Annotated in this window: 55 protein-coding genes, 1 tRNA gene and 1 other RNA gene (1 of these 57 running past the window's edge); 38 read left to right on the forward strand and 19 right to left on the reverse strand. The window is 46.1% G+C overall.

The features are described 5' to 3' along the window. Positions 1 to 92: 92 nt before the first annotated feature. The 6 genes from B0180_RS08710 to lysM all read left to right on the forward strand — a co-directional run bounded on the left by B0180_RS08710 (position 93) and on the right by lysM (position 4089). Positions 93 to 632 carry a YceD family protein gene (locus tag B0180_RS08710; RefSeq protein WP_078256568.1) on the forward strand — a complete coding sequence of 180 codons (540 nt, stop codon included), beginning with the start codon at positions 93 to 95 and terminating at the stop codon, positions 630 to 632. A gap of 237 nt (positions 633 to 869) precedes the next feature. Then, positions 870 to 1052, forward strand: a complete 183-nt coding sequence (gene rpmF / locus B0180_RS08715; protein WP_049236855.1) for a 50S ribosomal protein L32 — start codon at positions 870 to 872, stop codon at positions 1050 to 1052. Positions 1053 to 1256: 204 nt separating this feature from the next. After that, the gene (fabD, locus tag B0180_RS08725) at positions 1257 to 2213 is read left to right on the forward strand and encodes an ACP S-malonyltransferase (RefSeq protein WP_078256570.1); all 957 of its coding nucleotides are present in this window, start codon (positions 1257 to 1259) and stop codon (positions 2211 to 2213) included. Next, a complete protein-coding gene (gene fabG, locus B0180_RS08730; protein WP_078256572.1) occupies positions 2210 to 2938 on the forward strand; it encodes a 3-oxoacyl-ACP reductase FabG in 729 nt (242 codons plus the stop codon). The genes fabD and fabG overlap by 4 nt, the downstream gene beginning before the upstream one ends. 188 nt (positions 2939 to 3126) lie before the next feature. Then, on the forward strand, positions 3127 to 3363 hold the full coding sequence (acpP, locus tag B0180_RS08735) for an acyl carrier protein (protein WP_049236863.1): 237 nt from the start codon (positions 3127 to 3129) through the stop codon (positions 3361 to 3363). Between the two features lie 231 nt (positions 3364 to 3594). Beyond that, positions 3595 to 4089 carry a peptidoglycan-binding protein LysM gene (lysM, locus tag B0180_RS08740; RefSeq protein ID WP_078256573.1) on the forward strand — a complete coding sequence of 165 codons (495 nt, stop codon included), beginning with the start codon at positions 3595 to 3597 and terminating at the stop codon, positions 4087 to 4089. A 162-nt stretch (positions 4090 to 4251) separates the two neighbouring features. On the opposite strand, the gene queG is transcribed toward lysM, so the two are convergent. Further along, positions 4252 to 5406, reverse strand: coding sequence for a tRNA epoxyqueuosine(34) reductase QueG (queG, locus tag B0180_RS08745; RefSeq protein ID WP_078256637.1), 1155 nt, complete (start codon positions 5404 to 5406; stop codon positions 4252 to 4254). Next, positions 5399 to 5776, reverse strand: coding sequence for a hypothetical protein (locus B0180_RS08750; protein WP_078256638.1), 378 nt, complete (start codon positions 5774 to 5776; stop codon positions 5399 to 5401). Before B0180_RS08750 ends, queG begins: the two co-directional genes overlap by 8 nt. Positions 5777 to 6382: 606 nt before the next feature. Here B0180_RS08750 and B0180_RS08755 point away from each other — a divergent pair. The 8 genes from B0180_RS08755 (at position 6383) to B0180_RS08795 (ending at position 13679) form a co-directional block, all read left to right on the forward strand. Further along, entirely contained in the window at positions 6383 to 8110 is a 1728-nt protein-coding gene (locus B0180_RS08755; protein WP_204371703.1) for an acetolactate synthase 3 large subunit, read from the forward strand. Continuing rightward, positions 8110 to 8625, forward strand: a complete 516-nt coding sequence (ilvN, locus tag B0180_RS08760; RefSeq protein WP_049236872.1) for an acetolactate synthase small subunit — start codon at positions 8110 to 8112, stop codon at positions 8623 to 8625. The genes B0180_RS08755 and ilvN overlap by 1 nt, the downstream gene beginning before the upstream one ends. A gap of 26 nt (positions 8626 to 8651) precedes the next feature. Beyond that, on the forward strand, positions 8652 to 9152 hold the full coding sequence (locus B0180_RS08765) for a hypothetical protein (protein WP_078256575.1): 501 nt from the start codon (positions 8652 to 8654) through the stop codon (positions 9150 to 9152). A gap of 54 nt (positions 9153 to 9206) precedes the next feature. After that, on the forward strand, positions 9207 to 10229 hold the full coding sequence (ilvC, locus tag B0180_RS08770) for a ketol-acid reductoisomerase (RefSeq protein ID WP_049236875.1): 1023 nt from the start codon (positions 9207 to 9209) through the stop codon (positions 10227 to 10229). A gap of 112 nt (positions 10230 to 10341) precedes the next feature. Next, positions 10342 to 10752: a hypothetical protein gene (locus B0180_RS08775; protein ID WP_078256576.1), complete on the forward strand. Its 411-nt coding sequence runs from the start codon at positions 10342 to 10344 to the stop codon at positions 10750 to 10752. Between the two features lie 312 nt (positions 10753 to 11064). Beyond that, positions 11065 to 11277, forward strand: a complete 213-nt coding sequence (locus tag B0180_RS08785; protein WP_003656932.1) for a cold-shock protein — start codon at positions 11065 to 11067, stop codon at positions 11275 to 11277. Between the two features lie 112 nt (positions 11278 to 11389). Then, positions 11390 to 13174, forward strand: coding sequence for a DUF2157 domain-containing protein (locus tag B0180_RS08790; protein ID WP_078256578.1), 1785 nt, complete (start codon positions 11390 to 11392; stop codon positions 13172 to 13174). Then, positions 13161 to 13679: a GDYXXLXY domain-containing protein gene (locus B0180_RS08795; protein WP_078256579.1), complete on the forward strand. Its 519-nt coding sequence runs from the start codon at positions 13161 to 13163 to the stop codon at positions 13677 to 13679. The genes B0180_RS08790 and B0180_RS08795 overlap by 14 nt, the downstream gene beginning before the upstream one ends. On the opposite strand, the gene ruvC is transcribed toward B0180_RS08795, so the two are convergent. Then, positions 13676 to 14266 carry a crossover junction endodeoxyribonuclease RuvC gene (gene ruvC, locus B0180_RS08800; protein WP_078256580.1) on the reverse strand — a complete coding sequence of 197 codons (591 nt, stop codon included), beginning with the start codon at positions 14264 to 14266 and terminating at the stop codon, positions 13676 to 13678. The genes B0180_RS08795 and ruvC overlap by 4 nt on opposite strands. Before the next feature lie 119 nt (positions 14267 to 14385). On the opposite strand from ruvC, the gene B0180_RS08805 reads away from it, so the two are divergent. Beyond that, entirely contained in the window at positions 14386 to 14967 is a 582-nt protein-coding gene (locus tag B0180_RS08805; RefSeq protein ID WP_078256581.1) for an FxsA family protein, read from the forward strand. Positions 14968 to 14990: 23 nt separating this feature from the next. Here the strand turns inward: B0180_RS08805 and B0180_RS08810 are convergent, their stop codons facing one another. From B0180_RS08810 to murD, 3 genes are all read right to left on the reverse strand, one after another. Further along, positions 14991 to 16385, reverse strand: coding sequence for an MATE family efflux transporter (locus B0180_RS08810; RefSeq protein WP_078256639.1), 1395 nt, complete (start codon positions 16383 to 16385; stop codon positions 14991 to 14993). 126 nt (positions 16386 to 16511) lie between these two features. Beyond that, complete coding sequence (locus B0180_RS08815) at positions 16512 to 17687, reverse strand: FtsW/RodA/SpoVE family cell cycle protein (RefSeq protein WP_078256582.1); 1176 nt, start codon at positions 17685 to 17687, stop codon at positions 16512 to 16514. A gap of 171 nt (positions 17688 to 17858) precedes the next feature. Then, entirely contained in the window at positions 17859 to 19259 is a 1401-nt protein-coding gene (gene murD, locus B0180_RS08820) for a UDP-N-acetylmuramoyl-L-alanine--D-glutamate ligase (protein ID WP_078256583.1), read from the reverse strand. Positions 19260 to 19461: 202 nt separating this feature from the next. On the opposite strand from murD, the gene glnK reads away from it, so the two are divergent. Then, positions 19462 to 19800 carry a P-II family nitrogen regulator gene (gene glnK / locus B0180_RS08825; RefSeq protein WP_078256584.1) on the forward strand — a complete coding sequence of 113 codons (339 nt, stop codon included), beginning with the start codon at positions 19462 to 19464 and terminating at the stop codon, positions 19798 to 19800. A 98-nt stretch (positions 19801 to 19898) separates the two neighbouring features. Here the strand turns inward: glnK and B0180_RS08830 are convergent, their stop codons facing one another. The 3 genes from B0180_RS08830 to B0180_RS08840 all read right to left on the reverse strand — a co-directional run bounded on the left by B0180_RS08830 (position 19899) and on the right by B0180_RS08840 (position 21791). Beyond that, the gene (locus tag B0180_RS08830) at positions 19899 to 20264 is read right to left on the reverse strand and encodes a hypothetical protein (RefSeq protein ID WP_078256585.1); all 366 of its coding nucleotides are present in this window, start codon (positions 20262 to 20264) and stop codon (positions 19899 to 19901) included. Positions 20265 to 20463: 199 nt separating this feature from the next. After that, on the reverse strand, positions 20464 to 20712 hold the full coding sequence (locus tag B0180_RS08835; protein WP_049236893.1) for a hypothetical protein: 249 nt from the start codon (positions 20710 to 20712) through the stop codon (positions 20464 to 20466). A gap of 26 nt (positions 20713 to 20738) precedes the next feature. Further along, complete coding sequence (locus B0180_RS08840) at positions 20739 to 21791, reverse strand: DNA/RNA non-specific endonuclease (protein ID WP_078256586.1); 1053 nt, start codon at positions 21789 to 21791, stop codon at positions 20739 to 20741. A 97-nt stretch (positions 21792 to 21888) separates the two neighbouring features. Here B0180_RS08840 and mutY point away from each other — a divergent pair, with 97 nt between their 5' ends. Next, complete coding sequence (mutY, locus tag B0180_RS08845; protein ID WP_078256587.1) at positions 21889 to 23121, forward strand: A/G-specific adenine glycosylase; 1233 nt, start codon at positions 21889 to 21891, stop codon at positions 23119 to 23121. 35 nt (positions 23122 to 23156) lie between these two features. On the opposite strand, the gene B0180_RS08850 is transcribed toward mutY, so the two are convergent. Beyond that, the gene (locus B0180_RS08850) at positions 23157 to 24137 is read right to left on the reverse strand and encodes a polyprenyl synthetase family protein (RefSeq protein ID WP_078256588.1); all 981 of its coding nucleotides are present in this window, start codon (positions 24135 to 24137) and stop codon (positions 23157 to 23159) included. 207 nt (positions 24138 to 24344) lie between these two features. Here B0180_RS08850 and B0180_RS08855 point away from each other — a divergent pair. Then, positions 24345 to 24420 (forward strand) — tRNA-Phe (locus B0180_RS08855). A gap of 54 nt (positions 24421 to 24474) precedes the next feature. Here B0180_RS08855 and B0180_RS08860 read toward each other — a convergent pair. Then, positions 24475 to 25431, reverse strand: a complete 957-nt coding sequence (locus B0180_RS08860) for a D-2-hydroxyacid dehydrogenase (protein ID WP_078256589.1) — start codon at positions 25429 to 25431, stop codon at positions 24475 to 24477. Positions 25432 to 25618: 187 nt separating this feature from the next. Between B0180_RS08860 and rapA the strand changes: the two genes are divergently transcribed. Beyond that, a complete protein-coding gene (rapA, locus tag B0180_RS08870) occupies positions 25619 to 28483 on the forward strand; it encodes an RNA polymerase-associated protein RapA (RefSeq protein ID WP_078256590.1) in 2865 nt (954 codons plus the stop codon). Positions 28484 to 28569: 86 nt separating this feature from the next. Then, positions 28570 to 30084, forward strand: a complete 1515-nt coding sequence (locus tag B0180_RS08875; RefSeq protein ID WP_078256591.1) for a YifB family Mg chelatase-like AAA ATPase — start codon at positions 28570 to 28572, stop codon at positions 30082 to 30084. A 101-nt stretch (positions 30085 to 30185) separates the two neighbouring features. Here the strand turns inward: B0180_RS08875 and B0180_RS08880 are convergent, their stop codons facing one another. Beyond that, complete coding sequence (locus B0180_RS08880; protein ID WP_078256592.1) at positions 30186 to 32336, reverse strand: NADPH-dependent 2,4-dienoyl-CoA reductase; 2151 nt, start codon at positions 32334 to 32336, stop codon at positions 30186 to 30188. A 257-nt stretch (positions 32337 to 32593) separates the two neighbouring features. On the opposite strand from B0180_RS08880, the gene B0180_RS08885 reads away from it, so the two are divergent. The 5 genes from B0180_RS08885 (at position 32594) to ssrA (ending at position 38070) form a co-directional block, all read left to right on the forward strand. Beyond that, positions 32594 to 32923, forward strand: coding sequence for a protein tyrosine phosphatase family protein (locus tag B0180_RS08885; protein WP_049237051.1), 330 nt, complete (start codon positions 32594 to 32596; stop codon positions 32921 to 32923). A gap of 147 nt (positions 32924 to 33070) precedes the next feature. Further along, positions 33071 to 33859, forward strand: a complete 789-nt coding sequence (gene map / locus B0180_RS08890; RefSeq protein ID WP_078256593.1) for a type I methionyl aminopeptidase — start codon at positions 33071 to 33073, stop codon at positions 33857 to 33859. 113 nt (positions 33860 to 33972) lie between these two features. Beyond that, on the forward strand, positions 33973 to 36723 hold the full coding sequence (gene glnD / locus B0180_RS08895) for a [protein-PII] uridylyltransferase (RefSeq protein WP_078256640.1): 2751 nt from the start codon (positions 33973 to 33975) through the stop codon (positions 36721 to 36723). Between the two features lie 117 nt (positions 36724 to 36840). Continuing rightward, complete coding sequence (locus tag B0180_RS08900) at positions 36841 to 37683, forward strand: WG repeat-containing protein (protein ID WP_078256594.1); 843 nt, start codon at positions 36841 to 36843, stop codon at positions 37681 to 37683. Between the two features lie 28 nt (positions 37684 to 37711). Next, positions 37712 to 38070, forward strand: a transfer-messenger RNA (tmRNA) gene (gene ssrA, locus B0180_RS08905). Positions 38071 to 38256: 186 nt separating this feature from the next. On the opposite strand, the gene B0180_RS08910 is transcribed toward ssrA, so the two are convergent. Continuing rightward, positions 38257 to 39759: a YihY family inner membrane protein gene (locus B0180_RS08910; protein ID WP_078256595.1), complete on the reverse strand. Its 1503-nt coding sequence runs from the start codon at positions 39757 to 39759 to the stop codon at positions 38257 to 38259. Between the two features lie 223 nt (positions 39760 to 39982). Between B0180_RS08910 and wrbA the strand changes: the two genes are divergently transcribed. Beyond that, a complete protein-coding gene (gene wrbA, locus B0180_RS08915) occupies positions 39983 to 40588 on the forward strand; it encodes an NAD(P)H:quinone oxidoreductase (RefSeq protein ID WP_078256596.1) in 606 nt (201 codons plus the stop codon). Beyond that, positions 40585 to 41007, forward strand: coding sequence for a hypothetical protein (locus tag B0180_RS08920; RefSeq protein WP_078256597.1), 423 nt, complete (start codon positions 40585 to 40587; stop codon positions 41005 to 41007). The genes wrbA and B0180_RS08920 overlap by 4 nt, the downstream gene beginning before the upstream one ends. A gap of 44 nt (positions 41008 to 41051) precedes the next feature. Here B0180_RS08920 and B0180_RS08925 read toward each other — a convergent pair whose 3' ends face one another. Then, positions 41052 to 41735: a DUF3108 domain-containing protein gene (locus B0180_RS08925; protein WP_208609400.1), complete on the reverse strand. Its 684-nt coding sequence runs from the start codon at positions 41733 to 41735 to the stop codon at positions 41052 to 41054. Positions 41736 to 42019: 284 nt separating this feature from the next. Between B0180_RS08925 and B0180_RS08930 the strand changes: the two genes are divergently transcribed. The 9 genes from B0180_RS08930 to ubiM all read left to right on the forward strand — a co-directional run bounded on the left by B0180_RS08930 (position 42020) and on the right by ubiM (position 49896). After that, entirely contained in the window at positions 42020 to 42334 is a 315-nt protein-coding gene (locus B0180_RS08930) for a co-chaperone GroES (RefSeq protein WP_167366943.1), read from the forward strand. A 54-nt stretch (positions 42335 to 42388) separates the two neighbouring features. After that, positions 42389 to 44017 (forward strand): chaperonin GroEL, encoded by a 1629-nt coding sequence (gene groL / locus B0180_RS08935; RefSeq protein WP_078256599.1) that lies wholly within the window; start codon positions 42389 to 42391, stop codon positions 44015 to 44017. Positions 44018 to 44186: 169 nt separating this feature from the next. Continuing rightward, complete coding sequence (locus B0180_RS08940) at positions 44187 to 44681, forward strand: hypothetical protein (RefSeq protein ID WP_078256600.1); 495 nt, start codon at positions 44187 to 44189, stop codon at positions 44679 to 44681. Between the two features lie 108 nt (positions 44682 to 44789). Then, complete coding sequence (lgt, locus tag B0180_RS08945) at positions 44790 to 45668, forward strand: prolipoprotein diacylglyceryl transferase (protein WP_078256601.1); 879 nt, start codon at positions 44790 to 44792, stop codon at positions 45666 to 45668. Continuing rightward, on the forward strand, positions 45665 to 46504 hold the full coding sequence (locus tag B0180_RS08950; protein WP_078256602.1) for a thymidylate synthase: 840 nt from the start codon (positions 45665 to 45667) through the stop codon (positions 46502 to 46504). Before lgt ends, B0180_RS08950 begins: the two co-directional genes overlap by 4 nt. Further along, positions 46501 to 47022, forward strand: a complete 522-nt coding sequence (locus tag B0180_RS08955) for a dihydrofolate reductase (RefSeq protein WP_078256603.1) — start codon at positions 46501 to 46503, stop codon at positions 47020 to 47022. Before B0180_RS08950 ends, B0180_RS08955 begins: the two co-directional genes overlap by 4 nt. 48 nt (positions 47023 to 47070) lie before the next feature. After that, entirely contained in the window at positions 47071 to 48114 is a 1044-nt protein-coding gene (locus B0180_RS08960) for an FAD:protein FMN transferase (protein WP_078256604.1), read from the forward strand. A gap of 73 nt (positions 48115 to 48187) precedes the next feature. Continuing rightward, positions 48188 to 48634: a hypothetical protein gene (locus B0180_RS08965; protein ID WP_064620725.1), complete on the forward strand. Its 447-nt coding sequence runs from the start codon at positions 48188 to 48190 to the stop codon at positions 48632 to 48634. A 65-nt stretch (positions 48635 to 48699) separates the two neighbouring features. Beyond that, on the forward strand, positions 48700 to 49896 hold the full coding sequence (gene ubiM / locus B0180_RS08970) for a 5-demethoxyubiquinol-8 5-hydroxylase UbiM (RefSeq protein ID WP_078256605.1): 1197 nt from the start codon (positions 48700 to 48702) through the stop codon (positions 49894 to 49896). Between the two features lie 580 nt (positions 49897 to 50476). Here the strand turns inward: ubiM and xerA are convergent. From xerA to lptM, 4 genes are all read right to left on the reverse strand, one after another. Beyond that, positions 50477 to 51457 (reverse strand): site-specific tyrosine recombinase/integron integrase, encoded by a 981-nt coding sequence (gene xerA / locus B0180_RS08975; protein WP_078256606.1) that lies wholly within the window; start codon positions 51455 to 51457, stop codon positions 50477 to 50479. Next, the gene (dapF, locus tag B0180_RS08980) at positions 51457 to 52356 is read right to left on the reverse strand and encodes a diaminopimelate epimerase (RefSeq protein WP_078256607.1); all 900 of its coding nucleotides are present in this window, start codon (positions 52354 to 52356) and stop codon (positions 51457 to 51459) included. Before dapF ends, xerA begins: the two co-directional genes overlap by 1 nt. A 267-nt stretch (positions 52357 to 52623) precedes the next feature. Continuing rightward, positions 52624 to 53931 carry a diaminopimelate decarboxylase gene (gene lysA / locus B0180_RS08985; RefSeq protein ID WP_078256608.1) on the reverse strand — a complete coding sequence of 436 codons (1308 nt, stop codon included), beginning with the start codon at positions 53929 to 53931 and terminating at the stop codon, positions 52624 to 52626. Positions 53932 to 53972: 41 nt separating this feature from the next. After that, positions 53973 to 54110, reverse strand: coding sequence for an LPS translocon maturation chaperone LptM (gene lptM, locus B0180_RS08990; protein ID WP_227538685.1), 138 nt, complete (start codon positions 54108 to 54110; stop codon positions 53973 to 53975). 357 nt (positions 54111 to 54467) lie between these two features. Here lptM and B0180_RS08995 point away from each other — a divergent pair, with 357 nt between their 5' ends. Both B0180_RS08995 and pta read left to right on the forward strand, forming a co-directional pair. Beyond that, the gene (locus B0180_RS08995; protein ID WP_049237136.1) at positions 54468 to 55652 is read left to right on the forward strand and encodes an acetate/propionate family kinase; all 1185 of its coding nucleotides are present in this window, start codon (positions 54468 to 54470) and stop codon (positions 55650 to 55652) included. Positions 55653 to 55740: 88 nt separating this feature from the next. Continuing rightward, on the forward strand, positions 55741 to 57210 hold the full coding sequence (gene pta / locus B0180_RS09000; protein WP_078256610.1) for a phosphate acetyltransferase: 1470 nt from the start codon (positions 55741 to 55743) through the stop codon (positions 57208 to 57210). 66 nt (positions 57211 to 57276) lie between these two features. Here pta and B0180_RS09005 read toward each other — a convergent pair whose 3' ends face one another. Next, positions 57277 to 57671 carry the 3' portion of a pirin family protein gene (locus B0180_RS09005; protein ID WP_078256611.1) on the reverse strand. Its footprint extends 481 nt past the window's final position, so only the last 395 of its 876 coding nucleotides appear in the window; the start codon falls outside the window, past its right edge; it ends in the stop codon at positions 57277 to 57279.

Here is a 57671-nt window from a genome sequence, read left to right on the forward strand (position 1 = left end):
ATTCTGAAACTTGGGATTTTTAAAAGTTGCTTTTGTCTGATGGTGATTTATGCGATAATGACAGTGACTTTTCTATGATGTAAGCTAAAATTATGACAACCAACAAATACCCTGAAAATCAAAGCTTGCCTGCAAATATCATGCTAGAAAAATGGGCGGATATCGGATTTGAATGGCAGGGCAATGTATCGACTGCCGAGATGGCGCGCCTGAAGGAGCAAACAGTTGCTGACTCCACCTTGCAGGTTATTTTTCGTTTGGTTAAGCAAGAAGGCATTGTTTGGCTCAATTATCAAGTGACAGGACAGGTTCAGGTTGCTTGTCAAAGATGTTTAGATCCGCTTGATGTCGATGTCTCAGGTGTGCATCACTTGGCGCTTTTGGAATCTGATGAGGCTGTAGGGCGGATCGGCGATGCCGAATATATTTTAATGGAGGAGCTTGGCACAGGAGCGACTCGAAAGCTACCCATTAAAGACATTTTAGAAGATGAGCTGCTGCTTATGTTGCCGCTGTCGCCTAAGCACGATGATTGTGATATGCCCGTTGACATGGCTGACGAAGAAGAGATCGTAAAGGAACAGGAAAATCCTTTTGCAGCACTAGCACAATTAAAAGGAAAACTGTCTTAATGTGAGGTGCTTTTGATAAAATTTGGCAAAAAATGCGGATTTTATCAAAAGAATTGTAAATTTATGCGATTAGGCTTTGAAATTCACAAGTTTTTTGAGTATAATACAGCGTTTATTGTGCACGGGTCTATGATGGACGGCGATTGATGCTAAATCGCATTGACACAAATTGACAAAGACGCACGAACCATTTTTCTTTATGGGCAGTTTTTGCCTGACTGATTATTAGGAGCTATCATGGCAGTTCAACAAAACCGCAAGAGCCGCTCACGCCGTGACATGCGTCGTTCACACGACCATATCGCTATCCCTGAGCTAAGCATCGATTCAACGACTGGTGAAAAACATCTTCGCCACCACGCGACCAAAGACGGTTTTTACCGTGGTCGTCAGCTATTCAAGGTAAGCCAAGATAGCTAAACACTAGTTAATAGTGAAAAAACCAAGCCAAGTTTCCGAATGGGCTTGGTTTTTTGTTGCCAAAAATTTTATTACATTCATTATTTTGGGTAAACAATTGTTTATTTTTATGGTAAAATTGGCAAACTTCACGCCAATCTTTTTGGTATTTCACAGATTTAATGCGGCATCAGTCATGCCGTTAATGCAAAAAACAGGTGAATTATGACAGAAGCCAACACCAGTGTTAAGCGTTTGGCGGTGGTTTTTCCCGGTCAAGGCTCTCAAACTGTCGGTATGATGAATGAGCTTAGCGAAGCTTATGATGTCGTGCGTGCGACATTTGATGAAGCAAGTGATGCGCTAGGCTTTGATCTTTGGGCGATTACTCAGGATGAAGATCGCTTGAATAAGACCGAATATACACAGCCTGCTTTGTTGACTTCCAGCATTGCCATCTGGCGAATCATTCAGCCTATGCTATCGAACAGATCTTTGGAGCCTATGTATTTGGCTGGGCATTCTTTGGGTGAGTACAGTGCATTGGTGGCAGCTGGCGTATTAAGCCTTGCTGATGCAGTCAAATTGGTACACGAGCGCGGCAAATTGATGACAGAAGCTGTTCAGGGCATGGATACTCAAATGGCTGCAGTGCTGGGCTTGGATGATGAGCAGGTCGAAAGCCTTTGTGAAGAGGTGAGCGGTTCGGCGGGTACAGTCAATGCTGCCAATTTTAACAGCCCAGGTCAGGTGGTCGTGGCAGGGACAACCGTTGGGGTGGCTGGCGTTTTATCCGCAGTTGAGGCACTTGGCAAAAAAGCAGTGCCACTAAAAGTTTCAGTGCCTTCGCACTGCGCCTTGATGAATCCTGCCAGCGATGCATTGGCAGCGCTACTCAACCAAACAGAGTTTGGCGAGGCAGATATTCCTGTCATTCAAAATCGCCATGCCAAAATTCATAAAGAAACGTTAGACATTAAATCTGCGTTGATCGAACAGCTGTCCATGCCTGTTCAGTGGTCCAAAACCATGCAAAAATTGGCTGAGCGTGATATTGATTTGATCATTGAGTGCGGTCCTGGTAATGTTCTGTCGAATTTGGCCAAACGACAAAAGACACCGATCACCGCTATGGCAACAGATAAATTGGTGCGCCTTGAAAAACTGGAGAATTTGGCATGAGTAGAAAGATTATATTGGTTACTGGAGCAAGTCGCGGTATTGGCAAGGCGATCGCCAAGCGCTTCGCCAAAGAAGGTCATTTTGTCATTGGTACAGCCACCAGCGAAAAAGGCGCTGAAGCCATCAGTGAGTACTTGAGCGAATCAGGCGGTATTGGGCGCGTGCTCGATGTGTGTAGCAATGAAGATGTTGACAAGCTGTTCGAAGAAATTGATAGCGTCTATGGCGGTATCAATGTACTGGTGAATAACGCTGGCATTACCAAAGATGGCTTGCTGATGCGTATGAAAGATGAAGATTGGGCGAGCGTGATTGACACCAATCTAACTTCTGTTTATCGCATGAGCCGCCGAGCAGTACGCGGTATGATGAAAGCGCGCCAAGGTCGGATTATTAATATTACCTCGGTCGTAGGACAGATGGGTAATGCAGGTCAAACAAACTATGCTGCCACCAAAGCGGGCGTAGAAGGCTTTAGCCGTGCGCTGGCTCGTGAGATCGGCTCTCGTGGCGTGACGGTGAATTGTGTGGCACCAGGATTTGTTGAAACAGACATGACCGAAGAGCTTGATGAGCGTCTCATCAGCTCTATGCTGGATGCGGTTCCGATGGGGCGTATGGCTCAGCCTGAAGAAGTCGCAGCGGCGGTGTCATTCTTAGCCAGTGATGATGCCAGCTATATTACAGGTGCGGTCTTGGCGGTCAATGGTGGCATGTACATGTAGATGCACGGATTCTGTCAGTGAGTAATTCATTGACAGAATGTGCATTTGCCGTTATCATGATAAAAAGTGAACATATGTACCCATAAATGCTTGCACTTTTTCAGCAAATGCATTATGATACTTGTTAAGTTTCATCCCAACCGATGTAGCGCGGTGCTACACAGTTAATCATTATAAAGGAAATCACCATGAGCGATATCGAAGCTAAAGTAAAAGACGCAGTAGCAGAACAGCTTGGTCTAAGCGTTGAAGAAATTAAAAATGAAGCATCTTTTATGGATGACTTGGGCGCCGACTCTTTGGATTTGGTTGAGTTGGTTATGGCATTTGAAAGCAGCTTTGGCATCACCATTCCTGATGAAGATTCAGCCGAGCTGACCACGGTTCAAAAAGCCATCGACTATGTTTCTGCCAAGGTTGCCTAACCAAAGGCACGCTAAGTCTGACAGCAGATGATAGCTTATCTCCGAAGATCACTTCTATTTGAAGTGATCTTTTTTTTCTTAAGAAAATATTTGGTAGGCTAATTCTACACATTGTAACGCTTTTACTGTCAAATCTCACTATGAAGTTTACTTGCTGTGCCTTAAGATAAACTTATGCACAATAATTTGTGCGTAGTGAAAGTCATAAAATTTACAACCAAGGAGAATGTCATGGGTGTTTTTAGTTTTGCAAAAGATATCGGTGATAAATTATTTAATCGCAATAAAAAACAAGAAGTCGATCAGCCGAACGCTGCCCCAGCCGCAGCGCTTGCTGAGCCAACTGCTCAAGAGATTGCCAATTTGCTATTGGCTCGTATCCAAGCCCAAAATGTGAACATCAGTGGCTTAAAAGTCAATTATAATGCCGATACAGATACCGCCACGCTCTCTGGGACTGCCAAGACTCAAGCGGATCGCGAAAGAGCGCGCCTAGCGGTGGGTAACGTGCAGCATGTCGAGACGGTCGTTGATGACATCGAAGTGGAATCAGCTGAACCTGAATCACGGTTTTATACTGTCAAATCAGGTGACAGCTTGTCAAAAATTGCTAAGGAAATGTATGGCAATGCCAATGATTATATGAAGATTTTTGATGCAAATAAACCAATGCTATCACATCCTGATAAGATTTATCCAGGTCAAGTACTTCGCATTCCACAATAACTGATGCTTCATGTGCTATGAATGACGAGCTTTTAATGTAATTTTTAATTAAGTGATGTCTTAAAAGCCCATCGAATAATCGCAAAAATTCCAAGTGTCAAATGGATACTTGGAATTTTTATTGGTATTTGAACAAAGTGTCATAGTCGATATGCTCAAATTTTATCCGTCCTGTCCGCTGAGCTCGCTGATCGCCCAATTAATATGCTCATCAAGCATTCTATCCATACCCAGTCGTGATTTTAGCGCATGAATTATTCTGTCCGATTTTATACCTGTGGCTTGGCAATTCCCCAACGCGATGGCGGTATTTCTTAAAAGATGTAAATACCCTGTGCGGCGCAAGGGAGAACCTTCGGTTTTGGCTAAAAAATCATCTTCGCTCCACGCCCATACTTCGGTGAGTTCAATGTCATCAAGCCCGTGGCGCGGCGCGTAATCACTGACTGTGGAGAGTTTGGCATAGCGATTCCAAGGGCAGATTAACTGACAATCATCACAGCCAAAAATACGATTGCCGATGGCTTTTCTGTATTTGATATCAATACTGCCTTTGTGCTCAATGGTCAGATAAGAGATGCAGGCAGCAGCATCTAAAGTGTATGGCGCAATGATGGCACGCGTTGGGCAAATATCCATGCAGGCTTGGCAGCTGCCGCAGTGTGCCTTGACGGCATGGGTTTCATCATCACCCACAAGATCAAGACTGATGAATAATTCGCCCAAATTAAAAAAAGAGCCCGCTTGGCGATTGATTAATAAAGTGTGCTTGCCCGTCCATCCCAGTCCTGCTGCATCAGCAATAGGGCGCTCAAAGATGGGCGCTGAATCACTGAACGGGCGAAACACGAAAGGCTTATCGGCGCCAATGCTCAGATGTTGCCACTGGGGCAGCTCATTTTCGATGGCTTTGGCAAGTTTTTTGAGCTGCTGGCGCACGGTTTTGTGGTAGTCTCTTCCGCGAGCGTAGCGTGCGATGATGGCATGATTTGGGCGCGTATTATCCATGACGCTGCGAGGCTTGGGTAGATCATGTAGATAATCCATTCGCACTGTGATGATGGTTTTGGCGCCATCAACGAGCAGGGCAGGGTTTGCGCGCTTGTCGTGATTGTCATGCATAAAGTCAAGGGTGCCATTAAGCCCTTGATCTAGCCATGCCTTGAGTGCCTGTGTCTGCTTGGCAAACAAAGGGTGATGAACGCTTAAAAACCCACAGTCGCTAAAGCCAAATTCTGCTGCTTTGGCACAGATCCAATCCTTAACACCGTCTTTGTCGATCGGTTGTACACAAACTGCCGGAATGCGCTTAGTCATGACAATGATCACTGATGGCGGCTTGGATATGGTGAATTTTTTGTTGGATCAGATCGGGGGTGAGCTTGGTTTGTTGACCGCTCTCGCCAAGTTCGTATATCTCGCCCCCTGACTGTAAGGTGCTAAGATTGGTTTTTAGATAATGGCAGGCTTGCGCATTGTGATGATTTTTTGGGGCACTTAAATAATGTACTTTGATGGCTGAAGATGGCTTACCAATGGGCGCTGTCTGACTAAAAACTGGCTCCCCAAATACCCCGACACTTTGAAAAATCATGGCGCTGTGAGCATGGCTGACACAGATGAGCCCCAGACCCAAAGCGGCTTGGCACACGGTAGTTTTAGCTGTTTTTGTTGCTCGATCAGTCACATATACCACCCAAATCATAAACTGGCTGTATTGTATCATTAGGTTGGTGCCAAATTACAGCCATTTCATCGAATTTGGGGCAGATAATATTCAAAGAGCTATAAAATGACAATTATAGCGCCAATGGATTTGATAAAATTTTTTAAAAAGCTCTAAAAACAGGTTGGCAAGGTGAAAGTTTTCAGGTAAGATAAGTGGCATTATTTTGATGGCGCTTATCGGAGATTTTGATCGGTGTCATCTGAAGTCGGCGTAGCTATTTATCAGGTGCTGCGTTTGTGCATTTGGTGCCATTGGATTACCGTTTGATGACGCACGGTTGCACATTGCAATAGGACTTACCGGTCTGCAAGACGCAAGAAATTTCCCTCTGCTGTTTTGGATTTTTCCAAGTCATCTTGTTGTAAGTTCATCTGCGTATGGCAGCCTATTGCCTGATATGAATCAATCACACGCTTTTCGTCTGAATATTGTCACTATGACAAAAGGATGTAACTTATGACGCAAACTACCCAATCCCCGAATATGACGGGACACACTCAAACCAAAGATGCTGCGGCGCACTTTCGCGAACTCCAAGATATCATCGCACGCGGTGAAACAGCCATGATGTCAGGCGCTGAGATGCTTGTTCAAGCATTGATTGACGAAGGTGTGGAGTATATTTTTGGTTATCCAGGCGGTGCGGTACTGCACATTTATGACGCCTTATTTAAGCAAGATAAAATCGAGCATGTACTGGTCAGACATGAGCAAGCTGCAGGGCATATGGCTGATGCATACAGCCGCACAACGGGCAAGACAGGCGTTGTTTTGGCGACCTCAGGTCCAGGTGCCACCAACACTGTGACAGCCATTGCAACTGCTTATATGGACTCGATTCCAATGGTCGTATTGGCAGGTCAGGTGCCATCTAGCTTGATTGGCGATGACGCCTTCCAAGAATGTGATATGGTGGGTATCTCACGTCCGATCGTTAAGCACAGTTTCCAAGTTCGCAATGCCGAAGAGATTCCTGAAATTATCAAAAAAGCGTTTTATATTGCAGGCTCTGGTCGCCCTGGTCCTGTTGTGGTTGATATTCCAAAAGACATGACCAATCCAAGCGATAAATTTGCTTATGTCATGCCGCAGACAGTCAATATCAGATCTTATCAGCCAACCAATAAAGGGCATGGCGGACAAATCAAAAAAGCCATCGAAACGCTACTATCAGCCAAGCGTCCTGTACTTTATTCAGGTGGCGGGGTGGTGCTTGGTAATGCCAGTGAAGAGTTGCGCCAATTAGCCGATTTACTCAAGCTGCCAGTAACAAATACCTTGATGGGGCTGGGTGCTTATCCAGGCTCAGGGGAGCAGTTCATTGGTATGCTTGGTATGCACGGCACATATGAAGCCAATATGACCATGCATCATGCCGATGTGATCTTGGCGGTAGGTGCGCGTTTTGATGACCGCGTTACCAATAATGTCAAAAAATTCTGCCCAAATGCTACGATCATTCACATTGATGTCGATCCAGCCAGCATCTCAAAGACCATCACCGCACACATTCCGATTGTTGGCGATGTGAAGCTGGTGCTCAATGAAATGCTTGCATTGCTATCAGAGACTGATAAGCGCATTGATGAACACGCACTCAATGACTGGTGGCAACAAATCAACGAATGGCGCAAACGCCACGGTTTACGCTATGGCGAAGATGATATGACTGCCGAAACGCACGCGATCAAGCCTCAGCATGTGGTTGAGACGCTGTATAAGCTGACCAATGGCGAAGCAATCATCACCTCCGACGTCGGTCAGCATCAGATGTTTGCCGCGCTGTATTATAAGTATGATGAGCCGCGTCAATGGCTAAACTCAGGTGGCTTGGGCACGATGGGTGTGGGTTTGCCATACGCCATGGCAGCAAAATTAGCCCGCCCTGAAAAGACGGTGGTGTGTATCACTGGTGAAGGTTCAATCCAAATGAACATCCAAGAGCTGTCCACGTGCCTTCAGTATAATTTGCCAGTTAAAATTTTAAATCTCAATAACGCTCAGCTTGGCATGGTTAAACAGTGGCAGGATATGCTTTATGAAGGTCGCCATGCTCAATCATATATGAAATCTTTACCTGATTTTGTCAAATTGGCAGAAAGCTATGGTCATAAGGGCGTAAAAATCACCAACCCAGCCACCATGGAAGCAGAGTTGGCAGCGGCATTGGCATTAGAAGACCAATTGGTATTCATTGATGTCTATGTGGATAAAGGTGAGCATGTTTATCCGATGCAAGTTGCCGGACAATCAATGCGCGATATGTGGTTATCAAAAGGGGAGCGTACCTAATGCCAAATCAAGTACATAAACATCTGATTTCTGTCTTAATGGAAAACGAAGCAGGTTCGCTGTCTCGTGTTGTGGGTTTATTTTCTCAGCGTGGCTATAATATTGATACGCTGAATGTGGCAGCAACAGACGACCCAACGATCTCGCGTCTGACTTTGACGACCACCACCACGAATGACAAAATCGAACAAATCACCAAACAGCTACATAAGCTGATTGAAGTGGTGAAAGTTCAAAATTTGTCTGAGCTTTCAGGCGGAAATCATGTTGAGCGTGAGCTGATGCTCATCAAGGTACGTGCGACAGGCTCGTATCGCGAAGAAGTCAAGCGTAATGCTGATATCTTCCGCGCCCAGATTGTCGATGTCAGCGCCAATTTATACACGATTTTGATCACAGGCGATGCAGGCAAATTAGATGGGTTTATTGATGTGATCGGTCGCGACCGTATTTTGGAAGTGGTACGCTCAGGCGTGATTGGTATTGCGCGTGGTGAGAAGACTTTGGCGGTTTAATCCATTGATACATGACAGGGATTAACATGAAAAAAGAAGCGATTTTATCATTGGTCGGTTTGGCTGGTGCTATAGCATTGTCAAATCATGCTATGGCTATGGCTAGTCAATCATTAGAAGAGGGCACTTGCTATGTCTTTAAGCAGGGTAAACTTGCTTCTAAAGAACAGTGTGAAATCTTCTCTGAGCAAGGCGGTAACTCAAATTTTCCTTCTTATGGCTATGAGAATTATAGCGTCAAAATGCCCAAAGCAGGTGTGTTTCATGTGGTAAATAGTATTAATTGCCATAGCGCCAAGCAGTGTACAAGCAAACACACGTTAAATAAGAAAAAAGCCGTCTCTCAATATCGTAAAAACACCAAAGGCTATCAAGTCGTTTCGGCAAAACAAGCTGAAAATCTGTCTTATGAAGCTCAAGAAAGCTTGTTAAGATGTGATAAAACAACCGATGGTAAACTTGAGCTTTGTACTGCCAACAAAGAAATGGTAGAGTACGGAGCTGAAGCACCAAGATGGGCTGAATGATTAGCCAACAGATTTTAACCCTGCCGATTTTGGCAAATTTTTAAGGAAATGTATATGAGCCTAAATATCTATTATGACAAAGATTGTGATTTGTCAATCATTCAAAGCAAAAAAGTCGCCATCATTGGCTATGGTTCACAAGGTCATGCGCACGCACTTAACCTAAAAGACAGTGGCGTGGATGTTACCGTCGGACTGCGCGAAGGTTCAAGCTCATGGAAGAAAGCTGAAAATTCTGGTCTAAAAGTGGCTGAGACGAGCGAAGCGGTCGCAGGCGCAGATGTGGTCATGATTTTGACGCCAGATGAGTTTCAGCGCGAGCTGTATAAAGAGGTGATTGAGCCGAACATCAAGCAGGGCGCGACTTTGGCATTTGCGCATGGTTTTGCGATTCACTACAACCAAGTTGAGCCACGCGCTGACTTAGATGTCATCATGGTTGCCCCAAAAGCACCAGGCCACACTGTGCGTTCTGAATTTACCAAAGGCGGCGGTATCCCTGATCTGATCGCTGTATGGCGCGACGCATCAGGCAATGCCAAGCAGCTTGCGCTATCTTATGCAGCAGGCGTGGGCGGCGGTCGCTCAGGCATCATCGAAACAACATTCAAAGATGAAACCGAAACCGATCTATTTGGTGAGCAAGCGGTGCTCTGTGGCGGTGCAGTTGAGCTTGTTAAAATGGGCTTTGAGACTTTGGTTGAAGCAGGCTATGCGCCTGAGATGGCATATTTTGAGTGCTTGCATGAGCTGAAGCTGATCGTAGATTTGATGTACGAAGGCGGCATCGCTGACATGAACTACTCAATCAGTAACAACGCTGAATATGGTGAATATGTGACTGGTCCAGAAGTCATCAATGAGCAGTCTCGCGCCGCCATGCGCAATGCTTTGAAGCGCATTCAAGATGGTGAATATGCTAAGATGTTTATCGCTGAGGGGCAAACCAATTATCCATCGATGACCGCTCGCCGCCGTAATAACGCTGCGCATCCGATCGAAACTACTGGCGCAAAATTGCGCGCGATGATGCCTTGGATTGGTGGCAATAAGATCATTGATAAAGAAAAGAACTGATTGATTTGTTTGGATCAATTTGTAAAACAGCTGCCTGATTGGCAGCTGTTTTTTTGAAATTATCATATGAAACCGCTATAATGAATGCTGTTTTAATCGTGATAAGTCTTTTATGCCTGAGTTTTCTTTAGAAGTTGTATTTGTCGCACTCAGTTTAATCATTGCCATTTTTGTGATGATTGAATCGACATTGCTTGAGCGTAACGGCGGTAAACTGCTCCTTAACAATGGTGCATTTATGCTCATCAGCCTATCGACTTCAGCATGGATGGTGGCGGCGTTTTTGGCTTGGTATTTTTTGGATCTTAGGGGTTTAAGCTTGGTGGTGGCGATGGTGTATCCACTGTATGGGTTTTTGGGCTTGGTGTATTCAGCGATGCTGATGCGTGGCATTGAAGTCGATGATCCTGCCGAAGTGGCATTACCCAAAAAATACTTAAGTTTTTGTAAATCCTTTGGTTTGGTCTACAGCGTCTTGTGCTTAGCTGCTTTGCTTGAAAGCATCGGATTGATTCAGCTGTAATCTGATGATAAATATTGCCTGATCAGTCATAAATGAGTGAAAATAATTCACCTTTTTTTATCAATGTTTGTTATAATGATTCCCATGGTATTTATGTACCCAAAGCTGGCTAATATTAGCCGCTTTCCCAACTGCAGATAGACGCAGTGGTATCAAGCATTCTTTAGGCAAGACCAGTAAGTTTCTTATTTGGAAGATTGAATGAAGATGGGGCAACCCGCCTGTTATCCCGATCGTTTTTGTATGTTTTATTGCATGAATAGCATAAGTTGCGTTTTTACGCTTTTCATTCATCCAAATTAGGAAATTGTTATGTCACAGAAAGTTCTTGGCACTGTAAAATGGTTCAACGAATCAAAAGGTTTTGGTTTTATCGCTCAAGATAATGGCGGTCAAGATGTATTTGCCCATTATAGCGCGATCACTGGCTCAGGTTTCAAAACCCTGGCAGAAGGTCAAAAAGTTGCTTTCATCTTAGGCGAAGGCAAAAAAGGCCCACAAGCTGAAGAAATCGAAAAAGTTTAATCGATCGATTTTATCAAAATACCGCTACTCATACAGTTGAGAGCGGTATTTTTTTTATGCTTGTTAGTTTTTGCTATAATAAATCTTGATCAATTGATTTTGGGGATGGGGTATGGCGCAGCTCAATTCATGGCGACACTCTCAAAGACCGTCTCAGTCCTCCTTTGATAGCTTATCGCAAGCACTGGTATCGGCTCAGATGCTTGGTGCCTTTAAGCTCTTTGGTGCGGCTTTGGTGGTGGCATCAGTGGTGTATTTGTTTGGGGCGAATTGGTTATTATTGCCAAATATCATTAAGCTTGCCATGGCGCCAGTGTTGATGCTGCTATTGGCGCTGATCAGCTTGCGCACAAGCGGCTTATGGATGAGTGTGCTGCATACTGCTACAGGCGTGATGAGCGGCTTATCACTTGCTGCAGTGGGTCAAGTCTATCAGACAGGCGCTGACAGCTTTTGGTTATTTGTGATTTGGTCTATCCTACTTGTGCCTTGGCTGTACCGTAAAAACTTGGGCGTCTATTTGCTATTATCAGCCGTATCACAGATAGCACTTTGGTTATATTTTGATCAAAGTAACCATCAAGTTCATACTTTAGCGCTGTCATCGGCAGCACTTTTTATCATTCAATATGTGCTTTTCGGTCGTGATAAGGCGTCATTATGGGTGATGAGCATTGGACTGGTTGGCTTGTCCTTATTTGCTGCACTAAACTTTCATCATCAAGACACATGGGGGCTGCAGCTGCTTTGGCTTTTCATTGCCATGGCGCCTTTGGGTGTGTTCGTGCTCTCAAAGCGGCAGGTGCTATTGATGGCAACTGTTTTGACGGGCGTTACAACCAGCCTGTTTATATTGGTTTTGGCGTATTTTAATGTGCGCAGCTTTTGGGTGTATGCATTGGCTGCACAGCTGTGGTTTGGGCTATGTGCTTGGGGGCTGTATCGCTATGTTGGGACGCATAAGAATAAGTACGCAATGCACATACCACTGCTTGCCATTGGGGGCTGGTTATCGTGTTTGTTTGTCATTTTTGGATTAGTAACTTGGGTTGATGATACCTATGCTCTATGGGGCGCTTTGGCGACCATCGTGGGCTTGGGGGTGTTATGGCGTGGCACGGTGGCTTATTTTCGTCATTTGGGCTACTCGTCCGTGATGATTGGGATGGGTCTGATTGCGCTTGGATTATCTGAATCCTTTGAATTGAGCGCCTTAGGAATATTAAGCTTGGTTTGGCTACCCATCCTAGGCGTGTTGTATCGCTTGCGTGTGCATTGGCTGTATTTGCTGCTGCATATCTTGGGGTGGTATGGCGCACTCATGGGCTATGCGCTGTATCTGGATACGATGAGATCCAGTGATCTATACGGGTCTTGGGGTGTTTGGTCGGCAATGGTGTACGGCTTGGGATTAATGGGATGCGTCTTATTGATGCGTGAAGGCGTGTATTGGCGCACGGTGAGCGGCTTTATCTTGTCGATCGCGGTGGGGTTTGGTGTGATGACCACATTACCCATTGGCATACCACCGTTTTGGTCGGCGCTGGGTCTGTTAGCGATCTTGGGTGCTTTATTGATGCGACTGCCGCCATCACAGAGCCTAAAATTAAGCGTGCTTGGACTTTTGGCTGGCATTGGCTTTGCGCCCATTTTGGCGGTCATCTTGGTGTTTGCTAGTGCGCTTAGCAGGCAAGATCGCTTAATGACGATCTTATCCATCCTTGTGGGGATTGGGCTGTTATGGCTGATGTATTACCAGCTTTCTGTGCCATTTTTGGTGAAATTTATCATCATTTTGAGCAGTGGTCTATTGATGACGATCGTGGCAACTGTGTTAGATGAACGATCACAACATGGTGAGCTTGAACAAGCGGGGGTAAAAGATGCAAAAGCTTAAGTGGATGCCGATCGCCATCGCAGGGCTGACCTTAGTTGTGGTGATGGTGATGGTGCTGGGTTATGAAAAGCGGCTTGATCAGGGGCGGATTATTTATGCTAAGCTTGCACCGCTTGATCCGCGCTCATTGATTCAGGGGGATTATATGAATCTGGCGTATGAGCTGAATGCTAAGGAAGGCGATGCCTATTATGGCGAAAGAAAGCTTGGCTATGCGTCTTTGTCGCCACAAAATGTGATTACAAGTATTCAGTGGACGCCTAGCGCTGATCAAAAAATATGGCTAAAAAATCACTGGGGACGCTGGCAGCTGCCCATTGATAGCTTTATGTTTGCAGAAGGGCTGGCGGAGTGCTATGACAGTGCCCAGTTTGCCAAAATCTCTGTCACAGATGACGGTAAAATGATGCTGATTGATTTGGTGGGCGACTCATTACAGGATTTGGATTGCCAAAGTCAAGCGTCATGGTGGCAGGGCGGATTGGTTAGGGTGCATCCAAATTAACGATTTTTGAGCTTAAGCAGTGATTCTTCATCTAAGCGCCAACGACCTTTTTTCTTACTGCCAGTACGGCTGCTTAGAGTGCTTGCGCCAAATAACTTATGCATCGAGTGTGATGAGTGGGCATGGCAGATCGCACACGCCAGACCATCGGCGGCATCAGCTTGGGGAATGACATCCAAAGATAAGATGCGGCAGACCATGGCGGTTACTTGGTCTTTATCGGCAGCACCATAGCCACAAACGGCTTGCTTAATTTGACGGGCGGTGTATTCGCTGACTTGTAAGTCTTGAGCTGTCAATGCAGCGATGGCGGCGCCGCGAGCTTGTCCAAGCTTGAGGGCGGAGTCGGGATTGGACGCCATAAACACTTGCTCAATGGCAGCCTGAATCGGCTGTTCGCTGTACTTTTGATAATGACCGACAATCCGAGATACCCCAGCAAAAATCTGAGCAATTCTTTCGGTGATCTCGCTGCTATTGGTTCGGATGGTGCCAGCATCCAAAAAAGTCAATTTGTCATTATCTGTACTGATAATGCCGTAGCCAGTCATGCGCGAGCCAGGATCGATGCCAATAATTAAAGTCATAAAATATTACAAAAAGCCAAGTAGATGACAAAAGACGCTTGAAAACTTGCCAAGCGTCCTAATTTATTGGTAGTATAGCGTATTTTATCTATTTATTAAATCTTTTGAAGGAGATGGGCATGGGTGCATTGGTGGGCATTGCCTTGATTTGGTTCATCATTGAAATGCTGATTTGGTATCTTGCCGCTCAGTTTATCAGTGGTTGGTATGTGTTTTTTTGGTTTATCATCGCAGCGATTATTGGAATTTCATTATTAAGAAAAGCTGCAGGCACCCTAAACCCGATGGCACAGCAAATGAAAGCCATGCAAAATGGTGTGATCCCCAACCCTGCCAATCAGCCTGCCGAATCTAAGATCACCAAGTCCATCGCTTTGGGTATTGCAGGGATTTTATTTTTATTGCCAGGTCTTTTGACGGATGTGGTTGCAGCAGTACTGCTTTTGCCAGTTGTTCAAAATAAACTCACCGCCGCCGCCAAAAATTATGCCGCCAAAAATCAGGATAAAATGATGCAAATGATGGCGCGCCAAATGGGCGGTCAAAATCCTTTTGGGGGCATGGGTCAAAATCCATTTGGTCAAGGCGGGATGAAATCAAACCCTTTTGGCAAAAATAGCGGCTTTGGAACCACTGTGGACGGCGAAGCGAAGACAATTAATAAAGATGTCAAACGCATCAATTCTGCTAATGATGAATAAAAAATAGCCCTAAGTGGGCTATTTTATATGGTGCGAATGCGTGCTTGCGCGATGACTTTTTTACTGTGAATTTCAAGATACCAAAGCAGTAACGCTGCCGCCACCCCAAGTGAAATCACCAATGCCGCCCAAAAGCCATGGATTCCCATACCGCCTTGAAACGCCATAAAATAGCCAGGAATCAAGCCGCAGCCCCAAAAAGCAATGATATGAATTACCATCGGAATGGTGGTGACCTTATATCCGCGCAGCGCATAACTTGCCACGCATTGGACTGCATCGACCAGCTGAAAAGCCGCGGCATACAAAATAATACCGCCTGCTAAGGCAATGACTGCCATGTCATCGGTGTACATGCTCGCCAAAGGATAACGAAAAACCACCAAAAAAATCGCCGTGCCTACTGAAGCGACCATGGCAGTGACGATTGAGACGCCTGAAATATAGCGAGCACGGCTAAACTCTTCGCGCCCAAGGCTGTATCCAACGCGCACAGTCGCAGCACTGCCTAGGCTTTGGGGAATCATGAAAATCAAGCTTGTCAGGCTAATGACCACCTGCTGAGCGGCGACATAATCTTCGGTATTGCCATCAAGTTTTGCAACCAAAAACATGATGCAGGTGAATAAACTGACTTCAATAAAAAATGATAAACCAATGGGAATCCCTAAGCGTGTCATCTCAATCAAGGCTTTGGGGTTGGGTAAGCTGAATTTATCCATCAGACCAAAGCGTTTAAGCTGTTTGTCCTTGATGATCAAAATCCATAAAATGAACGCATTAATCCAAAATACAATCGCTGTCGCCAGTCCGCAGCCTGCGCCGCCAAGTGCAGGCATGCCAAACTTACCGTACACAAAAATCCAGTTCAAGGGGATATTGATAAAAAAACACAGCCAACTGACCCACATGATGACTTTTGGCTTATTAAGGCTGGAAGCATAGGCATGCAAAGCACGATGTATCATTGCCGCAGGCATGGCAAGTCCGATGAACCATAAGTAGCGCTCAGTAATGATAAACGTGCTCTCACTGACATCAAGCCACAGCCGAAACGGTGTGATAGCAAGCCACATGAGCACCATCCCAAGTATGCCCATGATCAAACCATACCAAAGCCCTTGCCGTCCCATTTCACCGACTTCATGCGAGCCTTTGGCGCCAAAGAGTTGGGCAATCATGGGGTTAAGTGAAGTCATCACACCCATCAAAGTCACATAAACAGTAATAAACACACTGCTACCAAGCGCCACTGCCGCCAAATCGCCTTTACCGGCGCCGCCTGCCATGACGGTGTCAATAAAACTGGTACCTACCTGTGCCACCTGCGCAAGCAAAATCGGCATCCCGAGGTGTATCAGGGCAGACAGCTCTTTTTTGTAGGTGGTGTACTGAAAACGGTTGATGTCTAATAACATATTGACACATCGATAAAAAATAAAAATATCGTCAGATAAGATGAATGATGCTAACAAATCGTGATGACAAATTGATAACATGCCAAGCAAAGGCAGCGAATCGCTCACGCTTGGCAGGGTATATGGTCAATATTTGTCGTTAAGGCGCTGATTGTGGATCTCAAGGCTTTCTTTATCCACCCGAAGCACAAAGCCAATCATAATCAAAAGCACCACCATAGAAGAGCCACCAAAGCTAAAAAACGGCATGGTTAAACCTTTGGTAGGTGCAAGTCCCATAGTCATACCAGCATTGATGATGACCTGCCCAAATATCACCACCGCAAAACCAAAAACGGTATAACTTAAGCGAAGCTGACGACGTTTTAATGCTCTTAGGCTAATGACCATGATGCTAAGAATGATCAGCGCCTCCAACAACAAAACCACCGCCACGCCCAAAAAGCCCAATTCCTCGCCTGTGATGGCAAGCAAAAAATCAGTGTGCGCCTCGGGTAGGTGTGATAATTTTTGGACGCTGTCCCCATACCCGACACCGCTTAATTGTCCACGACCGTAAGCGATCAAGCTGCGTGCCAGCTGAAAATCCGACCCTTGGATATCATCAAAGGCATCAGTAAAAGACAAAATACGCTCACGGCGATAAGGCTCAAGCCAAGCCGCCACGATGCCCAAAACAATCGCCATGAATAAAATCCAGGCATACTGTAATGCCGGTGCACCGCTCACGAAGATGATCACGATCAAAGTGGCAAATAGCACCAATACAGTACCAAAGTCTGGCTGAAATAGCAGTAATCCACCTACCGGTAAATACCACACCAATAAGCGTACCCCGGTGAAAACATTGTCGCGAATCTCAGCAGATCGGCGCACGACATAATCTGCAGTCACAAACACCATCACAGCTTTGGCAATTTCACCGGCTTGTAGGTTAAACACTCCAAGGTCAAGCCATCGCCGTGATCCATTAATCACTTCACCGAAGAATGCCGTAAGTATTAGCAGTCCCAAAGCTGCCACCCACATCAAAAATACCACATTCATATGCGTTCTGTGATAATAAAATCTCAAAGGAATGCGATAAACAGCCATCGCAAAGATACCGCCGATGACAACATATGCCAACTGATACCAAAAAAATCTCAGCGGTGCAAGATCACGCGCGGCAGAAAAAGGAATGGATGCCGATGCAATCATCAAAAGACTGATACAAATGATTAGGCTCAAACTGGTAAGTAATACCGTTCGTGGATTGAGCCTATCAAAAAAACCAAGAAATTTATCGGAAAATTGAGACATGAGCGCTGCTGTGAGTTGGTTTTGTATAAACTGACTATTATAACGGATTTTTGAATTGAAAATGCAGAAATTTCAAGCGATTTGGTCAAGCTGATCTGTAGTGGCACTCTGTGTGACAAAAGCCATGCCTAAATTAATGCACATAAAAGGCACAGCTTTTGTGTGGATGGATTAAATGGATGCGTGGGGTAAAGCATGAACCATCTCAACGAACTTATCACCGCGCTCATTATAATTTTTAAATTGATCCATACTGGCGCAAGCAGGCGACAAAAGCACAGCCTTGGCACCGCTTTGACTGGCTGCTAATACCGCCCGATCAAGTGTGCCAACATGATGGATTTTGGTCGCAAGATGTGCGTCACCTTTGAGCAGATCTTGCTCGATCACAGGGGCGTCTTGACCGATCAAGTACACGCCATCCACCCACTGTGCGACATATGCTGATAGCTCACTAAAATCTTGACCTTTGCCAAGCCCGCCCAAAATCAGCGCCAGTGACGATGCGCCATAAACAGTGCCCAATCCATCAATCGCTGCCATGGTTGAGCCGATGTTTGTACCTTTGGAATCATTAAAATACGCCTTGCCATCGATATCATCAATATATTCACAGCGGTGCGGTAGACCTTTAAAAGTCTTAAGAGTCTCAAGCATGGCATCCATTGGAAGATTGGCAGCCATGCCCAAAGCAAGCGCAGATAAGGCGTTGAGTAGGTTATGCTTGCCTTTGATTTTTAATTGATCAATGGGCAAAAGCTTATGATCTTGATGATATAGCGCCATGCCATCGCCATCGTCAAACAAATAAAAATCTGCTGCTTGGTTCTTAAGTGAGCTGTCTGTCATGATGATGGTATGATTTGGGGCGCTGTTTTCAAGTGTGCTTATGCATTGCTTTGCCAAATCGGCATCGTCTTGGCAGATGATGGCTGTTTGGCATTGATCAAAGATGCGCAGTTTTTGTGCCAAATAATCTGCCATGCCATCATGTCGATCAAGATGATCGGCTGAGATATTTAAAATGGTTGCTGCTTGGGCGGATAAATTTGAGATATGCTCAAGCTGAAAACTTGACAGCTCAAGCACCACCAAAGCCATGTTTTGGATGTTTAATAACTCAAGCGCAGGCGTGCCAATATTACCACCGACGCCGACGATGACGCCTGCGCGTTTTGCCATCTCGCCGACAAGCGTGGTGACGGTGCTTTTGGCATTTGAGCCTGTGATGGCGATAATTGGGGTGCTTGTGGCTTTGGCTAAATCTTGTGCTTTGAGCGCATCAATGAACAACTGAACATCGCTGACCACAGGGATGCCTTGGGCTTTGGCGGCGGCGATGCTTGGAGTTCTTGGGTCGATGCCAGGACTGATGACGATCTGATCGGCTGAGCTTAATAGCTCACTGTCCAAGCTACCAAAGTGACAATGAACCGCTGTGGGCAGCTGATCTGCCAAGGCAGGGCTGGGATTGCCATCGATGACGCTGACTTGGTGACCGTGATTGATCAAAAAATTCACAGCTGACAGCCCTGAGCTGCCCAAACCGACTACAGCATATTTTTTTGACATAATAGTTTCCCACAATGATAATCACGATCTGTGGACTATTTTAACAGGTATTGACACTAAGTGGTAGCAGGCGGCGTACTGTGATGAACATCCAGATATCGAAGCGGTGAATTTTTACAAAATGATGTTGTGAATTATCGTCTTGCCCTATATAATAATTTTGTCATGATTAATATACATTGCCAACCGCCAAGGAATATTTATGAAACTGATTTCTGCGATTATCAAGCCTTTTAAACTCGATGATGTGCGCGAAGCACTCTCAGAAATCGGCGTCAACGGCATCACCATCACCGAAGTCAAGGGTTTTGGTCGCCAAAAAGGTCATACTGAGATGTATCGTGGGGCGGAATATGTGGTTGATTTTTTACCAAAAATCAAAATAGAGATTGCGTGCAGTGATGAGATGGTCGATGCGATTATTGAGTCAATCATCAAGGTTGCAAATACAGGGAAAATTGGTGACGGTAAGATCTTTGTCAGTCCGCTTGAGCGTGTCATTCGCATCCGAACTGGCGAATATGATGAAAATGCGTTATAAAGTCATCCATCAGAGTTAATGACAGACAAATAATAGACCCAAACAAAAATGGCACTTAAGATGATTAAGTGCCATTTTTGGTGAATAAGCTAAAATCGTTATTGCTTGACGCCTGTTTGGGTGCCAGCGATGCTCTTGATGGTGATGTTATTACCATTCACTGTGATAGTAACATTTCCTTTGATAGGCAGGGTCGGATGAGCGCCTTTACCTTTATACTTGCCACCACCTTGGCTGGAGATGTCGGTCAAAACTGTCGCACCTTCACGCTTTTTGGCTTTGTCAGTCAAGCCTTGTGTCATCACGCCTTGATAGCCGTTGCCAGCTTTACTGATTGTGATGATGGCTTTTTCTTCGCCTTTTTCGCTCATTTTCCACTTACCGACGATGGCATCATTGGCATATGCCGACACAGATAATAAAGCACCTGCGCCTAGGGTAAGTAGTTTGGTAGATAATTTCATATAAGCTCCTTTTATGTATTGATCCGTATTGCAAAACTCCAAAGAATGGTCGATCGACTTTGACTATACAAATTTGAATTGACCACTAATTTGCATTATAGCGAAGCTTAAGACCATTTGTAAACACTTAATGTGAAATTTTTGTCATAAGTTGGCAGAGTGATTATCTGCCGCAATCATTTAAGTGACAATCCCTATGCTAAGCAAAAGGATTATCAACTTGTTCAGGCGGCAGCGTATCATGAGCTTGTATCTGATCTAAGGGCTCGTTTTCAAGTGCTGCCACCAGCCGATTGGCAAAATCTTGTAAAGCGACCGCTTGAGCCAGACCATCTTGGCATTTGGTGATACAAAGCTCGCCAAAGATTTGCACAGCATCAAAGTGATTTTCGATGGTCAAATCTCCAATGGTCAGCACTTGGTCATCATTTTTAAAAGGATGTATCATGGGTATTCCTTGGGGCGTTTGTTTTATTAGGCACGGTTTAGCACTTCAAAGACATAGCGCATGGCGCTGATGGCTAACTCAAACCAACTGCTTGGCTGATCATCAATTACCTTTTGCTCTGATTTTTGATTGTTGCTGGGTTTGGGTAAATCATAGGCGCTCTGGCGAATCTTGGCGGGCAGCGATGGCATGGCGCTGATGCCTGTCAGGCGCGTGAGCTCATCTAGACTGATGATTTGATAATTTTCGGTGTTGTCATTGGAAGAAAAATAGACACCAGCAGCCGATAAGCTTGGAATATATACCGCCTTAAAAAAATGGCTGGGCACCAGTACTCGCCCGCCAATGCGTTCAGAAGTCTTACCCAAAAAAGCAACACCCGTCACGACATACACCTCTCCATGCTTGATTGCCAGTTGGCGAGTCTCTGTTTCGATATGGCGCCACAGATGGCGGTTGTGTTCGCCATTTTGGGGTGCGATATTGGCTAGGCTAAAGCTGTCATATTGTGATTCAGTGGTCGCCATGTCGCCATTTGGGGCGATATGCCCACGATCATAACCTGAGCGTCGATAGTCAGACAGCTCAGCGCGTTCGTCGGCAGGCAGCCTAGGTTCTGCCCGAAAGCTATCAACACGCGCTAAGGTTCTGGCTTGATTGATGCGCGACTTGGTCAGATGAGATGCTGACCATAGCGGCGTGCGTGCGATGCCAGAATGTAGGGTGGCGAATCCTTCAAAGCATAAAGCACGTGCCATGGCGGACAATCGTTCGCCTTGCTTACCGATCAGGGTTGGTGCTTGTCGATTGGCAAACTGATCCTGACAGTCGCTAAAGCTTGTATCAAATGAACGCACGCTGACGATCTTATCGTCATGAGCTTGCTGATTGGGATCTTGATATAAGCGGTCGCTCTCCGTGCTTTTGACGATCGTTTGCTTAATGGTCGTGGTAATGTGATTTGTCAGCTGTTCTGCTGAACTGATGGCGCTGTCGTTGGCATGAGCAGAACTTGTCGCACTGATCATGGTAATCAGTAGCCAGGCTGACAGACGCTTTGGGCGTTTAAAATGGATCATAGCAGTGATGTGTCATGACTTTTGGGTAGATATAGTCATTGTAATTCATTGATAAGGTTTTTATAATGGCGTTTTTAGATTTTAACAGCTTTTTGATATGACAACAACCAAAACCCCAGGCACTTGCGCGGCAGCTCAGATGAGTGAGCAGGGCGTTTATCCATCTGATGAGCAGCAGCATCACTTTGCTAAGCGGCTACTGGCATGGTTTGAGCGGCATGGTCGCCATGGACTGCCTTGGCAATACCATCATCAGTCATCGGCGGATATTTATGCCGTTTGGTTGTCTGAGATCATGCTGCAGCAGACACAAGTGGTTACGGTACTGAAATTTTTTGAGCCGTTTTTGGCGCGCTTTGGGACGGTGCAAGCGCTTGCTGCGGCAGAGTGGCAAGATGTGGCGCCTTTTTGGGCAGGACTTGGCTATTATGCTCGGGCAAGGAACCTGCACGCAGGCGCGCGGCAGGTGGCTGATTTCATTGGGACTCACGGCAGATTTCCTGAAACGGTCGATGAGTGGCAAGCAATCAAAGGGGTGGGGCGATCGACAGCTGGGGCGATCGTTGCGATGGGTGTCAAGAAGTTTGGCGTCATCTGTGATGGTAATGTCAAGCGTGTTTTGACACGCCATCGTGGGATTTTGGGTGATATTACAAAAAGTGCGACTGACAAGCGCCTTTGGGAGATTGCCACTGCTCTCACCCCAAAAGAGCGCAGCGGGCACTATGCCCAAGCGATGATGGATTTGGGTGCAACGATTTGTACGCGCACCCAGCCCAAATGCGATCTGTGCCCTGTGGCGGGCGACTGTATCGCTTATGCGCTGGACGCACAAAGCCAAATGCCTGTCAAGAAAAAAGCACCACCCAAGCCGCATCGGCACAGTATCGCCCTATCCATCACGCATCGCGGACGCACTTTATGGCTGCATCGCCAAAACGGCGGCGGCATCTGGGATGGGCTTTGGAGTCTGCCGATGTTTATGTTGCCTTTGGATGATGATAAACAGCTTAACAACAACACCTTAAGCGACGCCATTGTAAAGGCGTGGCAAAGCGATGATAAGGCGCATGATTTGGCGCACAGCCAGCTCATTGAGATCTTGCCTATGCCCACACAAGGCTCAAAAGTCCATTTGCGCCATACACTCACGCATTTTCATTGGCATCTATATGCAAGGTTGATTGATATTAATGACGGTCAATTTCAGCAGATCGATCAAGCACTTACTGCTGTTGGTATCGACTATCTGTGGACAGATACACCCCATGATTTAGCGCTGCCTGTCGCCATGCAAAAGCTGCTGACGCTCAGTGACGACCCTGCCTAAGCAGCCGATCTAGCCTTGCCATCATAGTCTAGGTATCAAAATTTTCTTTTTTGGAGCCAGTCTGTGATTTGAAGTAGTAAATTGTCACTACCCCAATGTTTAACCTCTGCTCTGGCTTCTTCAAACAGCTCATTGGCGTAATCTTGAGCGCCGTCTACACCCAGTAATTTGACATAAGTGGATTTTTCAAGTTTTTCGTCACTGCCAGATGGCTTGCCCAAAGTTGTGGTATCGGCGGTGACATCCAGCACATCATCTTGCACCTGAAACGCCAGCCCAATCGCGCGAGCATAGCGCTTAAGATGACCTAAAGCTTCGGTTTGTGCGCCTGCACATACAGCGCCCATCATCACCGATGCTTCAATGAGCGCGCCAGTTTTATCACGGTGAATGGCTTCTAGCTCATCTTGGGTGAGCGTTTGGTTTTCGCCTTTGATGTCTAGCATTTGCCCCGATACCATGCGCCGCGCGCGAGTGCTTAAGATTTGAGTGAGTCTGTATGCCACAGCTTCATCAGCGGGCGCCTCTTCATAATATTCAGACAGCACCTCAAAAGCGATGGACTGAAGCGCATCCCCTGCAAGCAGCGCAACATCTTCGCCATACACAATATGACAAGTCGGCTGCCCGCGGCGCAGCGCATCATCATCCATACAAGGCAAATCATCATGAATCAAAGAATAGGTATGAATCAGCTCAACCGCCATCATGGCGCGACATACCATTTGTAATTTTTTGGTCAAATTATTTTTATGATTGTTATGATCGCCTGTTTGAATAAGCATCAAAAAGGTCGATAATACTAAGAGCGGACGCACACGCTTGCCACCATTACTCATCGCATAGCGGCAGGCTGCGTTCAGTGGCTCAGGTAGGCTCGCCTGCGTTAAAATCAAGTCTAATAGCTTGGGCAGGTGTTCGGATTGCCACTGACGCACCTGATCAAGATGCTTGGCATTTTGGACGAAGGCAGTAGTGTGAGGCGTGCTAAAATCGAATATGAAATCGTTAGACATGATAAATTTAGATATTTTATGATAAATGGGCGACCGATAAGTGCTTTATCATACCTTAAATTGTTAAATTTTGGCATGATTTTGGTGGAGAAATTGCCTAAAAAATCTGAAAATTTGATAAAAATTCCCTATTTTTAAGAAAAATCTGTCATTTTAATGAAAAACACTTGACCGCTACCGCTTTTTTTGGTTTAATACGCGCACTTTGGCGTGATAGCTCAGTTGGTAGAGCAACGGATTGAAAATCCGTGTGTCGGCAGTTCGATCCTGCCTCTCGCCACCATCTTTAAAAAAGCCTTTTGAATATTCAAAAGGCTTTTTTTCGTGATCAGATGCGTTAGGGATGATCGGTTTGAGGGTTATTGATAAAATCGGTGACTTGATTGGCTAAAATTCCCCAAAGTTTTTCTTGAGCAGCAAGACTACCCCAGGCATTATGCGGCGTAAACAGTACGCGCGGATGATCGGCGATGTCAAGCAGCGGATCATTGTCGCTAAAGGGTTCAGACTCAAATACATCCGAGGCATAGCCTAAGATCTGATCGTTGCCAAGCGCATGAACGATGTCTGCGCCACACACCACGCCGCCGCGAGCAACATTGATGATCAGTGGTTTTTTGTGCATTTTGGCGAGCGTATCGGCATTGATCAGGTGCTTGGTGTCATCCGTTAAGGGGCAGTGCAAACTGATCACATCACTGCTATTTAGCACAGTTTCAAACTCGGTGTATTCTGCACTGCGTGGCGCTTTGCCTTGATGTTCGGCGTATAAGACCGTCATGCCAAATACTTTTGCCAATTCACCCACGCGTCGCCCAATCGCGCCTGCACCGATAATGCCAAGCGTTCGACCATGTAAATCAAATAGCGGCTCATTTAATAGACAAAACCGTCCATCTGCTTGCCAAGTGCCATCGGTGGCGCGCTGATGATAGTATTTGGCGCCGCGCATGACTGAAAGCATCATCATCAAAGTATGCTCAGGCACGCTATTTACCGAATACCCTGCGACATTTTTAAGCGCGACACCTAAGTCTTGACAGGCTTGTTTATCGACATTATCCATACCAGTGGCGGTCAGTTGGATGAGCTTAAGCTTTGGTAGAGCGTTTAAAATATCGCGCGTCATCATCACTTTATTAGTAATCACAATCTGAGCGTTGCTGCACCGCGCGATGATGATCTCATCATCCTGTGGGGTTTGGTCGTAGATTTGATAGTCTGTCACACCGTCGGGGGTGGGCAGGCGCGCCTGCGCAGAGAATGTACCTGCATCCAAAAAAACAGCTTTCATTGGTCTTGATCCTTTCCATAAATGCGTTCGTTTTTCATTATATCATGAGCCATGACTTTTCAAATCTTGAAAATATTGCCCTGAATAGCCATAAAGAAAATTAATGTAAATTCTACTTATTTTTAGTAAAATAGTAAGTTTGCCAAAAGCAAGCAATTTTGAAAATAACACACGAACTGAGTATTTTATGAGCGATAATTTTGCCATTGGTCAGCGTTACTTATCCGACAGCGAATCAAGCCTAGGGCTTGGCGTGGTGATTGATGTTGATGACCGCTGTGTCCATATCTTATTTCCCCAAAGTGAAGAAACGCGCGTCTATGCCAAGGCGTCTGCGCTGCTGTCACGGGTGGTGTTTTCAGCGGGCGACGACATCACCGATCAAGAGGGTAATTTGTATCAAGTGGCCAGCTGCGAAAATATCGCAGGCGTGATGCGCTATCATTTGACGTGCGGCAAAAGCTTGATGGAGACGCGGCTTGCGGCAAATATCACTTTATCAAAACCGCTTGAGCGTCTGCTGGCGGGACGTATCGAAGGGGCGGATTGGTATGAGCTGCGCCAAGATGCACTGCGCATTCAGGCGATGCTTGCGCGCCATCCGCTGCGTGGGCTGATTGGAGCGCGCGTTGATATCATTGCTCATCAGTTGTACATCGCGCATGAGGTAGGTAAGCGGCTTGCACCCCGCGTACTACTGGCAGATGAGGTGGGGCTGGGTAAGACCATCGAAGCTGGTCTGATCATGCATCAGCAAATCCTGACAGGCAAGGTGAATCGTGTGCTTGTGCTTGTGCCTGACAGCTTGCAATATCAATGGATGATTGAGCTTAAGCGCCGCTTTAATTTAGATTTTGCGCTGTTTGATTTGGTGCGCACCGCTGCCATCAAGGAGCACAATCCCGATCAAAATGTCTTTTTGACCGAGCAATTCATCATCGCAGGTATGGATTTGTTACTTGATCATCGGGATTTGTATGAGCAGGCGTATGCAGCAGGTTTTGATTTATTGGTTGTTGATGAGGCGCATCATCTGCATTGGGACCCTGAACAAGGCGGTAATGATAAGTATGACTTGGTCGCTGATTTTGCTGCCAGTATCGCAGGTGTGCTGCTATTGACCGCGACACCTGAGCAGTTGGGCGTAGAGAGTCATTTTGCGCGTCTGCGCCTGCTTGATCCGCACCGTTTTGATGATTTGGATGATTTTATTGCCGCTCAAGATGCCTTTGAGGATGTAGCGATGGTGGCATCTTTGTTGATTGATGGTCAGGATTTGAGTGCCAAGCAAATCCGTGCAGTGGCAGGACTTTTGGGCTTTGAAGAAGTGGAGTTGGCGGATATTAATGCCAATGAACGCTTGCGCACGCATGTGATTAATGAGCTTTTGGATCGTCATGGCACAGGGCGCATTTTATTCCGTAATACGCGTGATAGCGTCCAAGGGTTTTTTGGGCGTACCAGCATTCCTTATCCACTGCTTTTGCCAACGGCATGGCAAAACACGCACTACACCCAAGGTAAATTGCGTGAGCAGCTGTGGGGTGAGGAGCAATATCCAGATGGTGCATGGCTTGAGCATGATCCCAAAGTTGCTTGGCTAATTGGGCTATTGCGTCAAGAGCTTAAGCACAAAAAAGTGCTGCTCATCGCTCGCAGCGGCGCTACCATCGAAAGCTTAGAGGCGGTGCTTCGGCTGCATGCAGGCATCAAGACTGCGATCTTTACTGAGCAGATGAGCTTGCTTGAGCGCGACCAAGCGGCGGCATATTTTGCGGATGACGCTGGCGCACAGATTTTATTATGTTCTGAGATTGGCTCGGAGGGGCGTAATTTTCAGTTTGCCCAAGACTTGGTATTATTTGATTTGCCTGCCAATCCTGATACGCTTGAGCAGCGCATCGGTCGCCTTGACCGTATCGGTCAAATTGCGCAGATTCAGCTTCATGTGCCTTTCGTGATGGGCACTGCCCAAGAGCGTCTGTATAATTGGTATGATGGTGCGCTTAATATCTTTAATCAAATCAGCCCCACGGCGCAATCCGTTCAAGAGGCTTTTATCGCAGAGCTAAAGCCGCTGCTTGAAGGTGCTGACACGCCCCAAAATCGTGAAAATTTAGCCATGCTCATCGCTCAAGCGTCTGTCTATCGCCAAGAGCTAGAAGAAGCACTACAAGCAGGTCGTGACAGACTGCTTGAGTACAATTCATGCCGCCCGAATGTCGCAGCGCGCATTGAGGTCGCCATGCGTGAGCTTGATGATAACAAATTGCTACCGCTGTTTTTGGATCGCTATTTGACGGCGGTGGGCATGGATTATAGTGTGCAGCGTGATGGTTCATGGATTATCCATCCGATTGATGCCTCTGAAGTTGATGTGGAAGGCATCGAAAGCCTGCCTTTGGATGAAGATGGCATGACTTTGACCTTCAGCCGACAGCAGGCGCTTGCTCGTGAGGACATGCATTATATGACCTATGAGCATCCGCTGATCCAAGCCATCCTTGAGATGATTTTGACAGGTACTTTTGGTAATACGCAAGTTGGACTGCTCAAATCAGCGGCGCTACCAAAAGGGATGCTGATGATCGAAAATCAGTTTCGTATTGAGGCGATCGCCGCCAAGTCGTTGAATTTATCGGCTTATTTGCCCAAGCAAAGCTTGCGCGTATTTTTGAGTGAGCGTGGAGATGATCTAAGTCAAGTCGCCACCAGTGAAAAAATTCTACCGCTCATTGACCGCTTGGATAAAGGGCGGGCTCGCCAAGTTGCCAAGGCGCGTGCAGCCGTCATTGACGCCAGAACCCAAGATGCCAAACGCATTGCAGGTGCGCAGCTTGATCAAATCAGCGCCCAAGCCAAAACTGCTTTTGGCGATTATATGAATAAAGAAATTGGGCGACTGGTTCGCCTGCAGGCGATCAATCCTAATGTCCGCGACGATGAGATTTTAGCACTTGAAAAGCTCAAAGCTCAAGGTTTGCAGGCGCTTGATAATTTATCGCTTGTGCCCGACAGTATTCGAGTGTTGGTGACGGTTGCGCCTGACTGAGTTTGGCGGTATGCATTTTTCTTCCCAAAAGCCGCACTGATCGGCGGCTTTTGGGCTTATTTTTTTATTATTAAGCGCTTATTTTTATGTCATTTGCCAAAGTTTTTACGCGTTCGGTTGTTGGATTACAGGCGCCGCAAGTATTTGTTGAAGTTCATCTCTCCCAAGGGCTGCCAGCCTTAACCATCGTCGGGCTGCCCGAAGCTTCGGTGCGCGAGAGTAAAGATCGGGTGCGATCGGCGCTGATTAATTCAGGATATGAATTTCCCAATCGCCGCTTGACGATCAATCTTGCGCCTGCCGATCTGCCAAAAGATGGGGCGAGACTGGATCTACCGATTGCGATGGGTATTTTGGCGGCCAGTGGTCAGATTGATGATAAGGTCTTGGCAGATTTTGAATTTGTAGGAGAACTTGCGCTCAATGGCGAGCTTAGACCTGTTTCTGGTGCACTTGCTATTGCTCGCGCCATTAAGTCTGCCCGTCATGATGACAAGCCTCGCACGCTGATTATGCCAAGTATGAACGCCTGTGAAGCGGTGAAGGTGGGTGATATGACGGTGCTTGCTGCTGATCATTTGTCAGCGGTTTGTCGTCATTTGGATGTGGTGAGCGGCATCAGCCAAAATCAAGCGGATATCTTGCCGTCAGCGACTTTGCCACATCAGCCCCAAGTGACGCAGTACGCGTATGATTTGGCAGATGTCAAAGGACAGCATCACGCACGCCGAGCGCTTGAGATTGCAGCGGCTGGCGGTCACTCGATACTATTTACAGGGTCACCTGGATCAGGCAAGACTTTGATGGCATCGCGCCTGCCCAGTATTTTGCCGCCCCTGACCGAGGCAGAAGCCTTGGAGGTGGCGAGTATCTACTCGATTGCAGGCGCGGAGTATGCCTTTGGCGAGCGACCTTTTCGTGCCATCCACCACACCATCTCTGCCACCGCTTTGGTTGGCGGCGGCTCAAAACCCAAACCTGGTGAGATAAGCCTAGCTCACAAAGGCGCAATTTTCCTTGATGAGATTCCAGAATTTGATCGTAAAACACTCGAAACCTTGCGCCAGCCCATCGAGTCCAAGCAGATAACCATCTCTCGCGCTAATGCTCAGGTATCATTTCCTGCTGACTTTCAGCTGATCGCTGCCATGAATCCTTGCCCTTGTGGGTATCACGGCGACACTACGAACCGCTGCCGCTGTCGACCTGAGCAAATTAAAAAATATCAAGATAAACTATCAGGACCTCTGCTAGATCGCATCGATTTACACATTACCGTACCTGCATTGCCTATCGAAGATTTACAAAGCGCGCCAAAGGGTGAGTCATCAGATGAGGTCCGTCAAAGAGTCATGGCAGCACGCGATATGGCAGTGACCCGTCAAGGCAAAGCCAATTATGAGCTGACAGCCAGTGAACTTGATCAAGTCGCCATATTGGGTCATCAAGAACAGCAAATGCTCAAGATGGCTCAATCCAAGCTCAACTTATCTGCTCGCAGCTATCACCGCACCTTACGCGTGGCGCGCACCATCGCGGATTTGGCTGCCAGCGAGCACATCAAAACAGCGCATGTGGCAGAAGCTTTAAGCTATCGATGATTGAATTCAAATAATCACGCTGACATGCTGCCTGATAAAATCTCCCAAGCCATAAAGCTTTGGGAGATTTTATCATGTTAACTAATTGAAAGATAAGGATTTTATAATCTTACAGCCAGCTCAAAACCTTCTCGAATGGCTCGCTTGGCATCGAGTCGAGCAGAAGATTTGGCACCACCAATCACCTGATAATCTGCCTTGGGCGTGTCGCCAAGCTTTGGCATCAAGTCATTGACGGACTCTTGACCGACGCACAGCACAACCGTATCGACGCGCAGAAGCTGAGACTTGCCATCAATAGTGACCCACAAGCCTTCGTCGGTGACTTTATCATAATTAGCGCCTGCAATCTGAATAACGCCGGCTTGTTTGATGGCGGCTTTGTGCACCCATCCGGTGGTTTTATTTAGTGTTTTACCCAGCTTACCTTCGCTGCGCTGCAGCAGATATACTTGACGCGCAGGGGTGGCGTAATTGGGCTCAACCAGCGCACCTTTGGGCTGATAATGTGCCTGCTTATCCACGCCCCAATGTGTAAAAAACGCATCGGCATCCATTGCTTTGGGCTTATAAGTTGCATCATTGACGGCATCGGATACACTGCTGCCATGCGTCAAAAATTCAGCCACATCAAAGCCAATACCGCCTGCGCCAAGCACCGCCACACGTTCGCCTGCAACTTTTTGACCGGTCAAAAGCTCGCTATAGCTGATCACTTGTGGCAAATTTGCGCCTTCAAGTGTAGGCAGCATGCGTGGAACCACACCTGTAGCTACAATCACATGGTCTGCCGCTTCTTGATCGAGCATGGCTTTATCTACCACAGTGTTTAGGTGCACGGTGATATTTAGGTGCTTGATTTGTTCGCGGAAATATCGGATCGTCTCAAAGAATTCTTCTTTGCCCGGGATCACTTTAGCCATATTAAACTGACCGCCAATGTGCGCGCGCTGCTCATAGATTGTCACTTCATGCCCACGACTGGCGGCAGTCACAGCCGCTGACAGACCTGCCACCCCTGCACCAACGACGATGATTTTCTTGGGCTTTTGGGTGGGTTTGACGCTGATTTCGCTTTCAAAGCACGCCAAAGGATTGACCAAACAAGAGGCGCGCTGATTGGCAAAGGTGTGATCTAAACACGCTTGATTACAGCCAATACAGGTGTTGATCAGATGCGCTTGATTGCTTGCAGCTTTATTCACCCAGTCGCTGTCCGCCAAAAAAGGACGCGCCATCTGCACCAAATCTGCCTGACCGCTCGATAAAATCTCTTCGGCAGTCTCAGGCATGTTGATGCGATTGGCGGCAATCACTGGGACGCTGACGGCTTGTTTGACGGCGGCGGTGTAGCGCGTAAACGCAGCTCTAGGCACGCTCGTGACGATGGTGGGAATGCGCGCTTCATGCCAGCCGATGCCAGTATTAATTATACTTACGCCTGCCGACTCTAGGGCTTGGGCAAGTGCGATCACATCTTGCATGGTCGCGCCATCTTCGACCAGCTCAATCATCGATAGGCGGAAAGTGATGATAAAATCCACGCCTGCCGCTTCACGCACTGCACGCACCACTTCGACAGCAAATCTCATGCGATTTTCTAAGCTGCCGCCGTACTCATCTTTGCGTTTATTAGTGCGTGCGGATAAAAATTGATTGATCAAATACCCTTCAGAACCCATGATTTCAACGCCATCATAGCCTGCTTTCTTGGCAAGTTTGGCGGTATGGGCATAATCAGCGATGGTTGATCGGATGTTGTTTTGGCTCATTTGCCGCGGCTTAAACGGTGAAATGGGCGATTTGATTGGGCTTGGCGCCACCACAAAAGGATGATATCCATAGCGTCCTGAATGTAGAATTTGTAATAAAATCTTAGCGCCATGCTTATGCACCGCTCGGGTCACGCGCGCATGATGTACCACATCGCCCAAGCGATTGAGCGTGCCGCCCACAGGCGTCAGCCATCCTTCACGGTTGGGCGCGATTCCACCAGTGATGATGAGTCCTACGCCGCCTTTGGCTCGGGCTTCAAAATAAGTAGCCAGCTTGCCATAATTATAAAATCGGTCTTCAAGACCTGTGTGCATCGAACCCATTACAACACGATTTTTGAGTGTGGTAAAGCCCAAATCCAGGGGCTCAAATAAATGTGGATAGTTGCTATCAAGGCTTGATGTTTGGGGATTGGTATCAGGTGCTTTGGTTGGGATGATGTTGGCTAGACGCTGTTTTAAAAATGGTAATGGCATGGCTAATCCCTATCCTGTGGCTTGTCATCACGCTGACGGATGGGCGAGCGATGACTTGCTGAAGCTATAAAAAGTGATGAATAATATCCCCCAAATTTTAGCATATTTTTAAGACAATCAAACAGGATTTTTGGCATTTGACTCATGGGTCATTCGCACCTGCTCGATCCTATGGCGTAAGCGGTGAAATGATTTGCCAAATCATCCAAATCGGAGTAAGCTAATATCAAATTTGGTTAAAATTTTAAGGAAAAATTATGAGCGAGCTGATCACCATTTCAGGTCAAATCACCCCCGATGATGTCAAAGCGCTGGCAGATCAGGGCTATAAAACACTGGTAAACAACCGCCCAGATAACGAAGAACCCAATCAGCCCTTATCAGACGAAATCGCCAAGGCTGCCAAAGAGCATGGCATTGAGTATCGCCAGATTCCATTCTCAGGCGGGATGCTCGAGATGCATCATGTGCAAGAGTTTGCAGATTTTTATAATCAAAGTCAGCGTCCGCTTCACATCTTTTGCCGTACGGGCAACCGCTCAAGTGTGATTTTGCAAGCAGCGCGCGAGCATGATTTGCTTGACTGATCCTGACATCTGATTTTAAGCCCAGTCTGATTGTGCGACTGGGTTTTTCATTGGCGCAGCCATAGCTGATCATACCAAAGATGGCATCCAAATGACTTTTGCGGTAAAATAGCTGGCGAACTCATTAAGATACTAAAGCTGACTATGATGAATAAAAATATCCCGATTTTAGATGATGCCGCCATTGAGAAAATGAAAATTGCCGGCAAACTGGCTGCTGATGTCTTGGTGATGCTAGATGAGCACGTCAAAGTTGGCGTCAGCACTGGCGCTCTTGATGACATCGCGCATCAGTACATTCTTGACCACGGCGCCATCCCTGCACCGCTGAACTATAATGGGTTCCCCAAGTCGATCTGCACCTCAATCAATCATGTGGTCTGCCACGGTATCCCTGATCACGAGCGTTTGTTAAAAGAAGGTGATATCATTAATATTGATATTACGGTCATCAAAGATGGCTACTATGGCGATACTTCTAAGATGTGGATCGTCGGTCAAGGTTCGGTCATGGCTGAGCGCATTTGCCGAGTGGCACAAGACGCGTTGTATGCAGGCATGAAAGTGGTCAAAAATGGCGCGCATTTGGGCGACATCGGCGCTGCCATCCAAGCGGTGGTTGAGCCTGAGCGATTTAGCATTGTGCGCGAGTTTTGTGGTCATGGCATCGGTCAGACTTTCCATGCCGAGCCCCAAGTTCTGCACTATGGTAAAGCAGGTACAGGCGTTGAGCTAAAAACAGGCATGGCATTTACCATTGAACCGATGATCAATCAAGGCGTGTGGCAAACCAAAGTCATGAAAGATGGCTGGACTGCCATCACCAAAGACCGTAAACTGTCCGCCCAATGGGAGCATACCTTAATCGTCACCGATAACGGCTGCATCGTAACGACAGTGCGCCCCGAAGAAGATTTAAGCTTTTTAACAAGCTAATGGCTAATTGACTAATTTATCTGGATCAGGGCAGCTTAGGCTGCCTTGATTTTTCTTGTTGCTGATGATGAATTTGTGCTAGGATGAAGCGTATTTTATATGATGGATTGATCATGCCAAATTCTACCGCCCAAAACTTTTCGCACTTAGCCAAGTCTTGCCATCTTGATATCACGCTGCCCCCGCCCATTCAAGACTCATCGCCAGACAGCGCCGTGATTCACGCTTATCTAAATCAGCTTAATGAAGCCATCGACGCCCAAGTCGTCGCTCATGGCATTGATGCGCCTCATCATATCGCTGATCTGATCAAAGTGCGCACGCTTGCGATCGATATGATCTTGGTGCAGTTGTTTGATTGTTATCAATTTCCCAAGGATTTTGCGTTATTTGCGGTGGGCGGGTATGGTCGCGGCGAGCTTTTGCCGGCTTCGGATGTGGATATCTTGCTGATCGGCGATAAAATCAACCAAGCTGCCAAGCTGATCGAGTCTTTTGTGGCGATGCTTTGGGATATTGGTATTACGCCGGCTTTTTCGGTGCGAAGTGTCGATGAGATGCGCACTGCTGTCAGTGATCAGACCATTGCTTCTGCCATGCTTGAGGCAAGGATTTTGGTGGGTAATGAGGCTTTATCTAAGCTGCCTAGCCAGGTCGTCAAAGCGGTTTGGGATGCCAAATCATTTTATGATGCTAAAATGGCAGAATCCAAAGCCCGCTATTTGGCGCACAATGCCACAGAATATAATCTTGAGCCAAATATCAAAAACGCACCTGGCGGTCTTCGGGATATCCACATCATTGGATGGTTTGGGCGATTTTATTTTGGCAGCTCGGATATCGCATCCCTTGCGACCACTGACTTTATCAACGAAAACGAGTGCGCCATCTTGCAGGCAGGTCAGCACTATTTATGGTGCATTCGCCATCATTTGCATACATTGGCAGGTCGTGGTGAGGATCGGCTGTTATTTGACTACCAAAAAGCGATCGCCGAGCGGTTTGGCTATTATACGCGGACTTCAGATACCACTCACCGAGAGGTGACTCAGGCTCTAGAGGCGATGATGCGTGTGTATTATCAACACGCCATGAAAATTGCGGCTTTTTCAGAAGTGCTGTGCGAATATTTTTATGAAAACTATTTGGCAACCACGGCGCGTCTGATTGATATTGACGAGACATTTTATCTGATGCAGTCTGATTGTGATCATCAGTCAAGACCTGCCAAAATTGCCATTCGCTGCTCAGATGCGTTTTTGGTAGATCCTGCCAATTTATTAAAAATTTTTTTGGTGATGGGTCAAAAGGGCATTCGTCAGATCGCAGCAAGCACGCTTCGGGCGATTTATGCGGCTAGCGATGTGATTGATGAAGACTACCGAAATAACCCCATGCATCGCCAATTATTTTTAGCCAATTTACAAGAATTAAATTACCTATTTCATCGCTTGCGTCTGATGAAGCGCTTTGGGGTGCTTGGGAATTATCTACCTGCTTTTGGCAAAATCATGGGGCTTATGCAGTATGATTTGTTCCATCGCTATACGGTGGATGCGCACACTTTATTATTGGTGCGCATACTGCATCGCTTCGGTGATGATCGCGTTGACAATCAAGATAAATATGGACTGGTGACCGAGGTTTATCAAAGAATTGCGCGTAAAGACATTTTGGTGATCGCTGCGATTTTTCATGATATCGCCAAAGGTCGTGGGGGTGATCATTCTAAGCTTGGGGCGGCTGATGCTTATGAGTTTTGTGTGTCGCATGGCATGAGCGAGACAGACAGCGAGCTTGTGCGATGGTTGGTATTAGAGCACTTGACGATGTCGCTGATTGCCCAAAAACAAGACATCAGCGACCCTGAGGTGATTGCCAAATTTGCTGAATTTACCAGATCCATTACTCGGCTAAATCATTTGTATGTCTTGACTGTGGCGGATATGAATGCGACGAATAGTCAGCTTTGGAATACTTGGCGCGCCACGCTGCTCAAGCAGCTGTATGTCAGCGTCCATCAAGTTCACAGCTTGGGCAGCCACATTGTCGATAAAGACATCGTCATCACCAATCGCAAAAATAAAGCGCAGAATCTCTTGCCTATGGTAGAGAATCATCGACTAAAGGCGCTTTGGGATGGCTTTGGGGAGGAGTATTTTTTAAAACAAAAGCACATGGATATCGCTTGGCAGTCAGCCGAGATCTTAGCGGCAGAACATAAGCTCAAACAAGGCGAGCCAATCATCGCCATCCGAGAGCATGGCGATGTGTCCTTACGAGGGATGCAGCTGCTGATTTGTGCGCCCGATCAGGATAATTTATTTGCCACGACGGTTTGTATTTTGGATCAGTTGGGGCTATCGGTGCTTGATGCGACGATTTTATCGGCAAGTATAGATGGCATCAGTACGGCGGTGGATTCTTATGTGATCATAGATCGATTATTGCCGACGGACAGTAGCATGCCGCTGCTGATGAGTCCTGAGCGTACCAGTCAGATGATATCAGGACTTAAGCAGGGTCTAAAAGCTGGCGGTGTGCATGCGCCTTCGAGAGTCTTTGAGATGGATGGTAAACTTAAACATTTTACCGTGCCCACCCAAGTTCACTTTTCTGAAGCAACATCATTGGCGCACCAAGGGCATCACAAAATGCACCTGATCACCAAAGATCGACCGTCACTCCTTGCCAAAGTCGGTGCGGTATTTAGCGAGCTAAACATCCAAGTGCATGGCGCGCGTATCACGACGCTCGGCGAGCGTGCGGAGGACGTGTTTTATTTGAGTGGATTGCAGGGCGCGTCTTTGGACGATGAGACTTTGGCTCAATTAAAAGATGCCATCATTCAGGCGCTTGGCTAAAGCAAGATGATGCCTTGTATTTTCATATCATCAAACTCAATCATGGTGATGGTAATTTGATGGTTTTTATGCCAAAATAGCTGCTTAAAAATTTGCGCTCAGATTGAGATTATAGTCATGAATATCAAACCTACCATAACCATACTACCGATCATCGCTTTGATGATGGCTGTGCCTACTTTGGCAAATACCATCAGCACGCACAGCTTTGATGACGATGATTTGCCGGCTTGTGCTGCCACGCCGCTGCCAGAAGATGCTGAATTTGCTACCATTGATTCTGATTGTGGCTATTCTGAAGGGCTTGCACCCATCGTCAAGGCGGGTAAATATGGCTATGTCGATTCAATAGGTAAGGTCGTGATTCCTGTGATCTATCAAGAGGCTTATCCTTTTAGTGATGGTTTGGCGCTGTACCGTCACCATGATAAATATGGCTACCTAAATAAATTTGGCAAAGTCGCCATCCACCCGCGGTTTACCGACGCTTGGGGATTTTGGGAAGGGCGTGCTAAGATCGAGCAGGACGGGAAATACGGCTTCATTGATACTTCTGGTAACATCGTGATACGCCCAAAATATGAGGTCGTTGGCGATTGGTTTGAAGAAGGTTTGGTGCTATTTAAACAAAAAGACAAATACGGATTTTTAGACAAATCTGGCAAAGTCGCCATCCGTCCACAGTTTGATTCTGCCAAAGACTTTTCAGAAGGTCTGGCAGCGGTGACGATGAAGTCTGGTCAAACTGATGAATATGGCGAGCCGCTGCATAAGTACGGCTTTATTGATAAGACGGGTAAGGTGGTGATTGATATTAAATACGATTTAGCCTACGATTTTTTGTCAGGTGCCGCTTATGTGGTTGATGGAGATGAGGCGTATTATATTGATAAATCTGGCAATAAAACTGTCATACCACGGTATATTGATCCTAAGATAGACAGCTTTCTTGACAAATAAGTCCTTGTCTGATATAGTGAAGAATCTGGGGGATGTTCTGGCTTCGACGCTGGTAGCGAAACCTAATGATGCATGTCAAGAGCGTGTGACTCTTGTAAATCAACATACATTTAAAATAGTCGCAAACGACGAAACTTACGCACTAGCAGCCTAAGGGCTGTTTGGGACGGCACAGATTGCCTTTGGTCTGGTTGCTCTCCCCGATGCGAACGCACAGAGGCTAGCCAAGATCAGCGTTGCGATGATATTGGCGAATCTTTTAGCAAATCGTCCAATCCATCCTGACTGTCGGTTCGGTGCGGATTAAAGCCATAGACAGAATCTAAGCATGTAGACTCATAGATGTAGTGCTGGCGGACGCGGGTTCAACTCCCGCCATCTCCACCAATCATTAAAAAAATCCTAAGTTAATCAATGACTTAGGATTTTTTATTGCCTAATTTATTCACACACAAGGTGGATGATGGTCATTTTTGAATCTCTATTTGTATCTTTTACGGTTTAAAAAACTAAAGATACAAAATCACCCCAGTTATCGCTGGGGTGATTTTAAGTAATTAAATCAATGAATGATCATTTGTCAATGATGCGTTTGATTTCATTAATATGCTGCTTATTTTTACCAAAGATATGACGCGCTTTTTTGAAGATGCGCAAGGCTTTGGTAAATTTGCTTTCTGTAAATGAGGCTTCGCCATCAGGAATGACGACCAGATTGCCCGACTCATCAATAGTACGGCGCGCGTTATTATCAAAGCCTTGGGTTTCGCCAATCTCGTCAGTATCTTCAGAAACGATACGGACAATCTCTTGTTTTTCACGCAGGGGCGCTGTTTCAAACAGTTTTGCTAAAGGCATGTCCAGCTCTTTGATGGCAGCGCTTTCAATTTGATCCAAGTGATGATACAGCTCAATGAACCAAGGATCGTAGTCTGCAGATTCCAACTGATCAAGCTCGCTACGAATGGGCAGCGGATACGGTAAGCTTTTATAAAATTGCCAAAAATTCACTGTGCTAAGATCGGTCTTTAGGATGTACTCATTATTCTTGGTTTCGGTAATAAAATCATTACTCACCAACTGATCTAAATAAATGCTCCATTTAGGCAGCTCTTTACGACCCAGCATACCACGCAGCTCATTTTCACTCACCACGTCACCATTTTGATAGCGTTTATAAGCCAAGTTCAGCATGTCCAAAATGCTCAGCAGCGGATGGCGGACAGGGACTTCTTTGGTATCAAAAATCGTCAAAGTATAGCTGATTTGCACACCCAAAAGAATGATATTCCAAGAAATATAAATCCATAATAAGAAAATCGGCAGAGCAGCAAAGGCGCCATAAATGGCTTCGTAGCTGGTGAAATTGTTCATTACTGTGCCGAAAATGTGCTTCACACTCTCAAAAAGTACCGCAGTGACAATACCTGCAATCGCAGCATTTTTAAATGGCACTTGAGCTTTGGGAATGAACCAATACAGTAAAATGAATCCAGAAGTCATTAGCGCAACTGAAATCAAATATGCCCAAATGCCCCAATCGATACCATAACCTGCGATTTGACGATTTAAAAAATCCACGCTTTGAATGGCACTAGATGCACCAAATGCCACCCCCAAAATCACAGGACCCAAAGTAATAATTGTCCAATAGCGAATGATGCTAGCAGCACCCCCTGAGCGCTCTTGGACGCGCCAGATTTTATTGAATGCGTGTTCAATGGTATTTAAGGTCATAATGGCGGTAACAAACAAACCTGCCACACCCACAAGCCCCAAATTGCTCGAATTTTCTGCAAAAGACTGAATATAACCTGCCACTTGATCACCAGCGGCAGGAAAAAGATTGTCAGAAATCATTTGCTGAACTTGTCCGCGTAACCCTTCTAAAGCAGGTACGCTTGAAAAAATCACCAAAATAACCGTCAGCATCGGCACAAGTGCAAGCAAGGTGGTATAAGTGAGACTGGCTGCTTTTTGCTGCGTATCGTCGTCAATGAAGTGGCGCACAAGCAAGCGTAAATACATAAACCAAGCGTGGTGCGCAAAAGGAAGTTTGTTTAAAAAATTTGCCATAATATCCAATTAAATGTTTATCACCCAATATCGCACTAGTGTAACAAATATTACGGCATATTACAGGCGAAGTTTTGTACAATTATGTATCAAAGTTTTAGAGTGTGTAAGTAGTTTTCATGGGATCACCAATAAATGTAGATGGATTTTAGGTAGTCAAGTTTGTTTATTTAAGATAAATCTTGTTATAATGCCAAACGATGCCAACTAAGATGATAAATTTATGACCATGCCTTATATACTTGTTTTATATGATACCAATAAACACGCTACCAAGCAGCTGGCTTATTTGATCGCCCAAGGGGTGACCGATACAGGTTTAAAAGCTGTCATTCGCCGAGTGCCTAAAGTCTCTTTGGTTACCGAACAGACGCAGCCTACCATTCCTGATGAGGGTGATTTGTATTGCACGGCAGATGAGCTGATCGGCTGTTCAGGTTTGGCGATGGGCAGTCCGACGCATTTTGGTAATATGTCGGCAAGTCTTAAGTATTTTTGGGATAATACCGTTTCAGCATGGCTGTCAGGTGAGCTACAAGGCAAGCCTGCTTGCGTTTTTACCACATCAGGCTCAATGCACGGCGGTCAAGAAAGTACGCTTTTGACGATGATGATCCCACTATTACATCATGGCATGCTGTTGATGGGACTGCCTTATGCGCATCCTGAGTTGTCCATGACGGCGCGCGGCGGCACGCCCTATGGTGCAAGCCATGTCTCGGGCGCGGAGCATCAGCATGTCATTACTCAAGACGAGCAGGCGCTAGCTATCGCTCAAGGTGTGCGTTTGGCGACGCTGGTCAAGCAGCTTCAAGCAGGCAGTCTATGAGAATCTCTAAACCCGCCAAACCTGCCGAACCGATACGCCAAGCGCTACGCCTGAGTTGGTATGCTTGGATATTGATTGCTTTGATTGTTTATCCTTTGACCGTCAGTTTAACTACAGGTGCTTCTGTGTGGGCAGGCGTCGGTGTGCAGCTTTTGGCATTGATCCCAGCTTTGATTTTTACGCCTTGGGTGCATCGAGGCACTTCTGCCTATGCGCTGATGTGGGCAAGTATGGTTTTATTGGTTTATTTGGGTGTGGGCGGCGTTTTGGCTTTGCTTCGAATTTATGAACAAGCACCAACAGCGGTCGGCATAATAAAGATAATTGAGTTTTTAATTTTACTGATGATTAATTATCAGTTATTTGTCTTACTCAAGCGTCTACCCGCGATGCACAAACAAATCAATCAAACCAAATAAAACAAGCCCTGTGAGTACAGGGCTTATTTTATAGATGTATTGGATTAATTGACCTTGGTCAGCTCCATAGAGATAATTTTGCCGTCCGTAGTTTGACTGACGCGCACTGGCAAGTAGTTTAAGCTTGGCGCAAGCCAAAAGCTGGTCGCGCGGTCGCGATCGTCATGGATGCGATCGATGCGCACAGTATCATAAGTACCCGCAGGCACGGTGATTTTGGTATTGCCCGCGCGGCGGAATTTGGTGGTTTCGATTTCGGTTTTTTTGACCAATTGATACGATCCACTGAATTTACCATTAATCAGATCTTGGCGAATCTGCGCCTCTAAACTTAGATCATCATAGGCTTGCCGCGGCATATTTAAAGTAGTGGCTTTGCCTTTATAGGTGCTGACCACCGATTTACCGGTATTATTAAAGCGGATACTGTGAGTATTGCCAATGCCCAAAATGCGTGCAGACATCGTTGATGAGCTTGGCAGGATGCGACCGTTAGATAGGCTAAAAGTCGCTTCTTGATTTAAGGTGGCAACGCCAGCGGCGCGAGCATTGACGGTATATTTATAGTTATTACCAGTCTTAGTCAGTGTGCGCGTCGCTGTGCCCGTTTTGCCATCAGCACTCACTCGATAGGTCGCTGAATAACCAGGCAAATCAGCCGCCACAGCTGCCACAGGCAGACCCACAAATGTAGAAGCGGCTAACAAAGTAATCAATGATTTTTTCAAAACTCTCTCCAAATATTAAGTCAATTCTTTTAGGTATGCTCATATAATGGACGTTTTTGTGATAATCTCAAGCCAAAATCTCGATCGCTTTGTCGTGTTTATGTCATCAATAATGCTTTGGCAGTAACAATTTGATACATTTATAAAGTGACAGCATTAAATCAATACCAGTCAATCAAATACAAAAAATTTTTGGAAAATGGCTTGAAATTTAGCAGCGCGACTCCAAAAAGCACACACAACTATTTTAATTTTTCCCTTGTAAAATCTTAGTTAACGGAGTGATTATGAAAATTCGTCCACTACATGACCGCATTGTTGTTCGTCGTACCGAAGAAGAGCAAAAAACCGCAGGCGGTATCCTGCTGCCAGGCTCAGCTGCCGAAAAACCACAACAAGGCGAGGTCATCGCTGTGGGCAAGGGTCAGCTTGTGGATAATTCCATAAACAGTATGTTTACAAATGGCTTGCGTCCTTTAGATGTCAAAGTCGGCGACAAGGTACTGTTTGGTCAGTACGCAGGTCAGACTGTCAAGATTGATGGCGAAGAGCTGCTAATCATGAAAGAAAGCGATGTATTGGGCGTATTGGAAGCCTAATATCACTATTTTAACAGTTAATATTTTAATTAAAATCAAAACTCGGAGTAAAACATGGCAAAAGATGTAAGCTTTGGCACAAGCGCTCGTGAAAAGATGATTGATGGCGTCAATATTTTGGCAGATGCTGTCAAAGTCACTTTGGGTCCAAAAGGACGCAATGTGGTGATCGATAAATCATTTGGCGCACCAACCATCACTAAAGACGGTGTGAGCGTCGCAAAAGAGATTGAGCTTGAAGATAAATTTGAAAATATGGGTGCGCAGCTGGTGCGTGAAGTCGCTGCAAAAACCAACGACGTGGCAGGTGACGGCACAACTACCGCAACTGTGCTTGCTCAAGCGATCTTGGTTGAAGGCATGAAAACTGTCGCAGCGGGCATGAACCCAATGGACCTTAAGCGTGGTATCGATAAAGCTGTACGCGCTGCTGTCGAAGAAATTCGCGCCATCTCAACACCTGCCAACGACCATAAAGCCATCGCACAAGTTGGCTCAATTTCAGCCAACTCAGACACCACCATCGGTGAGCTGATCTCTAAAGCGATGGAAACTGTTGGCAAACAAGGCGTGATCACCGTAGAAGAAGGGTCAGGTTTTGAAGATGCGCTTGAAGTGGTCGAAGGTATGCAGTTTGACCGTGGCTATATCAGCCCATACTTTGCCAATAAGCAAGACAGCTTAACTTGCGAATTTGACAATCCGTTCATTCTTTTGGTGGACAAGAAAATCTCAAATATCCGTGAGATTGTGCCTTTGCTTGAAAAAGTCATGCAAACCAGCCGTCCGCTATTGATCATCGCTGAAGATGTAGAAAACGAAGCTTTGGCAACATTGGTGGTGAACACCTTGCGCGGCGGCTTGAAGACCTGTGCAGTCAAAGCACCAGGCTTTGGCGATCGCCGTAAAGCCATGCTACAAGATATCGCCATCTTGACTGGCGGTGTGGTGATTTCTGAAGAAGTGGGCTTAAGCCTTGAGTCAGCTGAGATTGAACACCTAGGCACTGCTAAGAAAGTAACCATCGGTAAAGAAAACACCGTGATTGTTGATGGCGCAGGCGATAAAGCCGACATCGAAGCACGCGTAGAGTCAATCCGCCGTCAAGCCGAAGAGTCAACGTCTGATTATGATAAAGAAAAACTACAAGAGCGCGTGGCAAAACTGTCAGGCGGTGTTGCGGTGATCAAAGTTGGTGCGGCAACCGAAACCGAAATGAAAGAGAAAAAAGACCGTGTGGATGACGCCTTACACGCAACACGTGCAGCCGTTGAAGAAGGTGTGGTTCCTGGTGGTGGCGTGGCGCTTGTGCGTGCTTTGGGCGCGTTAAACGACCTAAAAGGTGATAACGAAGACCAAAACGCAGGCATCAACATCTTACGCCGCGCGATGGAAGCGCCACTTCGCCAAATCGTTACCAACGCAGGCGATGAAGCTTCTGTGATCGTCAATGAAGTCAAAAACGGCACTGGTAACTATGGCTATAACGCCGCATCAGGCGAATATGGTGATATGCTTGAAATGGGTATCTTAGACCCTGCCAAAGTGACTCGTTCAGCGCTAGAGCATGCAGCTTCTGTGGCAGGTCTTATGCTGACCACCGAAGTGATGATCACTGAAAAAGCAGCACCAGAAGCGCCGATGTCAGCTCCTGGCATGGGCGGTATGGGCGGCATGATGTAATTCACGCTTAGGCTTTTAAGTCTTAACCGTATCAAATCCCCAAAGGCAAACTGTCTTTGGGGATTTTTGATGGATATTAGGATAAATTATCCTTTTTGGTGAAGAATTTGTTATGATGAGCGTTTATTAGATGATTTATTTTGGATAATGACATATTAAGGATAATATGATGAAACATCGCTTGATTACGGTTGGCATAATCTGTCTTAGTGTGGTCAGCATGGGTATGAATGCTCATGCCAAGAGCATGCCTACGCTCAGCGCCCAAGAAAAGCTCATAGTGGGTACTTGGTTTTGTCAGTCAGATTATAAAGCTTCTGAATTTCATTTTAACTGGTATGGTTGGATTGAATATTTTGCTGATAAGACTTATACCACGCATCAGGTAGGTAGAGAGGCTTATTATGGAGGGATTACTGGTGTCGTGCGCTATAGCGATACTGGCACTTGGTCTGCCGATCGTGATAGATATACCTATATGGCTACCGAAGTCACCAAGCTTGATTACTCGCCCATTTTATCCATCATCCCTTATTGGCTTGAGTCTACTGAGTCTACAGGTGAGCGTTATACCATGCGCATTGAGAAGCTTGATAACGATGCCTTTATTTCTGTGGATGATGAGACAGCGCCGCCTCATCGAGTCGTTTGTCAGCGGATTTGACCAAAATGCGCTGTTTGGTGCGATAAATATAATTTCAAAAGTGCCACTTAGCAAAATCACCCAAAATCCGCTATAATAAGCGCAGTTTATTATGAGTATGGATAATATATGGCAATCGTTCATCCGCAGATTGATCCTGTCGCCTTAGATTTGGGCGTTGTTGAGCTGCATTGGTATGGCTTGATGTATTTGCTTGCCTTTGCGGCGGCTTATTTTTTGGCATGGGTGCGCACCAAATCACGAGCCGATTTTACCACTGAGATGGTGTCGGATTTGGTGTTTTTTGGTTCGGTGGGCGTCATTTTGGGCGGTCGCATCGGCTATGTGATTTTATATAATTTTAGTGAATTGATTGCCAATCCTTTGTACTTATTTCGAGTATGGGAAGGGGGCATGAGCTTTCATGGCGGCTTTGTGGGCGTACTGCTTGCCATGTGGTATTTTGCACACAAATATAAAAAAGCGCCTTTTACGGTACTTGATTTTATTGCCCCTTGTGTGCCGACAGGCTTATTCTTTGGCAGGATTGGTAATTTTATCAATGGCGAGCTTTGGGGCAGGGTATCTCATTCAGATGCGTCGCATTTGATGTATTTTCCGCAGGCTGCCAATGCAGATTTTGAGATGATTCAAGCCAATCCTGCCTTGCAGCAGATTGCTGCTGATATTGGTGGATATCTGCTTTTACCGCGCCATCCTTCTCAGTTGTATCAAGCAGCGACCGAAGGTATTTTATTATTCATTGTGCTTTGGTGGTTCAGCGCCAAGCCAAGACCGCGCTATGCGGTGTCGGCGATGTTTTTGCTGATCTATGGCTTGAGCCGTTTTACGACAGAGTTTTTCCGCCAGCCAGATGTGGGTTATGAGCTGATTTTTGGATGGATGAGTAAAGGTCAGCTGTACAGCCTGCCCATGATCGTCATCGGAGTGATTTTGATGGTGATGGCATATCAAAAACAGATTTATGATTGGAATAAAGCCAAATGAAGCAATATCTTGAATTATTACAGCATATTTTGGATCAAGGCGCGGACAAAGGCGACCGTACAGGCACAGGCACGCGTTCGGTCTTTGGCTATCAGATGCGCTTTGATTTGGCAAAAGGCTTTCCGCTGCTCACCACCAAAAAAGTGCACATGAAATCCATCACTCATGAGCTTTTATGGTTTTTAAAGGGTGAAACTAATACCGACTATCTGAGCGCCAATCAGGTGACGATCTGGGATGAATGGGCGACGCCAGAGCAGACGGCGCGATTTGGTAGGCAGGCGGGTGACTTAGGTCCAGTATATGGTCATCAGTGGCGAAATTTTGGCGCAACCAAAGATCATGATGGCTATAATGATGATGGATTTGATCAGATTTCGTGGCTTATCAATGAAATTAAGACCAATCCCAATTCGCGCCGTTTGATCGTATCAGGATGGAATCCGAGCGAAGCTGCCCAAGTGGCGTTGCCACCTTGCCATACTTTGTTTCAGTTTTTTGTGGTCGATGGTAAATTGTCTTGTCAGCTGTATCAGCGCAGCGCGGATGTGTTTTTGGGCGTGCCTTTTAATATCGCAAGTTATGCGTTATTAACGCATATGATCGCACAGGTATGCGATTTGCAGGTGGGCGAATTTGTGTGGACAGGCGGTGATACGCATCTTTACCAAAACCACTTTGAACAAGCCAAGCTTCAGCTAAACCGTGAGCCATTGGCGCTTTGCACGCTCAAGCTCAATCCAGCCGTCAAAGATATTTTTGAATTCACCTTTGACGATATTCAGATTGTCAATTATCACGCCCATCCAGCCATCAAAGCGGAAGTGGCAGTATGAGCGACGATATCAAAATTGTGCATGTTGTTGCGATGAGTCAAAATCGCGCCATTGGTAAGGACAATCAGCTGCTTTGGCACATCCCTGCTGATCTGCAGCATTTTAAGCGCATGACTGATGGTGGGGCGATCATCATGGGGCGTAAGACGTTTGAGTCGCTGCCCCGATTATTGCCAAATCGGGCACACTATGTCATCACGCGCCAGCCGATTCATTATGACGGCGCCATCACGGCTCAGTCACTTCAAGATGCCATCATGCTTGCCAAAGCTTATGCCCAGACTAAAGACCAAGATAAAATCTTTATCATCGGTGGCGGCGAGATATATGCCCAAAGCTTAGATATGGCAGATACACTCGAGATCACCGAAGTTGATACGGTCATTGAAGGGGATGCCTTTTATCCTGAGATTGATGAGAAATTCATAAAAACAGACGAAACGAAGGTTTTTGATTGTGATAAAAGTGGGCTTAGATTTCGCTTCACCACATGGCAAAAAAATATCACAGTAACCTAAAACCCATCCATTTAATTTTTGCTTAACTCATTTCAAAAGAGGCACACAATGCGCCACGCCCCCATAGCCATCATGACGGCTGTCATGCTGACGGCTTGTAGCCAGCAATCAACTTATCAGACCATCAGCGGCGAAACCATGGGCACAAGCTATCATATCCGTTTTGAACATGCGGATAATGCCAGTGATGCCGTAAAGATTCAAGCCACCATTGATGAGCGTCTCAAAGCCATCAATGACAGCATGTCCACTTACCAAGAAAATAGCACCATCAGCCGATTTAATCGCCTGCCTGCTGGCGAAAGCTTGATGATTGATGATGATTTTGTGCAGGTGCTTAGCGACAGCCTGACTGTCTATGAAGCATCGCACCATGCATTTGACCCAACGGTGTACCCTTTGGTTGAGCTGTGGGGATTTGGCAGTCGGATGAGCATTGAGCGCTTGCAATCACCGCCTAAGGCAGATGAGCTTGCCGATGCCAAGCGCTTGGTGGGGCTTGAAAAAGTGATGCTAAACGGGCATGAGCTGAGCAAAACAGTGGACGGTGTTGGGCTTGATTTTTCTGCCATCGCCAAAGGCTATGCGGTAGATGTGATCGCTGATACTTTGCATGATCATTATGGCGTTGTCAATTATATGGTAGAGATTGGTGGCGAGGTGGCGACTTTGGGCGTCAATGACAAAGGCAAGCCTTGGATGCTTGGCATTGATGCACCTGTTATTGATAGTAGCGTTGCCAGTAGATCTGTTTTGACCACTTTGACGCAGCCTGTCGGTGAGCCCATGCGTTTGGCGACATCGGGCGGCTATCGTAACTCAGTGGAGTATGATGGCGTGCGTTTTAGCCATACCATCCACCCTGTGTCAGGCGAACCTGTGGCAAATAATGCGCCCAGTGTGACCGTGCTGCATCAGACAGTGGCATTGGCAGACGCTTGGGCGACGGCTTTGACAGCATTGCCATACCCTGAGGCTTTGGCGCTTGCTGATGCTCAAGGTCTGATGGCGATGTTCGTGATTGAAAATTCAACCAAAACAGGCTTTGAAATCGTGCAAACAGCTTCAATGAAACAAAAATTTGCCAAATAGATCCTCGTCATTGCACGGATGGCACTTTTGAATTACAATAATGATCACGATTAAAAAAAACTGAAGGTTTGATATGGCTAATTTTTCACCCAGTATCAATTTTGCCAAGCGCTGGCTTGCCACACCGTCCGAAGCGCGCACTGCCATTTACCAAGAGCTTGATGATATTATTGATCTGCTTGACAGTGAGCTTTTGGTGAAGGATTTTCGTTTTCAGCACGAAGATTTTGATGCTGCTGTCGCCCAAGGTATGCAAAAAAACAGCGATTCTGCATCAGCCAACCGATTGATTCATACCATTGAGACCACTTCTTTGAAAGATGATGACGCCAAAGTGCTTGAGTCACCGAATGTCGATGAGCTAGAAGCTCGCTTGATTCAGAGCATGTCTGGGCAGATCGATGAATTTTTGGGTGAGCACATGGCTCAGCTTTCTGAAGATTTACGCGCTTGGGTAAAAGTGGCGGTGCGTCATGAACTGGCGAATTATCAGTCTGAAGAGCCGACTTCCCAAGAATAAATGATTAAAATAAAAACGACTTGCTTTGGCGATCTTGCTAAAGCCAATCTATGATAGAGAGATTTATGAGCGACAGTGCCCATCACAGTGACATTATTATCGTGGGAGCAGGTCCAGCAGGTCTTGCGTTTTGTCGATTTTTTAAGGGCAGCGATCTGCGTTTGACCCTGATCGAAAAAGCGCCATTGACAGCCTTACAAAACCCTGCTTACGATGGTCGCGAGATTGCTCTGACCAACACCTCCAAAGAAATTCTACAAAATTTGGGTGCTTGGCAAAGATTTAACCCTGATGAGATTTACCCCCTAAAAGATGCCAAGGTGTATAGTGGTCATCTAAACTATGCCCTGCATTTTCAAGTACCCAAATTGATGCACTTACAGCGTTCGCTGGATCGGCTTGGAAATTTAATTTCTAATCATAATATCAAAAAAGCACTGTACGATGAAGTGGCAACGATGGATAATGTCACGCTCATTACCGATGCGACCGTAACGGATGTCAATACAGATGATAATAAAGCCTGTGTGACCTTGATGGATGGCAGACAGCTACAGGCAGATCTTGTGATCGCTGCAGACAGCCGCCTATCTGGTGTGCGGCGTATGCTCGGCATTGGGGCGCAGATGCATGACTTTGGGCGTACCGTCATTGTCTTTCGTGTCACCCATCCGCTGTCAAACCATGCCACTGCCCAAGAGTGCTTTTTATATGGTCGTACTTTGGCGCTGCTGCCACTGAATGATACGATGACCAACTGTGTCATCACCCTCGATAATACGCAAGCAGATGAGCTATTAAAACTTAGCCCTGAGCAGCTGGCTCACGAAGCCCAAAGAATGTTTGGTGATCGATTTGGTGCATTTACCATCGCTGGTAGTGTGCACCATTACCCACTGATGGGCGTGCATGCACATAGGTTCAATGCCAATCGGGCAGCGCTTATAGGTGACGCAGCGGTAGGCATGCATCCTGTGACTGCGCACGGCTATAACCTGGGTCTGCTCAGCGCCAACACTTTGGCGCCGCTGATTTTGCAGGCGCACCGCCGTGGCTTGGATATTGGCTCAAATCAGCTGCTATCTACCTATAATTGTCGCCATCAGGCGCACACCAGACCCTTATATCATGGCACCAATGCGATGGTAACCTTGTTTACAACCGATACGCCGCCCATGCGTGCGGTGCGTGATTTGGCTTTGCGCGTCAGTAATAACCTTCCCCCAGTCAAGCACTGGATCGCCAAACAACTCGTGGGTTAAACTGCCCAGTTCTGACACTGCCATAGCTACTAAAAAGGTCAAAATGATTAGATTTTGACCTTTTTGCTTCAATATCGACCTAGATATGCTGTGGATAAGCCTGTGGATAGTTTGTGTATAAAGTATCTTTATAATAATATCCAAATCTATATTATGACAATCGCGTGAAACAAGGCGTTCTATATTATCGTTATTTTATCATTTTAACTAATAAAAAATTTAATATAACTATATCATTTAAACTGATGAATAGGCTTATCCTTGGGTTTATAAGGCTTAGCAGGGTTTTCCCCATAAACTGTGGATAACTTAAGATACTGAGCTGATTTATGATAAGTAAAGCAAGTCGTATCAAGCGATGACATAGAATTGAACAAAATTTAATCAAATTGTAATTTTAAAAATAATATGATAAAAATCAATAATTTATAAAATTTTTGTTTGACAGTTTGATGAAATATTGACAAAATTTTCAAAATATTATCCGAAATTTTTTGATAAAAAGGTTTCACGATATCAATAAAATTTTGTGGAAAAAATTGTGGATAACTTTGAAAATTAGACTGTTAAGCCATGATGATTACTTTGAGCGATGCGCACGGGGATGGGCATGATCATAGACTCTCGTGAGTGCGCCAAAGTCAACATGCGTGTAGATTTGAGTGGTGCTGATATTTTGGTGACCAAGCATCTCTTGAATGGCGCGTAGATCGCCGCTGGATGACAGCACATGAGAAGCGAAGCAGTGACGCAGCATGTGCGGGTACATATTCAGCTCAATACCTGCCATGGCGGCGCACGCTTTTAGGCGAAGCTGTATCGCGCGCGTACTCAGGCGAGTGCCGTGGCGTTCACTGATAAACAGCGCATCCGAATTTTGTTCTTGCCATAAGTCGCGATGGGGCAGGTAGTCTTGAAGGGCGATGAGGGCCTTTTTGCCGACAGGGACTTGGCGAGTTTTGTTGCCTTTACCTAATACGCGTACGATGCCGGTGTCAAAATTAACATCACCCACATTTAAGCCTGCAAGCTCAGACAGACGAAGTCCGCTACTATACATCAGCTCAAACATTGCCTTATCGCGTACCCACAAGCGCGCCTTGGCTGCATCTTCGGGCATTTTTTGGTCAAGTAGCTGCTGTATGAGCATCTCGTCAGCGACAGTGGGCAGTTTTCGAGGTGCGGATTTGATTTTATAGCCGGTGGCGGGGTTGGATGCAAGAGCGCCTTGCTTGATCAAAAATTGATAAAAAATCCGAATGGCAGATAGGCTAAGCTTGGCACTGATTGGTTTTATTTGTGCTTCTTCTAAACGGGTGCCAAAAAATCGGATCAGGTCTTGGCGGCGGCAAGCCAATGGATCACCGTTAAGATATTTGTCAGACGCCACAAAATTTAAAAACTGTATCAAGGCTGTTTGATAAGTTTTGATGGTGCGCTCAGAGTAATTTTGTAGTCTTAGCTCATCACACCAAGATGATAAATAACCCCAAGCAGCTGAGTTTGGGTCTGCTTGGGGACTAGGATGGGTGGGCGCGACGAGATGCGACAGCCTGCTCATCAGTAAACATCATCCGCATTTGGATCAAGCTTGATGCCGGCAGATGCCGCCAAACCATCTGGGCTAAATACACCTTCATATACAAAGGCAGTCGGTCCAGTCATAATCAAAGAGTAGCCATCTTGCCAACGAATCGCCAAGCTACCGCCGTATAACTGAGCGCGAATATCCACCCCTTCATCCAGCCAGCCTTCACGAATACCTGTCGCAACAGAAGCACAAGCGCCCGTACCACAGGCTTGGGTTTCGCCGACACCGCGCTCATAGACGCGAATTCGCACATGACGCTGATTGATCACTTGGACGAAGTTGACATTGACTCTTTCGGGAAATGCTTCGTGCGACTCGATGAGCTTACCCAATCTTTCTACATCGGCAGTCAAGACATCATCGACCTTGATGATCGCGTGCGGATTGCCCATGTTGGCGACATACAGCTGAACTGGTGTGCCATCGACATCCAAGCGATAAGCGCGACCGACTTTTGTGATGGTTTTTGGGGTGAAGGGAATTTGGTCAGGCTCAAATTTGGGCTTACCCATGTCTACTTGTACCCAGCCATAGCGATCGGTGCTTAAGACGATGACGCCGCTTGAAGTTTCGACGCGTAAGCGCTGCTTAAAAGACAGTTTTCTGGCTTGTACAAATGAAGCAAAACACCGAGCGCCGTTTCCGCATTGGGAGACTTCAGAACCATCTGCATTGAAAATCCGATATTTAAAATCAATATCTGGACGACTTGGTGGCTCAACAATTAATAATTGATCAAATCCCACTCCAATCCGTCGATCGGCAAGTAGGCGAATTAGTTCGGGAGTCAGTGTCATGCGCTGGGTAACCAGATCAATCACCATGAAATCGTTGCCCAGTCCATGCATTTTTGTAAATTCTATGAGCATTGGTCTGTCCTTATTTTTATTTATACCACTTGTATCTTAACATGAAAACAGCGTGGTGGCTAATGATTTTATGGGGATGATTGATGAAAAATAAATGACAATATTGGACAGTATTAGTTTAATATTGTCCATAAAATTTAATAAAATTATTAAAAAATTAATATCAATAACTTGCATTGAATCAGTCATTAAAAGCTTGGGATATCAGCCTTGATTGGGGAATCAAAAAATGCCCTGAAAATTCAGAGCATTTGTCATGGGTGTGATTTAGATGAGTTCATCTTTCCACAGATCATCGAGCACTTCACGCTTACGAATCAGGCGATGATCGCCACGATTCACCATGACCTCGCAGGGTCTTGGGCGAGTGTTGTAGTTACACGCCATACTAAACCCATACGCGCCCGCACCCGTCACTGCCAAGACATCACCAACTTGTAAAGACAAAGCCCGATCTTTGCCCAAAAAGTCGCTAGATTCACAGACTGTACCAACGACATCCCAAGTTTTGACAGCGTCTTCATTCAGCTTGGCGGGAATGATCGCCATCTGTGATTCATACAGCGCGGGGCGAATCAGCTCACTCATCGAAGCATCAACGATGGCAAAGTTTTTAAATTCGGTGGGCTTAAGTACATCTACAGTTGTCAAAAGTACGCCCGCATTTGCGACCAAACTGCGACCTGGCTCTAAATACAGCTTTAAGCCAAGCTGCTTTAAGCGCGGTAGTAGCACCTTTGCAACCTGCTCAACACTCACAGGATTTTCATCAATGTAGCGTACGCCCAAGCCGCCGCCAAGATCAATGTGCTGAAGCGTAATGCCATTGTCGGTTAGGGTGTCGATCAGCTCAATCAATTTATCCAACGCATCAGAAAATCCATCAGCGTCCAGTAGCTGTGAGCCAATATGGCAATCGATCCCAACGATCTTAAGATGTGACAAACCATGCGCGTATAAATAGGCATCCACCGCTTGTTCATGACTGATGCCAAATTTATTATCTTTCATGCCAGTTGAGATATAAGGGTGAGTTTTGGCATCAACATCTGGATTGATACGAAGCGAAATGCGCGCCGTTTGGTTGAGTCGACTTGCTACCTCATTAATGGTATCAAGCTCGCTTAAAGCTTCTACATTGAAGCAATGAATGTCTGCCTTGAGCGCATATTCAATGTCATCTGCCGTCTTGCCGACGCCAGAATACACGACCTTTTTGGCATCGGTTACCTGAAGCACGCGAGCCAGTTCACCTTTTGAGACGATGTCAAACCCTGCACCTGCTTCAGCCAGTGTTTTTAGGATGGCAAGATTTGAGTTGGCTTTGACGGCATAGCAAATCTGATGATCAATGTCCTCAAAAGCATCAATGTAGCTTTGATAATTGTCCAAAAGCGAGCGCTGTGAATACACATACAAAGGCGTGCCATAGACTTCTTTGAGTGTGTGAACACTGACACCATCAAAATGCAAAGTATCGTCACTGTACTCAAAATACGGCAAAGCGTTTGCCAAGCCTCGGGCGTCAATGTGCAGTGCGCCATCTTGATGATGGCTGACAGGGCTAAAAGTCATAATAGTATCCTAAAATTTTAAATAAAAATATCCAATACTTTTTAGTAGTCATTGATATCGTCGCTGACGGGTGCGGGCTCAATCACTGGCGTGCTGTCATCTGGCAGGTACAATGGACCTTTTTGACCACAAGCCGAAAGCAAAATCATCATTAAAGATAAGCTAAATACATTTTTCATCATGTTCATAAATCATCAAGTCCATTAGTGCGCTTGGTCATACAAGCCAAATCTTAACTCAAACAAAGTCGCTCATTCGCCGAACATTTTAGCACAACAGCAAAGCCTTGGGCGATCAATTCAGCTTAATATGACAAAAATCGGTGCCTGCTTTGGTGTGAGCGGTCGGCAGATGTGGGTTTGGATCACTAAGCAGATTGTGTGATTCATACATGATTATGAGCATAGATTTAATTTCAAAAAATTGTATTTACTACTTGACAATAGGGGTGGTCACAGGTTAATTTAGTGGGAATTTTGAGATAAAATTTTTTGTTGGCAATCAACACAATAGACGCAGTATATCAAGGAGCGTACATGAGCTTAGCAAATCCCACTTTGGTTCTAAATTGTGGTTCTTCATCAATCAAATATGCACTTATCAGTGAAGATGGCGAGAGCCGCATTGAGGGCTTAGCGGAAGGTTTGGGCAATCCTGAAGCTCGCATTAAGCATAAAAACCTAGAGGGTGAAGCGACAGTGATTGAAATCCCAAACGGTGTTCATGCTGACGCGCTCAAAGTCATCTTAGAAGATCTGATCAAAGAGCATCAGCCTGTGGCTGTGGGTCATCGTGTGGTGCATGGTGGCGACAAATTTAAATCTGCCACTGTGATTGATGAAGAAGTGCTATCGACCATTGAGGCATTGACAAGCCTAGCACCGCTACACAATCCTGCAAACGCCGCAGGCATCCAAGCGATCAACGCCATTTACCCTGATTTGCCGCAGGTGGCAATTTTTGATACCGCCTTTCATCAAACCATGCCTGAACATGCTTATCGCTATGCAGTGCCAAAAAATCTGTACACAGAGCATCAAATCCGCCGTTATGGCTTTCATGGCACTTCGCATGCGTTTGTCTCAAATCGCGCCAGCCAAATCACAGAGACTGATGGCGTGCATGGTTGGATCGTTGCTCATTTGGGTAATGGCTGCTCTGCGACTGCCGTTTACGATGGTAAAAGCTTAGATACTTCAATGGGCATCACGCCGCTAGAAGGGCTGATGATGGGCACGCGCTCAGGGGATGTTGACCCAAGCTTGCACATTCATTTAAATCGTACATTGGGCTTATCATTAGAAGAAGTTGATACCTTGCTTAATAAAAAATCAGGTCTACTGGGCGTGTCGGGCATCTCTAATGACATGAGAAATTTGGAGGCTGCCGATAAAGAAGGCAATGCAGATGCACGCTTGGCGCTTGATATGTTTGCTTATCGTACAGCCAAATATATCCTAAGCCTGACCGCAGCACTGCCTGAGTTTACAGGGATTGCATTTACTGGTGGTGTGGGCGAAAATGCTACCGAGATGCGCGCGAATATTGTTAAGCACTTAAAGCATTTGGGTGCAAAAATTGACACCGCCAAGAATGATGAACTAAAGCGCGGCGCTGAAGGCAGCTTCCACGCTGAAGATTCATCCATTGAACTTTGGGTGATTCCAACTGATGAAGAATACCAAATCGCCAGCGAAAGCCGCGCGGTCTTGGGACTATAATGAGTTATGAATACTTCAATAACCGTTCAAGCAGTTGAGCGGTTTTTGTGTTAATATCAATCAATCAGATAATTTATTAAGGGTACATATGAAAGCACTGTTATTGGTTCCGACATTTGACACAGCAAATTTTTCATCCATCGCAGAAAATTTTGCCAAAAGCGTGGGTGCAGCTTACCTTGCGCCATTTGATGGCGAGGGCGAAGGTCAGCTAAGAGCGGCAATCAGCGAAGGTCAGCTTGATGAGCTGCTTGAAAAAGTGGTTGCTAGCCAAAGTGCTGAGCTGACGGTCGTTAAGGGTCTGGCTGCTGGGTCAAACGCACCGTATGCCAGCTTGGTCAATCGCGATTTGGCAAATGGTTTGGATGCTGACGTCGTATTTGTTAGCCAAAATGCTGAAGAGCTTGCGGTATTTGCTGCTGGCTTTGGCGGTCTTAAGTCTGAGCGTGTGCTCGGTGTGATTTCAGCAGGCTTGGGCGAATTTGAGGTGCCTGTTTGGGCAACCGCTGAGGGTGCAGAGCTTACGATCAATGAAGAGATTGTCAAAAACTATCAAGCAGCACCACGAGTCAAAAAACTCTCGCCATACGCGTTTCGTAACCAAGTCGTCCAAAAAGCCCAATCAGCCAAAAAACGCATCGTTTTGCCAGAAGGTGATGAGCCTAGAACCATCGAGGCTGCAGCGATTTGCCAAAGCCGCGGCATTGCCCAGTGTGTGCTTTTGGGTGAGCGAGACAAGATCGAAGCTGTTGCGGCAGAGCGCGGCGTAGGCTTACCAAGCGATATTGAAATCATTGAGCCTGCCAGTGTTGCAGATCAATATGTGGCACCAATGGTTGAGCGCCGCAAGGGCAAAGTGGATGAAGCAGGCGCGCGTACGGCACTGCAAGATACGGTAGTTTTGGGTACCATGATGCTACACATGGGTGATGTTGATGGCTTGGTTTCAGGTGCTGTCCATACGACGGCTGACACCATTCGCCCTGCGTTTCAGCTGATCAAAACGGCGCCGCAATATAGCCTGGTCTCCAGTGTTTTCTTTATGCTGCTACCAGAGCAAGTCGTGGTGTATGGCGACTGCGCGGTTAATCCAAACCCAACTGCCGAGCAGCTTGCTGAGATCGCCATTCAGTCTGCCGAATCAGCCAAAGCCTTTGGCATTGATCCAAAAGTTGCCATGATCAGTTACTCTACCATGAACTCAGGTTCGGGCGAAGATGTTGATACGGTCAAAGCAGCAGTACAAATTATCCGCGAAAGAGCACCGCAGCTAAAAGTGGATGGACCGCTACAATTTGACGCCGCGACTGTCAAAAATGTCGGTAAACAAAAGGCGCCGAATTCAGAAGTCGCAGGCGAAGCAAATGTACTGATTTTCCCTGATCTCAATACAGGAAACACGACTTATAAAGCCGTTCAGCGCACCGCTGATGTCATCAGTGTTGGTCCGATGCTTCAGGGTTTGAATAAACCTGTGAATGATTTGTCGCGTGGCGCTTTGGTGGATGACATTGTTTATACGATTGCTCTGACCGCCATCCAAGCCATTGGCGAATAAACGCTTAATATGGTGATCAATCAACCTAAAATCCCCAAGATGATACTTGGGGATTTTAAGTCTTTGTTATGAGCGTACAGGAATTTGACCAAATTTGCCACTTTGAACATCATGCATGGCTTGTAAGATTTCTTCTCGAGAATTCATCACAAAAGGTCCATAGCCCACGATTGGTTCATTCAGCGGCTCACCGCTTAAGATCAGAATTTTTGCGTCATTATTGGCGACAATTTTAACATCACTGCCACCTCGATGAAACGTAACCAATTCAGCCGATCGAGCGATGTGATCTTCATTAATTTGAATCGTGCCCTCTAAGACTAGCACCAACAAATTATGGCTCTCAGGAATGGTAAAAGTGTGCTGATGACCCGCTTTTAGGCGCACATCCCATAAATTGACTGGGCTAAATGTGCTCGCCGCCCCTTGAGTGCCATCCAGCTCTCCTGCGATGAGGCGAG

Source organism: Moraxella canis, assembly GCF_002014965.1.
In the GTDB taxonomy this organism is placed as follows: Bacteria; Pseudomonadota; Gammaproteobacteria; order Pseudomonadales; family Moraxellaceae; genus Moraxella; species Moraxella canis.

What these genes read in the sequence shown, in the direction of transcription:
- ilvC (WP_049236875.1), top strand. Translation starts at nt 9,207, where the DNA reads ATGAGCCTAAATATCTATTATGACAAAGATTGTGATTTGTCAATCATT.
- ubiM (WP_078256605.1), top strand. Translation starts at nt 48,700, where the DNA reads ATGAGCGACAGTGCCCATCACAGTGACATTATTATCGTGGGAGCAGGT.
- rapA (WP_078256590.1), top strand. Translation starts at nt 25,619, where the DNA reads ATGAGCGATAATTTTGCCATTGGTCAGCGTTACTTATCCGACAGCGAA.
- ilvN (WP_049236872.1), top strand. Translation starts at nt 8,110, where the DNA reads ATGCCAAATCAAGTACATAAACATCTGATTTCTGTCTTAATGGAAAAC.
- B0180_RS08765 (WP_078256575.1), top strand. Translation starts at nt 8,652, where the DNA reads ATGAAAAAAGAAGCGATTTTATCATTGGTCGGTTTGGCTGGTGCTATA.
- B0180_RS08965 (WP_064620725.1), top strand. Translation starts at nt 48,188, where the DNA reads ATGGCTAATTTTTCACCCAGTATCAATTTTGCCAAGCGCTGGCTTGCC.
- pta (WP_078256610.1), top strand. Translation starts at nt 55,741, where the DNA reads ATGAAAGCACTGTTATTGGTTCCGACATTTGACACAGCAAATTTTTCA.
- B0180_RS08995 (WP_049237136.1), top strand. Translation starts at nt 54,468, where the DNA reads ATGAGCTTAGCAAATCCCACTTTGGTTCTAAATTGTGGTTCTTCATCA.
- B0180_RS08805 (WP_078256581.1), top strand. Translation starts at nt 14,386, where the DNA reads ATGGGTGCATTGGTGGGCATTGCCTTGATTTGGTTCATCATTGAAATG.
- murD (WP_078256583.1), bottom strand. Translation starts at nt 19,259, where the DNA reads ATGTCAAAAAAATATGCTGTAGTCGGTTTGGGCAGCTCAGGGCTGTCA.
- B0180_RS08860 (WP_078256589.1), bottom strand. Translation starts at nt 25,431, where the DNA reads ATGAAAGCTGTTTTTTTGGATGCAGGTACATTCTCTGCGCAGGCGCGC.
- B0180_RS08955 (WP_078256603.1), top strand. Translation starts at nt 46,501, where the DNA reads ATGAGCGACGATATCAAAATTGTGCATGTTGTTGCGATGAGTCAAAAT.
- B0180_RS08775 (WP_078256576.1), top strand. Translation starts at nt 10,342, where the DNA reads ATGCCTGAGTTTTCTTTAGAAGTTGTATTTGTCGCACTCAGTTTAATC.
- glnD (WP_078256640.1), top strand. Translation starts at nt 33,973, where the DNA reads ATGCCAAATTCTACCGCCCAAAACTTTTCGCACTTAGCCAAGTCTTGC.
- B0180_RS08940 (WP_078256600.1), top strand. Translation starts at nt 44,187, where the DNA reads ATGAAACATCGCTTGATTACGGTTGGCATAATCTGTCTTAGTGTGGTC.
- B0180_RS08840 (WP_078256586.1), bottom strand. Translation starts at nt 21,791, where the DNA reads ATGATCCATTTTAAACGCCCAAAGCGTCTGTCAGCCTGGCTACTGATT.
- lysM (WP_078256573.1), top strand. Translation starts at nt 3,595, where the DNA reads ATGGGTGTTTTTAGTTTTGCAAAAGATATCGGTGATAAATTATTTAAT.
- B0180_RS08875 (WP_078256591.1), top strand. Translation starts at nt 28,570, where the DNA reads ATGTCATTTGCCAAAGTTTTTACGCGTTCGGTTGTTGGATTACAGGCG.
- B0180_RS08815 (WP_078256582.1), bottom strand. Translation starts at nt 17,687, where the DNA reads ATGTCTCAATTTTCCGATAAATTTCTTGGTTTTTTTGATAGGCTCAAT.
- B0180_RS08710 (WP_078256568.1), top strand. Translation starts at nt 93, where the DNA reads ATGACAACCAACAAATACCCTGAAAATCAAAGCTTGCCTGCAAATATC.
- B0180_RS08810 (WP_078256639.1), bottom strand. Translation starts at nt 16,385, where the DNA reads ATGTTATTAGACATCAACCGTTTTCAGTACACCACCTACAAAAAAGAG.
- B0180_RS08950 (WP_078256602.1), top strand. Translation starts at nt 45,665, where the DNA reads ATGAAGCAATATCTTGAATTATTACAGCATATTTTGGATCAAGGCGCG.
- B0180_RS08920 (WP_078256597.1), top strand. Translation starts at nt 40,585, where the DNA reads ATGAGAATCTCTAAACCCGCCAAACCTGCCGAACCGATACGCCAAGCG.
- queG (WP_078256637.1), bottom strand. Translation starts at nt 5,406, where the DNA reads ATGACTAAGCGCATTCCGGCAGTTTGTGTACAACCGATCGACAAAGAC.
- dapF (WP_078256607.1), bottom strand. Translation starts at nt 52,356, where the DNA reads ATGCTCATAGAATTTACAAAAATGCATGGACTGGGCAACGATTTCATG.
- B0180_RS08850 (WP_078256588.1), bottom strand. Translation starts at nt 24,137, where the DNA reads ATGTCTAACGATTTCATATTCGATTTTAGCACGCCTCACACTACTGCC.
- B0180_RS08910 (WP_078256595.1), bottom strand. Translation starts at nt 39,759, where the DNA reads ATGGCAAATTTTTTAAACAAACTTCCTTTTGCGCACCACGCTTGGTTT.
- B0180_RS08830 (WP_078256585.1), bottom strand. Translation starts at nt 20,264, where the DNA reads ATGAAATTATCTACCAAACTACTTACCCTAGGCGCAGGTGCTTTATTA.
- fabD (WP_078256570.1), top strand. Translation starts at nt 1,257, where the DNA reads ATGACAGAAGCCAACACCAGTGTTAAGCGTTTGGCGGTGGTTTTTCCC.
- B0180_RS08880 (WP_078256592.1), bottom strand. Translation starts at nt 32,336, where the DNA reads ATGCCATTACCATTTTTAAAACAGCGTCTAGCCAACATCATCCCAACC.
- ruvC (WP_078256580.1), bottom strand. Translation starts at nt 14,266, where the DNA reads ATGACTTTAATTATTGGCATCGATCCTGGCTCGCGCATGACTGGCTAC.
- groL (WP_078256599.1), top strand. Translation starts at nt 42,389, where the DNA reads ATGGCAAAAGATGTAAGCTTTGGCACAAGCGCTCGTGAAAAGATGATT.
- lysA (WP_078256608.1), bottom strand. Translation starts at nt 53,931, where the DNA reads ATGACTTTTAGCCCTGTCAGCCATCATCAAGATGGCGCACTGCACATT.
- B0180_RS08790 (WP_078256578.1), top strand. Translation starts at nt 11,390, where the DNA reads ATGGCGCAGCTCAATTCATGGCGACACTCTCAAAGACCGTCTCAGTCC.
- B0180_RS08795 (WP_078256579.1), top strand. Translation starts at nt 13,161, where the DNA reads ATGCAAAAGCTTAAGTGGATGCCGATCGCCATCGCAGGGCTGACCTTA.
- B0180_RS08900 (WP_078256594.1), top strand. Translation starts at nt 36,841, where the DNA reads ATGAATATCAAACCTACCATAACCATACTACCGATCATCGCTTTGATG.
- B0180_RS08835 (WP_049236893.1), bottom strand. Translation starts at nt 20,712, where the DNA reads ATGATACATCCTTTTAAAAATGATGACCAAGTGCTGACCATTGGAGAT.
- map (WP_078256593.1), top strand. Translation starts at nt 33,071, where the DNA reads ATGAATAAAAATATCCCGATTTTAGATGATGCCGCCATTGAGAAAATG.
- wrbA (WP_078256596.1), top strand. Translation starts at nt 39,983, where the DNA reads ATGACCATGCCTTATATACTTGTTTTATATGATACCAATAAACACGCT.
- lptM (WP_227538685.1), bottom strand. Translation starts at nt 54,110, where the DNA reads ATGAAAAATGTATTTAGCTTATCTTTAATGATGATTTTGCTTTCGGCT.
- B0180_RS08785 (WP_003656932.1), top strand. Translation starts at nt 11,065, where the DNA reads ATGTCACAGAAAGTTCTTGGCACTGTAAAATGGTTCAACGAATCAAAA.
- mutY (WP_078256587.1), top strand. Translation starts at nt 21,889, where the DNA reads ATGACAACAACCAAAACCCCAGGCACTTGCGCGGCAGCTCAGATGAGT.
- B0180_RS08960 (WP_078256604.1), top strand. Translation starts at nt 47,071, where the DNA reads ATGCGCCACGCCCCCATAGCCATCATGACGGCTGTCATGCTGACGGCT.
- rpmF (WP_049236855.1), top strand. Translation starts at nt 870, where the DNA reads ATGGCAGTTCAACAAAACCGCAAGAGCCGCTCACGCCGTGACATGCGT.
- B0180_RS08755 (WP_204371703.1), top strand. Translation starts at nt 6,383, where the DNA reads ATGATGTCAGGCGCTGAGATGCTTGTTCAAGCATTGATTGACGAAGGT.
- B0180_RS08885 (WP_049237051.1), top strand. Translation starts at nt 32,594, where the DNA reads ATGAGCGAGCTGATCACCATTTCAGGTCAAATCACCCCCGATGATGTC.
- fabG (WP_078256572.1), top strand. Translation starts at nt 2,210, where the DNA reads ATGAGTAGAAAGATTATATTGGTTACTGGAGCAAGTCGCGGTATTGGC.
- acpP (WP_049236863.1), top strand. Translation starts at nt 3,127, where the DNA reads ATGAGCGATATCGAAGCTAAAGTAAAAGACGCAGTAGCAGAACAGCTT.
- glnK (WP_078256584.1), top strand. Translation starts at nt 19,462, where the DNA reads ATGAAACTGATTTCTGCGATTATCAAGCCTTTTAAACTCGATGATGTG.
- lgt (WP_078256601.1), top strand. Translation starts at nt 44,790, where the DNA reads ATGGCAATCGTTCATCCGCAGATTGATCCTGTCGCCTTAGATTTGGGC.
- xerA (WP_078256606.1), bottom strand. Translation starts at nt 51,457, where the DNA reads ATGAGCAGGCTGTCGCATCTCGTCGCGCCCACCCATCCTAGTCCCCAA.